Annotated in this window: 54 protein-coding genes and 3 tRNA genes (2 of these 57 running past the window's edge); 12 read left to right on the forward strand and 45 right to left on the reverse strand. The window is 48.7% G+C overall.

The features are described 5' to 3' along the window. Positions 1-1,029, reverse strand: the 5' portion of a protein-coding gene (locus ACN0R8_RS09155) for an AI-2E family transporter (RefSeq protein ID WP_417596769.1). 57 nt of this gene lie to the left of the window's left edge; 1,029 of the gene's 1,086 nt are visible here — the first part of the coding sequence; it begins with the start codon at positions 1,027-1,029; its stop codon lies beyond the left edge, outside the window. Positions 1,030-1,037: 8 nt separating this feature from the next. Continuing rightward, positions 1,038-1,274, reverse strand: a complete 237-nt coding sequence (locus tag ACN0R8_RS09160; protein ID WP_417596770.1) for a sulfurtransferase TusA family protein — start codon at positions 1,272-1,274, stop codon at positions 1,038-1,040. A gap of 304 nt (positions 1,275-1,578) precedes the next feature. Here ACN0R8_RS09160 and ACN0R8_RS09165 point away from each other — a divergent pair, with 304 nt between their 5' ends. Next, positions 1,579-3,081, forward strand: a complete 1,503-nt coding sequence (locus tag ACN0R8_RS09165; protein ID WP_417596771.1) for a M48 family metalloprotease — start codon at positions 1,579-1,581, stop codon at positions 3,079-3,081. Positions 3,082-3,157: 76 nt separating this feature from the next. Here the strand turns inward: ACN0R8_RS09165 and nadA are convergent, their stop codons facing one another. The 9 genes from nadA to ACN0R8_RS09210 form a co-directional block, all read right to left on the reverse strand. Next, a complete protein-coding gene (gene nadA, locus ACN0R8_RS09170) occupies positions 3,158-4,195 on the reverse strand; it encodes a quinolinate synthase NadA (protein WP_417596772.1) in 1,038 nt (345 codons plus the stop codon). Positions 4,196-4,468: 273 nt separating this feature from the next. After that, positions 4,469-4,544: transfer RNA gene (locus ACN0R8_RS09175), tRNA-Lys, on the reverse strand. Between the two features lie 58 nt (positions 4,545-4,602). Then, positions 4,603-4,678: transfer RNA gene (locus ACN0R8_RS09180), tRNA-Lys, on the reverse strand. Positions 4,679-4,730: 52 nt separating this feature from the next. Then, positions 4,731-4,806 (reverse strand) — tRNA-Lys (locus tag ACN0R8_RS09185). An 83-nt stretch (positions 4,807-4,889) separates the two neighbouring features. Beyond that, positions 4,890-5,690, reverse strand: coding sequence for a 23S rRNA pseudouridine(2605) synthase RluB (gene rluB, locus ACN0R8_RS09190; protein WP_077243365.1), 801 nt, complete (start codon positions 5,688-5,690; stop codon positions 4,890-4,892). A 72-nt stretch (positions 5,691-5,762) separates the two neighbouring features. Further along, positions 5,763-6,689, reverse strand: a complete 927-nt coding sequence (gene scpB / locus ACN0R8_RS09195; RefSeq protein ID WP_417596773.1) for an SMC-Scp complex subunit ScpB — start codon at positions 6,687-6,689, stop codon at positions 5,763-5,765. Beyond that, complete coding sequence (locus tag ACN0R8_RS09200) at positions 6,679-7,581, reverse strand: segregation and condensation protein A (protein WP_417596774.1); 903 nt, start codon at positions 7,579-7,581, stop codon at positions 6,679-6,681. Before ACN0R8_RS09200 ends, scpB begins: the two co-directional genes overlap by 11 nt. Positions 7,582-7,974: 393 nt before the next feature. After that, positions 7,975-8,595 carry an L-threonylcarbamoyladenylate synthase gene (locus ACN0R8_RS09205; RefSeq protein ID WP_417596775.1) on the reverse strand — a complete coding sequence of 207 codons (621 nt, stop codon included), beginning with the start codon at positions 8,593-8,595 and terminating at the stop codon, positions 7,975-7,977. A 186-nt stretch (positions 8,596-8,781) separates the two neighbouring features. Next, complete coding sequence (locus ACN0R8_RS09210) at positions 8,782-9,645, reverse strand: PHP domain-containing protein (protein ID WP_417596776.1); 864 nt, start codon at positions 9,643-9,645, stop codon at positions 8,782-8,784. 215 nt (positions 9,646-9,860) lie between these two features. Between ACN0R8_RS09210 and ACN0R8_RS09215 the strand changes: the two genes are divergently transcribed. From ACN0R8_RS09215 to ACN0R8_RS09230, 4 genes are all read left to right on the forward strand, one after another. Next, the gene (locus tag ACN0R8_RS09215; RefSeq protein WP_417596777.1) at positions 9,861-10,430 is read left to right on the forward strand and encodes a septation protein A; all 570 of its coding nucleotides are present in this window, start codon (positions 9,861-9,863) and stop codon (positions 10,428-10,430) included. Between the two features lie 52 nt (positions 10,431-10,482). Continuing rightward, positions 10,483-10,782: a YciI family protein gene (locus ACN0R8_RS09220; RefSeq protein ID WP_417596778.1), complete on the forward strand. Its 300-nt coding sequence runs from the start codon at positions 10,483-10,485 to the stop codon at positions 10,780-10,782. 330 nt (positions 10,783-11,112) lie between these two features. Then, positions 11,113-13,221, forward strand: coding sequence for a bifunctional tRNA (5-methylaminomethyl-2-thiouridine)(34)-methyltransferase MnmD/FAD-dependent 5-carboxymethylaminomethyl-2-thiouridine(34) oxidoreductase MnmC (mnmC, locus tag ACN0R8_RS09225; protein WP_417596779.1), 2,109 nt, complete (start codon positions 11,113-11,115; stop codon positions 13,219-13,221). A gap of 4 nt (positions 13,222-13,225) precedes the next feature. Further along, positions 13,226-13,831: a hypothetical protein gene (locus ACN0R8_RS09230; protein ID WP_417596780.1), complete on the forward strand. Its 606-nt coding sequence runs from the start codon at positions 13,226-13,228 to the stop codon at positions 13,829-13,831. On the opposite strand, the gene ACN0R8_RS09235 is transcribed toward ACN0R8_RS09230, so the two are convergent. The 3 genes from ACN0R8_RS09235 to ACN0R8_RS09245 are packed head-to-tail and all read right to left on the reverse strand — an operon-like array spanning position 13,828 to position 15,925. Next, positions 13,828-14,010 carry a hypothetical protein gene (locus ACN0R8_RS09235; RefSeq protein WP_417596781.1) on the reverse strand — a complete coding sequence of 61 codons (183 nt, stop codon included), beginning with the start codon at positions 14,008-14,010 and terminating at the stop codon, positions 13,828-13,830. The two genes, ACN0R8_RS09230 and ACN0R8_RS09235, sit on opposite strands and share 4 nt — an antisense overlap. Before the next feature lie 9 nt (positions 14,011-14,019). Further along, positions 14,020-14,916, reverse strand: coding sequence for a GTP cyclohydrolase FolE2 (folE2, locus tag ACN0R8_RS09240; protein WP_417596782.1), 897 nt, complete (start codon positions 14,914-14,916; stop codon positions 14,020-14,022). A 25-nt stretch (positions 14,917-14,941) separates the two neighbouring features. Continuing rightward, on the reverse strand, positions 14,942-15,925 hold the full coding sequence (locus tag ACN0R8_RS09245) for a zinc ABC transporter substrate-binding protein (RefSeq protein ID WP_417596783.1): 984 nt from the start codon (positions 15,923-15,925) through the stop codon (positions 14,942-14,944). 99 nt (positions 15,926-16,024) lie between these two features. On the opposite strand from ACN0R8_RS09245, the gene ACN0R8_RS09250 reads away from it, so the two are divergent. Genes ACN0R8_RS09250 through ACN0R8_RS09260 form a run of 3 tightly spaced genes read left to right on the forward strand, consistent with a single transcriptional unit; the run spans position 16,025 to position 18,942 of the window. After that, positions 16,025-16,750 (forward strand): ATP-binding cassette domain-containing protein, encoded by a 726-nt coding sequence (locus tag ACN0R8_RS09250; protein WP_417596784.1) that lies wholly within the window; start codon positions 16,025-16,027, stop codon positions 16,748-16,750. 15 nt (positions 16,751-16,765) lie between these two features. Beyond that, a complete protein-coding gene (locus tag ACN0R8_RS09255; protein ID WP_417596785.1) occupies positions 16,766-17,632 on the forward strand; it encodes a metal ABC transporter permease in 867 nt (288 codons plus the stop codon). 8 nt (positions 17,633-17,640) lie between these two features. Further along, positions 17,641-18,942, forward strand: coding sequence for a peptidoglycan DD-metalloendopeptidase family protein (locus ACN0R8_RS09260; protein WP_417596786.1), 1,302 nt, complete (start codon positions 17,641-17,643; stop codon positions 18,940-18,942). Here the strand turns inward: ACN0R8_RS09260 and ACN0R8_RS09265 are convergent. Next, the gene (locus ACN0R8_RS09265) at positions 18,904-19,815 is read right to left on the reverse strand and encodes a DMT family transporter (RefSeq protein ID WP_417596787.1); all 912 of its coding nucleotides are present in this window, start codon (positions 19,813-19,815) and stop codon (positions 18,904-18,906) included. The genes ACN0R8_RS09260 and ACN0R8_RS09265 overlap by 39 nt on opposite strands. Before the next feature lie 218 nt (positions 19,816-20,033). Between ACN0R8_RS09265 and ACN0R8_RS09270 the strand changes: the two genes are divergently transcribed. Further along, positions 20,034-20,936, forward strand: a complete 903-nt coding sequence (locus ACN0R8_RS09270; RefSeq protein ID WP_417596788.1) for a helix-turn-helix domain-containing protein — start codon at positions 20,034-20,036, stop codon at positions 20,934-20,936. A gap of 78 nt (positions 20,937-21,014) precedes the next feature. Then, entirely contained in the window at positions 21,015-21,836 is an 822-nt protein-coding gene (locus tag ACN0R8_RS09275) for a hypothetical protein (protein ID WP_417596789.1), read from the forward strand. 31 nt (positions 21,837-21,867) lie between these two features. Here the strand turns inward: ACN0R8_RS09275 and ACN0R8_RS09280 are convergent, their stop codons facing one another. From ACN0R8_RS09280 to ccmA, 19 genes are all read right to left on the reverse strand, one after another. After that, the gene (locus ACN0R8_RS09280; RefSeq protein ID WP_417596790.1) at positions 21,868-22,146 is read right to left on the reverse strand and encodes a helix-turn-helix domain-containing protein; all 279 of its coding nucleotides are present in this window, start codon (positions 22,144-22,146) and stop codon (positions 21,868-21,870) included. Further along, positions 22,143-22,466, reverse strand: coding sequence for a type II toxin-antitoxin system RelE/ParE family toxin (locus tag ACN0R8_RS09285; protein ID WP_417596791.1), 324 nt, complete (start codon positions 22,464-22,466; stop codon positions 22,143-22,145). The genes ACN0R8_RS09280 and ACN0R8_RS09285 overlap by 4 nt, the downstream gene beginning before the upstream one ends. Positions 22,467-22,533: 67 nt before the next feature. After that, positions 22,534-24,696, reverse strand: coding sequence for an FAD-dependent oxidoreductase (locus ACN0R8_RS09290; protein ID WP_417596792.1), 2,163 nt, complete (start codon positions 24,694-24,696; stop codon positions 22,534-22,536). A 422-nt stretch (positions 24,697-25,118) separates the two neighbouring features. Then, the gene (locus ACN0R8_RS09295) at positions 25,119-26,162 is read right to left on the reverse strand and encodes a DNA cytosine methyltransferase (RefSeq protein ID WP_417596793.1); all 1,044 of its coding nucleotides are present in this window, start codon (positions 26,160-26,162) and stop codon (positions 25,119-25,121) included. Further along, positions 26,162-27,994, reverse strand: a complete 1,833-nt coding sequence (locus ACN0R8_RS09300) for an AAA family ATPase (protein ID WP_417596794.1) — start codon at positions 27,992-27,994, stop codon at positions 26,162-26,164. The genes ACN0R8_RS09295 and ACN0R8_RS09300 overlap by 1 nt, the downstream gene beginning before the upstream one ends. A gap of 23 nt (positions 27,995-28,017) precedes the next feature. Then, positions 28,018-28,260 carry a YheU family protein gene (locus ACN0R8_RS09305; RefSeq protein WP_417596795.1) on the reverse strand — a complete coding sequence of 81 codons (243 nt, stop codon included), beginning with the start codon at positions 28,258-28,260 and terminating at the stop codon, positions 28,018-28,020. Positions 28,261-28,321: 61 nt separating this feature from the next. Next, on the reverse strand, positions 28,322-28,969 hold the full coding sequence (locus ACN0R8_RS09310; RefSeq protein WP_417596858.1) for a transglycosylase SLT domain-containing protein: 648 nt from the start codon (positions 28,967-28,969) through the stop codon (positions 28,322-28,324). Positions 28,970-29,024: 55 nt separating this feature from the next. Further along, positions 29,025-31,112 (reverse strand): NAD-dependent DNA ligase LigA, encoded by a 2,088-nt coding sequence (ligA, locus tag ACN0R8_RS09315; RefSeq protein ID WP_417596796.1) that lies wholly within the window; start codon positions 31,110-31,112, stop codon positions 29,025-29,027. Positions 31,113-31,309: 197 nt separating this feature from the next. Further along, positions 31,310-32,902 (reverse strand): cell division protein ZipA, encoded by a 1,593-nt coding sequence (gene zipA / locus ACN0R8_RS09320; protein WP_417596797.1) that lies wholly within the window; start codon positions 32,900-32,902, stop codon positions 31,310-31,312. An 82-nt stretch (positions 32,903-32,984) separates the two neighbouring features. Beyond that, positions 32,985-36,512, reverse strand: a complete 3,528-nt coding sequence (smc, locus tag ACN0R8_RS09325; protein ID WP_417596798.1) for a chromosome segregation protein SMC — start codon at positions 36,510-36,512, stop codon at positions 32,985-32,987. Between the two features lie 133 nt (positions 36,513-36,645). After that, complete coding sequence (gene ccmI, locus ACN0R8_RS09330; RefSeq protein ID WP_417596799.1) at positions 36,646-37,863, reverse strand: c-type cytochrome biogenesis protein CcmI; 1,218 nt, start codon at positions 37,861-37,863, stop codon at positions 36,646-36,648. Positions 37,864-37,928: 65 nt separating this feature from the next. After that, entirely contained in the window at positions 37,929-38,447 is a 519-nt protein-coding gene (locus ACN0R8_RS09335) for a cytochrome c-type biogenesis protein (protein ID WP_417596800.1), read from the reverse strand. Next, positions 38,438-38,968 (reverse strand): DsbE family thiol:disulfide interchange protein, encoded by a 531-nt coding sequence (locus ACN0R8_RS09340; RefSeq protein WP_417596802.1) that lies wholly within the window; start codon positions 38,966-38,968, stop codon positions 38,438-38,440. Before ACN0R8_RS09340 ends, ACN0R8_RS09335 begins: the two co-directional genes overlap by 10 nt. After that, positions 38,965-40,989: a heme lyase CcmF/NrfE family subunit gene (locus ACN0R8_RS09345; protein ID WP_417596859.1), complete on the reverse strand. Its 2,025-nt coding sequence runs from the start codon at positions 40,987-40,989 to the stop codon at positions 38,965-38,967. Before ACN0R8_RS09345 ends, ACN0R8_RS09340 begins: the two co-directional genes overlap by 4 nt. Positions 40,990-41,117: 128 nt before the next feature. Then, positions 41,118-41,579: a cytochrome c maturation protein CcmE gene (ccmE, locus tag ACN0R8_RS09350; RefSeq protein WP_417596803.1), complete on the reverse strand. Its 462-nt coding sequence runs from the start codon at positions 41,577-41,579 to the stop codon at positions 41,118-41,120. Further along, positions 41,576-41,755: a heme exporter protein CcmD gene (gene ccmD / locus ACN0R8_RS09355; RefSeq protein ID WP_417596804.1), complete on the reverse strand. Its 180-nt coding sequence runs from the start codon at positions 41,753-41,755 to the stop codon at positions 41,576-41,578. The genes ccmE and ccmD overlap by 4 nt, the downstream gene beginning before the upstream one ends. A gap of 67 nt (positions 41,756-41,822) precedes the next feature. Beyond that, positions 41,823-42,575, reverse strand: a complete 753-nt coding sequence (locus tag ACN0R8_RS09360; protein ID WP_417596805.1) for a heme ABC transporter permease — start codon at positions 42,573-42,575, stop codon at positions 41,823-41,825. Between the two features lie 28 nt (positions 42,576-42,603). Further along, entirely contained in the window at positions 42,604-43,287 is a 684-nt protein-coding gene (gene ccmB, locus ACN0R8_RS09365; protein ID WP_417596860.1) for a heme exporter protein CcmB, read from the reverse strand. A 65-nt stretch (positions 43,288-43,352) separates the two neighbouring features. Next, the gene (gene ccmA / locus ACN0R8_RS09370) at positions 43,353-44,000 is read right to left on the reverse strand and encodes a cytochrome c biogenesis heme-transporting ATPase CcmA (RefSeq protein ID WP_417596806.1); all 648 of its coding nucleotides are present in this window, start codon (positions 43,998-44,000) and stop codon (positions 43,353-43,355) included. A gap of 249 nt (positions 44,001-44,249) precedes the next feature. Here ccmA and ACN0R8_RS09375 point away from each other — a divergent pair, with 249 nt between their 5' ends. Next, entirely contained in the window at positions 44,250-46,256 is a 2,007-nt protein-coding gene (locus ACN0R8_RS09375; protein ID WP_417596807.1) for a flagellar hook-length control protein FliK, read from the forward strand. Continuing rightward, positions 46,253-46,612 carry an EscU/YscU/HrcU family type III secretion system export apparatus switch protein gene (locus ACN0R8_RS09380; protein ID WP_417596808.1) on the forward strand — a complete coding sequence of 120 codons (360 nt, stop codon included), beginning with the start codon at positions 46,253-46,255 and terminating at the stop codon, positions 46,610-46,612. Before ACN0R8_RS09375 ends, ACN0R8_RS09380 begins: the two co-directional genes overlap by 4 nt. Positions 46,613-46,682: 70 nt before the next feature. Here ACN0R8_RS09380 and ACN0R8_RS09385 read toward each other — a convergent pair whose 3' ends face one another. The 11 genes from ACN0R8_RS09385 to flhA all read right to left on the reverse strand — a co-directional run. Further along, positions 46,683-47,117, reverse strand: a complete 435-nt coding sequence (locus ACN0R8_RS09385; protein WP_417596809.1) for a DUF2802 domain-containing protein — start codon at positions 47,115-47,117, stop codon at positions 46,683-46,685. Positions 47,118-47,138: 21 nt separating this feature from the next. Then, positions 47,139-47,630 carry a chemotaxis protein CheW gene (locus ACN0R8_RS09390; protein WP_417596810.1) on the reverse strand — a complete coding sequence of 164 codons (492 nt, stop codon included), beginning with the start codon at positions 47,628-47,630 and terminating at the stop codon, positions 47,139-47,141. A gap of 75 nt (positions 47,631-47,705) precedes the next feature. Beyond that, on the reverse strand, positions 47,706-48,824 hold the full coding sequence (locus ACN0R8_RS09395; RefSeq protein ID WP_417596811.1) for a chemotaxis protein CheW: 1,119 nt from the start codon (positions 48,822-48,824) through the stop codon (positions 47,706-47,708). 1 nt (position 48,825) lies between these two features. Then, positions 48,826-49,626 carry a ParA family protein gene (locus tag ACN0R8_RS09400; protein ID WP_417596812.1) on the reverse strand — a complete coding sequence of 267 codons (801 nt, stop codon included), beginning with the start codon at positions 49,624-49,626 and terminating at the stop codon, positions 48,826-48,828. A 48-nt stretch (positions 49,627-49,674) separates the two neighbouring features. Next, positions 49,675-50,799, reverse strand: a complete 1,125-nt coding sequence (locus ACN0R8_RS09405; RefSeq protein WP_417596813.1) for a protein-glutamate methylesterase/protein-glutamine glutaminase — start codon at positions 50,797-50,799, stop codon at positions 49,675-49,677. 18 nt (positions 50,800-50,817) lie between these two features. Next, complete coding sequence (locus ACN0R8_RS09410) at positions 50,818-52,968, reverse strand: chemotaxis protein CheA (protein WP_417596814.1); 2,151 nt, start codon at positions 52,966-52,968, stop codon at positions 50,818-50,820. 12 nt (positions 52,969-52,980) lie between these two features. Then, a complete protein-coding gene (locus ACN0R8_RS09415) occupies positions 52,981-53,769 on the reverse strand; it encodes a protein phosphatase CheZ (protein WP_417596815.1) in 789 nt (262 codons plus the stop codon). A gap of 56 nt (positions 53,770-53,825) precedes the next feature. Further along, positions 53,826-54,215, reverse strand: a complete 390-nt coding sequence (gene cheY, locus ACN0R8_RS09420; protein ID WP_077243371.1) for a chemotaxis response regulator CheY — start codon at positions 54,213-54,215, stop codon at positions 53,826-53,828. Between the two features lie 74 nt (positions 54,216-54,289). After that, complete coding sequence (locus ACN0R8_RS09425; RefSeq protein ID WP_417596816.1) at positions 54,290-55,006, reverse strand: RNA polymerase sigma factor FliA; 717 nt, start codon at positions 55,004-55,006, stop codon at positions 54,290-54,292. Positions 55,007-55,037: 31 nt separating this feature from the next. Then, positions 55,038-56,306, reverse strand: a complete 1,269-nt coding sequence (gene flhF, locus ACN0R8_RS09430; protein WP_417596817.1) for a flagellar biosynthesis protein FlhF — start codon at positions 56,304-56,306, stop codon at positions 55,038-55,040. A gap of 65 nt (positions 56,307-56,371) precedes the next feature. Further along, positions 56,372-57,671: the 3' portion of a flagellar biosynthesis protein FlhA gene (gene flhA / locus ACN0R8_RS09435; protein ID WP_417596818.1), read on the reverse strand. 818 nt of this gene lie beyond the right edge of the window; only the last 1,300 of its 2,118 coding nucleotides appear in the window; the start codon falls outside the window, past its right edge; it ends in the stop codon at positions 56,372-56,374.

Raw genomic sequence — 57,671 nt, forward strand, 5'->3', positions numbered from 1 at the left:
AATTGCCTTAAGCAGTGTTGCCAATGGAATTGCAAAAAAGATCCCCCAGAACCCCCAGACACCACCAAAAGCCAGTACTGCCACAATAATCGCTACCGGGTGTAGATTCACGGCTTCAGAGAACAGCAAAGGAACCAGTACATTGCCATCCAGTGCCTGAATAACGCCGTAAACCATCAGCATATAGAAGAAGGTATCGTTCAGGCCAAACTGAAACATGCCAATCAATACGACAGGTACTGTTACTACGGCAGCGCCAATGTAAGGAACTAATACAGACAAGCCAACCAATACAGCCAAAAGAGCAGAATACTGCACACCAAAAGAGATTAACCCGATGTAGGTAGCAACCCCCACAATCGCAATCTCGATAAATTTACCCCGGATATAGTTCGCTAACTGCTGATCCATCTCCCGCCAGATACCGGTCATAAAAACCCGTTTTTCCGGCAGGTGACTGACAAACCAGTTGATCAGAAGATCTCGGTCCTTCAACAAAAAGAAGACCAAAATCGGCACCAGAACCAGGTAAATCATCAAACCAAACAGGTTCGGTACAGAAGAGAGTGAAAGCGATACCAGCTTCTGCCCCACCATACCAATCTCACCTGCAGCGACACCAATTAGCTCCTGCATCTGCCCCTGACTGATCAGGTTAGGATACTGCTCCGGCAACAGAAGTAGCAGTTGCTGGCCTTCAGCCAGCATACCGGGAAGCTCATCAATCAGGGTCATTAGCTGTCGCCAGACCAAGGGAAAAACGACCAGGACCAAAGCTGAAAGCAGGCTGACAAAGATAAGAAACACCAGAACAACAGCCAGTTGAAAAGGTACACGCACCTCTTCAAGCTTTCTTACAATCCCTGCTAACAGATAAGCTAAAACAACACTGGACAGAAAAGGTGCCAGCATGGCCCCCATAAAAATCACAATACTGAAACCGCCAATCAGCAGCAGGAAGAAAATGACCGCTTCTTCATCCGAAAAATATCTCTGAGCCCAATAGCGGGCCACATCCTTCATTGCCATGGCGCTACCTATTCCCCTTTCCGGATACAGTATATAAATTCATCATCCTGTTGTTCCCGATCAAGTAACTCGTGAGGGCTCTGGCGAATAAAAACATCGAAGTCATCCCATGATCCGGCATCGGTCGCTACAACCCTTACAACATCGCCCACTGTCATAGAATTAAGTACTAACTTCGCCTTCAGCAGTGGCATCGGGCAGTGCAGGCCTTTAGTGTCCAGTTCTTGGTCGATTGCGTATGCCATCTATTTCCTCGGATTAACTCACTGTTTTTATTGGATTGAATCAGACAAAAATCAACGACTGATTAAAGGGGATGTCAGCATAAAGTGCAAGATAAAACCCAAAACAGCCGTCCCTATGCCGGCCATATAGTTTACCTTATCTGTGCATCTGCTTTTGGATCAGAAACTGATGCTTTATCCTGTTGTCTCAGCAACAGACAGTACAGCGATAGAATGATCTCTCGGTTCACTATTTACGTGCTCTCGAAGTAACAGAGTTTCAGATACTGCTGCTGTTTTTTATGACTCACAACAGGGATTCAATGTGCCTCTCTTACCAACATCATCCCGAACCATATCTTTCGGACAATACGGGCTGAAATATCTTCGGGCAGCCATTGCAGGCCTGCTGCTGGTAATATCGTCCCTACTGGCCTCTTCTGTAACTGCTGATACAGGTAAACTGCCAAGTATCGGTAGCGATCAGCCTGACCGTCTGACAATGCATCAGGAATACAGATTGGGGCGGGCATGGCTACGTCAGTATCGCGCTGCCAGCCCTGTGATCTACGACCCTATCCTGCAGAATTACCTGGAAACCCTCGTCAATAAGTTGGCTGTAGAGGCGGACCTTTATGAGCGCCGCTTAAATCTTATTGCGATCAATGCCAAAACCATCAATGCCTTTGCTGTACCCGGGGGAGTCATAGGAGTCCATAGCGCCCTGCTACTGAAGGCCAAAGATGAAGATATGGTTGCATCGGTACTTGCCCATGAATTGGCACATCTTAGCCAACGCCATTACGCCCGACGAAAAGACAATGCGGACGGACAGCAACTATCTCTGCTAACCGCCATGCTGACCGGACTGGTATTGAGCGCCAATGGTCACACTCAAGCTGGTGTGGCTGCCATTGCCAGCTCTCAGGCAGCAGCCATTCAAAGCCAACTGCAATTCAGCCGACTCCATGAACAGGAAGCCGATGCAGTAGGCTTTCGCGTACTGAAAGAGGCCGGTTTTGACAGTAGTGGCATGGCGCGAATGTTTGAGCTTCTGCAAGCAGAAGCCCGCACAAGTGGGGGCAGCGCACCGGAATTTCTACTGACACACCCACTAACCCAAAGCCGAATCGCCTTTGCAAAAGAGCGCGAGATAAAAGATGGCACCGAAGCCTTTTACAGCAACCTTGAGTTTCAGCTGATCAGGGTTCGTGCAATGCTGCAGCAAACCCCGGTTAAAGAGCGTCCTGTAGCACTGACGGCATTGTTAAAAAGCATATCAGATAGCATAAAAGAACCCGTCAAACTTTACGCTGATATTCTGAGCGCCCTTGATCAGGGCAAAACCCAAAAAGCTCAGGAGCTGACAGAACAACTGGCTCTACAGCCGGACCATCTCTATTTTCGCCTGCTCACCGCCAGAGTTTTAGTAAGGACCGGTCATGGTGATCAGGCCTTCAGTCTGCTCGATACACAGCTTAAAGAAACACCTGATAATATGGCAGTCAAAGCCTTTACCGCCCAGACTTATCTGAATGCAGGACAAACACCTCGGGCGATGGAGGCCTTTAAGAAGCTCAGCCGGGAGCGCCCGGAAGATCCCTGGGTTTGGCAACAATTGGCAAAAGCCGCTGCGGATGGTAAAGATCTGCTGACCGTTTATAAAGCCAATGCAGAGTACCATCAGCTAACCGGTGATATTCCTCAGGGCATTAAAGAATTGAAGTTAGCCCGGGAATATGCCAGTAATGATCCTATCGAATTTGCCCGTATCGACCATCGCATTAAAGACCTGGAAAAGCTATTTAAAGAGCTGAATTTTCAATAACTTCAAAACTAAAAAATCCGATATTCAGCCGAATACCGGGTTTCATTGATCAGTAATGATCAGCTCAGAAACCGCTTTACTTGGAGGCAGTGAACTGCAGCATCCGGGTCAAAGGCTGCATCGCTTTTTCACCCAGTTCGGCATCGACAAAAACCTCCTGATCACCAGTTTCCAATACATGTACCAGTGACTCCAGCTCATTCATTGCCATCCAGGGGCAGTGCGCGCAACTACGGCATGTGGCGCCATTGCCGGCTGTAGGAGCTTCCAGAAAGGTTTTTTCCGGGCATAATTGCTGCATCTTGTAGAAGATGCCCCGGTCGGTGGCCACGATAAACGTCTCGTTCGCCATATCTTTAGCAGCGTTGATCAACTGAGATGTTGACCCGACTACATCCGCCAGCTCCACGACAGCCGCCGGGGATTCAGGATGCACAAGAATGGCCGCATCCGGGTACACTTTTTTCAGATCCAGCACACCCTTAGCTTTAAATTCTTCATGAACAATACAGGCGCTATCCCAAAGAATCATATCCGCGCCGGTCTTCTGCTGCACATAACCCCCAAGATGCTTATCAGGAGCCCAGATAATCTTCTCGCCCTTATCTTTCAGGTGTTCGACAACCTGAAGGGCGATACTGGATGTTACCACCCAATCAGCGCGGGCTTTGACTGCAGCAGAGGTATTTGCATATACAACAACGGTACGGTCAGCATGCTGATCACAGAAAGCACTGAACTCATCAACAGGGCAACCCAGATCCAGAGAGCAGGTCGCCTCCAGAGTTGGCATAAGCACACGCTTTTCAGGGCTCAGAATTTTAGACGTTTCGCCCATAAACTTAACACCAGCCACCACCAGTGTTTTAGCATCATGATTAGCACCAAAGCGTGCCATCTCCAGAGAATCTGCTACACAGCCGCCGGTCTCTTCGGCCAAAGCCTGTATATCGTGACTACAGTAGTAGTGCGCAACAAGAACTGCATTCTGCGCTATCAGAAGCTGCTTGATACGAGCCGTAAGCTCTGCTTTCTTCTCAGCGTTCAGTTCTTCCGGTGTTCCCAGATTGGACAGGTGTTCCCGAACCAGTGCCTGGTCTGCTTGCATAGTCATGGGCTGAATTCAACTCATAGTAAAGATTTCAGCAACCTCGCATACCCTCGACTTGTCACACCATACATAAAGCTGCGGACAGAGATCAGTCAGGCGAAGCTGCAATCAAACAAAAAGATGGCCGTAAATTTTAGCACAAAACTCTGACAACAGATGAAGCTTTCAGCTGCTATCGGGTGCTTATTTAAGAAAAGTATCTGTGGATAACGTAAAAAGAAGAATAAATTTCAGGCAAAAAAAATCCCGCATGCAGATGCGGGATTTTTTAGAATCTGGTGGGTCGTATAGGATTCGAACCTATGACCAATTGGTTAAAAGCCAACTGCTCTACCGACTGAGCTAACGACCCGATACTCATGGCTTTGATAAATACGTGACAACGCAGGATACCAAGCCAGCAAGTAAAATGGTGGGTCGTATAGGATTCGAACCTATGACCAATTGGTTAAAAGCCAACTGCTCTACCAACTGAGCTAACGACCCACGCCTTACTGAAAATAAACGATTAACTATCAGTAAGATAGATAAGTTGAATTGGTGGGTCGTATAGGATTCGAACCTATGACCAATTGGTTAAAAGCCAACTGCTCTACCAACTGAGCTAACGACCCATTCAACTTGGGGCGCATTATACGCAGCTTTTTAGGATGCGCAACCCCTTTTTTAAACTCTTTTTTTGTTTTTTATCAGAAACTTAATTCGGCCGGTGGTTTTTATTCACACTACGAATAGCACGAGTCTTTTTACGCTGGCGTTCGATGCGGTCATGGCTATCAATACTGCCTTTCACACGACGTTTTTCCAGACCCGCCATCTCAGACAGCTGATCGATCTCCTGTTGAGTCAGCTCGATCCACTCACCAGCACGGGCACGCTTATCCAGGAAAATACTGCCATAACGCACACGCTTAAGGCGACTTACAGTCAGCCCCTGAGACTCCCACAGACGGCGAACCTCACGGTTGCGGCCTTCCATGATCACCACATGAAACCAGGTATTAATACCCTCACCGCCAAACTCCTGCACATCGGTAAAGTTTGCCATGCCATCCTCCAGCATAACGCCCTCTACCATCGCTTTAACATGTTCAGGTTTTACATCCCCCATAACACGCACAGCATACTCACGCTCAACCTGCTGAGACGGATGCATCAGTCGGTTTGCCAACTCACCGTCCGTGGTGAATAACAATAGGCCGCTGGTGTTAATATCCAGACGACCAATGGAGATCCAGCGCTCACCTTTTAACTTCGGCAAGCGATCAAAAACAGTGCGGCGACCCTGTGGATCATGTCGGGTACAAAGCTCACCTTCTGGTTTGCTGTACATAATTACCCGGCGCGGCACCTCCTCTTCCGCCACCAGTTTTACCAGACGGCCATGTACAGTCACACGATCATTGATAGAGACGCGATCACCCAACTTAGCGGTCTGACCATTAATCGCCACTTCACCCGTCTCAATCAGGCGTTCCATCTCCCGACGGGAGCCCATACCGGTACGGGCCAGAACTTTTTGTAATTTCTCAGTTTTTACTTCGTTGATATCTTTCACAGAATTAACCTTTTATTCACTATCCGGTATCAGCGGCAATTCATCCACCGATACAACCTGTTCTGTTTTATCATGGGGCGCTGCATCAGTAACAACACCCTCTGAATTTGTTGGCTCACCTGGCATATTATTATCAGACACACCGGCCTGGCTTTCCTGCAATGCCCTCTGACTAAGGCGCTCATCAAAACGTTGACTCAGCTCTGAGAAGGTCAGCACTTCCGGCAGATCATCAAGATCCACATCCTGAACATCATCAGCCTCTTCATCGTCATACTCAGCAACCACACCCTGCGCTTCCATCTCAGCCTGGGCTTCTTCCATCATCTGACGACGTTTTTCTTCCTGAGCAGCCAGCATCTGTGCCTCTTCATCGGCGATCGCCTGTTGCTGCTCTTCCTGCATTTTGTCGCCAAGCTCCCGAATTACATTAAGAGTAGGCAACTCATCCAGTGTTTTAAGATTAAAGTAATCCAGAAAGTGCCGGGTCGTCGCGTACATCGCAGGACGGCCCGGAGCATCCCGGTAACCGACAACCCGTACCCACTCACGCTCCAGCAGTGTCTTCATAATAGAACTGCTGACGCTGACACCCCGAATATCTTCGATATCCCCACGGGTTACGGGCTGACGATAAGCGATCAATGCCAGCGTTTCCAGTAGCGCACGGGAATACTTCTGAGGGCGCTCAGTCCAAAGCCGTGCAATGCGGTTTGCATGTTCCTTCCGGGCCTGGATACGCCAACCACTGGCCACTTCAATCAGCTCAATACCTCGCCCCAAGTAGTCTGCACTTAATTGCTGCAAGACATCTATCAGCAGGCTTTTTGAAGGACGCTCATAATCGTCGAACAGCTCGGCAATCTGATCCAGCGCCAAAGGCTGATCCGACACCATTAAAATAGCCTCAATAACCGGTTTCAGCTGCTCAGTTTTCATCTGCTACCTCTTCAGACTTCTGGCTTTCAAAGCCTGTATCACCTTCTTCAAATTCACCGTCAGTCTCCAGGACGCCGTTAGGCCCAGCCTCATTCAGAATACGGGGGCGAACATGAATCGGACTGAACGGCTCATTCTGTACCAGTTCAATAGAGCGCGCTTTGATCAGTTCCATAATAGCCAGAAAGGTCACTACAACCCCCATACGCCCTTCCTCCAAAGTAAAGAGGCTTTCAAACGGATAAAAACGATCCTCCGTAAGACTATCCAGAATCTGGCTCATCCGCTCACGGGTGGACAGTGGCTCCAGCTCAATATGATGATGAGTCTGCAGCTCGGCACGCTGAACGACTAAAGCCATCGCCATCAGAATCTCCTGCAGATCCACTTCCGGCGGCGCGCGATAAACCTCAAATTCGGGAGCGGTCAGCTGAACCGGCGTCACATCTCGTTCAACCCGCGGTAGGGCATCCAGCTTCTCAGAGGCCTCTTTCAGCTGCTCGTATTCCTGCAAGCGACGCAATAGAGTTGCTGTCGGATCATCTTCATCTTCCAGCTCTTCATGTTGCCGCGGCAGTAAGCTGCGGGATTTAATCTCTGCCAGCAGTGCCGCCATAACCAGATACTCACCAGCCAGTTCGATCTGCAGGTCACGCATCAGATCCACATACTCCATGTACTGACGGGTGATCTCAGCGACGTTTACACGCAGAATATCCAAGTTCTGACGACGAATCAGATAAAGAAGCAGATCCAACGGACCTTCAAAAGCTTCCAGGAAAACCCGCAACGCTTCCGGAGGAATATAAAGATCCTGTGGCGGCTCGGTTACTGTTTCATCACCAATACGCGCCCAGAAATCAAGCTGTTCAGGTTCAACGGCTATGGACAAAGGCTAAACACTCCGTATTTACAGATGTTCCATTTTTTATCAGATAGCCTGGCTACGACACGGATAGAAACGCTCAGAACTGACCGGAAAGATCTAAAACTACAAGCGCCATAACACCTCAGCAAATTCAGCTGATAAGTCATCAGAGCCAGCGAGGATACATATCTGCTGCAGTCAACCATCCCGGCCGTCTGTCTCCCAGTGATGTACTGCCCTCCCGATCATGAATAATCCAGGCCGGAAAGCAGTTTAAAGAGGTGAGTGTGATAATAAATTATAGCGCATTCTAACATACAAAAAGACTCCAGCCAGATCACCAGAGCCCATCATAGATAAAATAGCCCTGAGACCTGAAATCAAGTGGCAAAGGGCTTTTACGCCAGAGAACAGAGATTACTCAAAGACGCTAACATCCCCTTTACCCACACGGATAATCTCCGGCGGCATCTCACGAACATCAACGACAGAGGTCACTTCCATAGAACAGGCCCCCCCATCGATGATCAGATCCAGAGCGTGCTCCAGTACATCACGAATTTCATATGCGTCGGTCTGCGGGTGCTCGTCATCCGGCAAAATCAGAGTGGTACTCATAATAGGCTCCCCCAGATGTTCCAGCAGAGCCAACGTAATGGCATGCTCCGGAATACGTACCCCGATGGAACGACGTTTTGGATGCAACAGAAGGCGCGGCACCTCCGTCGTGGCATCCAGAATAAAAGTATAAGGCCCCGGTGTATGGGCCTTCAGCAAACGGTACAAGCTGTTATCAACCTTAGCGTAAGTGGAGATATCTGACAGATCGCCGCACACCAGTGTAAAATTATGCTTCTGATCCAGCTGTCGGATACGCTTGATGCGCTCGACCGCCTTCTTATCACCAAGGTGACAACCCAGGGCATAACCGGAGTCCGTCGGGTAAGCAATTACCCCTCCCTTGCGGATAATCTCAACCGCCTGACGGATCAGGCGTTCCTGAGGATTATCCGGATGAATCTGAAAAAATTGGCTCATGGTCACATCCTCATCTATCGTTGTACTCATAACATGTCGTCATGCTTAATCCACTCAAGCCTATGACACGCTTTATTCACTAAAACAATTGCATTGTTTTTTGCTGGCTAAGGGCACCCCAAAGCAAGCAACTTTATTTTCTCAAGAAACAGCTATATTTTCTCAAGCAAACCTATGCTCAGGCTCTTACTCAGCCTGATGCTGTGCATTTTGCCAGAGTAGCCAGACCGGCTTAACTGTTTCAGGCAGATGATTCATTTTCCCCGGTTTCTGCCACTGGGTCTGAAAATGAAAGTCACTGCCTGCACTGGCCACTAAATCATACTCTTTCGCCAGCTGCGCCATATAGTTGGTTTGATCCCTGGACTGCTGAGCACCGGATACCACCTCCATGGCTTCCCCTCCTGCGTCTTTAAAAGCTTTCAGCAAGGCTCGGCGTTTCATATTTGTCATTTTATAGTGTAATGGGTGAGCAACCACAGCAACACCACCCGCAGCTTTAATCCACTCAACAGCCTTATCCACCGTCGGCCAAAGGCTTTTCACATCACCTTTTTTACCCGCCCCCAGATACTTTTTAAAGGCTTCCGGCATATTGGAAACCACACCTTCATCCACCAGTACCTGAGCAAAATGAGGTCGTCCGAGCTCAGCGCCATTTGCCTTTGCTTCAGCCTTACCCAGAAAATCCTCAACCCCCAAAGTACTGAGTTTTTCAGCGATAATCTCTGCCCTTTTGCGCCGCGCAGCCTGCTGTTCTTTTAAACCGGCAATCAGCACAGGATGGTCAATATCCAGGTTCAACCCCACAATATGAACATTACAACCACTCCAGGTGGTCGATATCTCAACACCAGCGATCAGATCAATACCTACTTTTAAAGCAGCCTGACGGGCCTCGGGAATCCCCTGCACCGTATCGTGGTCAGTCAGGGACAAAGTATGTACACCTTCACTGGAGGCCAACTGCACCAACTCCGTTGGCGAGAGCCGACCGTCAGAACAGGTAGAATGGCTGTGCAGATCAAATCCGGACCAATATGCGTTCATGGAAAACCTTTTTCAGAAAAAATACTCAAAATGCTCCTGCACCTGATAATAAGTCATTCAAAGACACAAGCGGAACAGCCTTTATTTGAGGGCATTACTGTAAAATAACAGCTCAACGTGCGAAGATTGCTCAAACTAAAACCCTTAGAGATCTGATAAGCGAATCCTTCAGATCTCTTCCTAACTGAGTATGAAAGACTCTCGTCTATAACACCATGAAATTACTCTTAGATTTTTTCCCAATTGCCATCTTCTTTGGTGTTTACCACTACACCAAGGATATGATTCTGGCCACCGCCGTTCTGATTCCCGCGACCATTATTCAGATCGCCATCTCTTGGTTTAAAACCCGTAAGATCGAAAAGATGCACGTAGTGACTTTAGTTCTTATTATTGTGATGGGTGGAGCAACCGTGCTACTACAGGATAAAAGTTTTATCCAGTGGAAACCTACCGTAGTTAACTGGCTGTTTGCCGGTGCTTTTCTCGGTAGTTATGTGATCGGAAAAAAACCACTGATCCAGCGTATGATGGAGAGCCAAATCAGCCTGCCTGTTGTTCAGTGGAATATACTGAATGCCTACTGGATCATCTTCTTTCTGGCTATGGGCGCAATTAATATTGCGGTATTTACCTTTTACAGTGAAGAAACCTGGGTCAATTTTAAACTATTCGGTATGTTAGGACTGACACTGGCGTTCATTATTATTCAGGGCATTTGGCTGACCCGGCATATTAAAACCGATGATCAACCCGTCAGTGAAGAGAATAAAGAACTCCCCTAAAGCCGAAGCCAAAAGATTCGGCGGCACTGCAAACGACAGAGGAATACAAGCTATGCTTTACGCGTTTATTTGCCAGGATAAAGAAGGCACTCAGGCACAACGACTGGAAGCTCGTCCAGCTCATCTTGAGCGCCTGCAACAACTACAGAATGAAGGCCGCCTGATTCTGGCTGGCCCACACCCGGCCATCGACAGTAACGACCCCGGTGATGCAGGTTTTACCGGTAGTCTGGTTGTTGCAGAATTTGCAACGCTGACAGATGCTCAGGAGTGGGCTAATGCAGACCCTTACTTTGCTGCCGGTGTTTATGAACAAGTCACCGTTAAGCCATTCCGCAAAGTTCTCCCTTAACAAAACATGCCTCAGCCTGCGACTAACCGGCTGAAAAGGTAAAGAAGTTTCAAAAACGGGTTTGCTTTTTGCGCCCGTTTTTGCCTTCCAGAGCCACGAGTTAACCACATGAATTTCTGAACTTTTTTAACTTTTCCAACAGTTTCTGTGGATAACTTTGTGGATCTAAGCAGGATAGGAAGCGCAAACGGTTGTGCGGTATAGCAGAGACTCAGATTGTCTATTTTTTAACCAGCACCAACCGTTTTAATCCTCGCGACGATTCCTGAATTAAGACCTGCTTTTCACTTATCGAACAAAACGACAGACTCCAACCCGGACCACACATCTATGGCGAATAATCACTACCAAACTCTGAACCAGGCCAAGCTTCACTGGGACGAAAGTCAACGGCCGATCTCTCAGGCTTTCGATGATGTTTATTTTTCCAAAGCCAGTGGTCTGGATGAAACCCGCTATGTTTTTCTGCAACACAATGGCTTGCCGGAACGCTGGCAGGATGCTGAGTTTGCCCTGCGTCCCTTTGTGATTGCTGAAACCGGATTTGGTACCGGTCTGAATTTCCTCTGTACCTGGCAGGCTTTTATACAATTTGCTCCAGAGGACGCCCGCCTGCACTTTGTTTCTGTCGAGAAATTTCCCCTAAACATTAGCGACCTTGAGCAGTCCCTTGCCCTTTGGCCTGGGCTAAAACCTCTTGCGGACCAGTTAATCGCGGCTTATCCGCTCCCGATCCCAGGGTTCCACCGTCGCCACTTTGAGAGTGGCCGGGTACAGCTGACGTTACTGCAGGGTGATGCAAGCGAATGCTTCTCCGCTCTTGAAGCCAACGTAAATGCCTGGTTTCTGGATGGTTTTGCCCCCGCCAAAAACCCAGAGATGTGGACACCAGAGCTGTTTCAGGCGATCCGCCGCTTGAGCGGTCACGGCACAACGGTCGCCACTTTTACCGCTGCTGGTATCGTGCGTAACGGGCTAAAAGGTGCTGGTTTTGAGGTGCATAAGGTGAAGGGCTTTGGCCGCAAACGCCATATGGTGTGTGGTGAGCTGATTCTGGATGCCGAAGGCAACCCAGTACAAAGCGTTAATCCGGCACCGGATGTGATTCCGGTAGAACCTTTACCTTTGGCAACCCCCTGGCAGGAGACACCTTGGTTCCGTTTTCCCCTGCATCACGCCGCTGGTAAAAAAAGCGCCAAGAGCAAAGAGCATATCGCCGTGATCGGTGCCGGTATCGCAGGTACAACAACCGCTTATGCTCTGGCGCAGCAGGGGTTTCAGGTCAGTCTGATCGAGCAACACAACAGCGCAGGACAGGAAGGCTCGGGTAACCGCCAGGGCGTGCTCTACATTAAGCTTGGCACAGAACCCTCTGCCCATAGCCGTTTCTATCTCAGTGGTTTTGAGTTTTCCCGTCATTATTTTGCTGTACTTCAGAACCGGCTCACTGAGACCGATTTTACCCAGCTTATCTGGCAACCCTGTGGCGTGCTCCAGATGGCTCATACCGATAAAGAGGTGAAGCGCCAGCAGAGCTTTATGGCCCGTAATCAGTTCCCACTGGAGCTGCTGCAGGCGGTTTCAGCAGCAGAAGCATCTGAGCTAAGCGGCACCCCCTTGCATCACAGTGGCCTCTGGTTTCCGAAAGCGGGCTGGGCGCGACCGAATCTGATCTGCCAACAGCTTAGCCGGCATCGGAATATCAGCCTGATCACGGGGCAGTTTGTGGATAAGCTGCAGGATACAGAAACCGGTTGGCAGCTAATGGACAAAGCGGGTGAAAGCCTACTCAGCACCGATCAGGTAGTAATCGCTTGTGCTGCCAGCGCCAAACATTTTGCCCAAACCTCATGGCTGCCCACTAAAGCGATTCGTGGTCAGACCACCTATCTGGCAACCCAAGCACAAACACCGGAACTGAAAACCGTCATCTGCCATGAAGGCTATATCGCCCCGGCGATCGACAACGCCCTGTGTTTGGGAGCAAGTTTCAACCTGAAAGATGAAGAAACCGAACTGCGCGACAGCGACCAGCAGCACAACCTTGAGTTAATGCGACAGGCGATGCCGAAGTTTTCCAGCCAGCTTAAGGAAGCCGGAGTCGATACCGAGGCGCTGAACGGCAAGGTAGGTTTCCGCTGTGCCAGCCCGGACTATGTACCGCTCACCGGCCCGGTGCCGGTTTATGAAACCATGCTGGAACGCTTTGCTCTACTACGCCATGACGCAACAAAAGTACCGGATGCAGCACCGGCATACTACCCGAACCTATGGCTGAATACCGGGCATGGTTCCCGGGGCTTAGCCAGCACCCCCTTATGTGCCGAGGTACTGGCCGCTTACATCGCAGAGCAACCTATGCCACTGGAACGGGAACTGGTCAACGCTCTGCAACCCAGTCGCTTTATTATTCGCGGTCTGATTCGGGGTCGGTTGTAAGCCGATGTCAGGAACTGCACTAGAGTTTATTCTGATCCTACTGACACTGTTAGTGGCAATAAGCATACTGATCGGGAGTTTACGGGCGGGTATCAGCCCTATGCCCAGCTCCCGGAAAGCTCACAGAGCCGTATTTGAAATGCTGGAGCGGACAGCACCGGATAACCAACAGACACTCACGCTGATCGACTGCGGCTCAGGCTGGGGACATCTGCTATTTAAACTTGCCCATCATTACCCGAACGCCCGGGTAATCGGTTACGAAATGTCATTTATACCTTGGATAACGAGCTATCTGCTTGCCCGTTTTTTCCTTTTGAGAAACGTGACAATCTACCGGAAAAACTTTTTGTCCCAAGCCCTTCCCATATCGCTGTACAAAGGCGATATTTTATTCACCTACCTTTACCCTAAAGGGATGGAAAAACTGGCTAAGCAGCTGGCAGCAGAGAATCAAAACACAGCCCTGAGCAGCACGAATCAAAGTAGCCCATGGCCGCTGCAGTTGATCAGCATCTGCTTTGCCTTGCCAGGGTTTGAAGCACAAGAGCGGCAGGTTCTGGCAGACTTCTACCAGTCTCACATCTACCGCTACACACTGAATCGCTAACCCTCCACAGCAGAGCTCAGCCTCAGACGTCCGGCACTCACATGATCCAGATCACCGGAAGCAGTCTTTGTACACCAGTCATACCGTTGGGAGTGATAGCAGTACCGCCCAGAATCAGCCTGATACGGCAAGCTTGCATCGCCCCCGCTGTCGCCACTTGTTCGCTTATCAGAACCCATACATACTCCTTAAAAGCCTTTGGTGTAGGCCACAGCATCATGGGGATGCAGGCTCTCTAAGTGTCTGACACTCACCTCAATCCCTTGATAGCCTTCGGAAAGTGCTTCCTGTATACGACGGGCAGCATCTTCAACGTACATCAGGTTCTGACCATTCAATAGTGCAAAAGCCTGCTCATCAGCCCGTTTAACCGCCGTTTGCACTGGGGTTGCTAAAGCCTGCTCCGTACGGTCGATCAGAGGCATCAGGCCAAAACCTTCCTCAGCAGCGTCTAACGACACCTGAACAGAAGCAACGCTGCGCTGACTATGGGGGGTTGCGTAAGTTGCATGGGTCTCCAGCCAATCAGAAACCACTTCCGTTGTCAGTTGCTCGCCAGAGAAACGCTCCCTGAAGTGACTGGCAATCAGCTGTCGGGCCAGGGCGGCAGAACAGGGGCAGGTGGAGGAGTATTCAATCTGAACCGCAGCACTGAGCTGCAACACGCCCTGCTGCAGAACCGCTTCGATTTTAACCGGATAGGCTTTCCAACCTGCAAGCCCGGGCGTACTGAGTGCCGACCGCCGGGCAAGCATTTTAAACCCGATCACCAGCCGTGCACTATCTGTACCGCAGTCGCTATGACTGATGACCATCTGTTCCAGTACCGTTTTCAAATCTGCAGAGGTCACGCTATCTTGCTGTGATAACCCATCCAGCATCCTGTAGATACGTGACATATGGATACCTTTCACCGTCACATCCGGCAGATTCACCTGAGCTGCAACAGAAGCATGAAGCGGTGCAGAGCCCTCCGGCTCGGAAAGACTCAAAGGGATATCAATGCCGCTCATACCGACCCACTCAAGGGGCGTACGTATATTTGAAAGCTGATGACGCGCTACATCGGGCAATTCCTGATTCATGTTATGCCTTATAGGTTAAAAAGGATTACTTTGATTGACACTGTTCAAGTGCCGTCATCAGTCGTGTTAATAATTTGAAGTAATGTTCAGTCGGGTCATTAATATCAGCTCCCAGAGGATCCATCACCCCTATTGTTTCTACGGTGGAGCCTTCAAAAACAGTGCTCACCATCCGGGGGTTATATTGGGGTTCCGTAAAAGCACAGCGTACACCCCACTCTGCAACCCTGTTTTGGATCTCCCGGATCCGGGCCGGGCTGGGATCTGAAGCATCGGACAGAGAGATAGCTCCGGCGGCCATTAAGCCAAAACGGCGTTCAAGGTACTGGTAAGCATCATGAAAAACGATAAAGCGAATCCCCTTAAGCTGCTCTGCCCGTTTATTCATGGACACAATCAGCTGATCTAAAGAGGTCACTAGTTCTGCGGCATTACGCTGATAAAGAGCGGCATGCTCGGGGTCAACCTCAGACAGGTTTTGGGCAATATCCTTAGCCCATACCTTGGCGTTCACCGGATCTAACCAGGTATGGGGATCATATTGACCGTGATGATGTTCATGGTGTGCTTCTTCGTCGTGATGTTCATCATGCACCCCATCCGAATGATGGTCTTCATCTCCGTCGTCGTCATGGTGGCTATGAGCCTCGAAAGTCGCCCCCTGTCTGAATCCATGCCGGACGGTCTCTGTCAGCTCCAGCATCTCAACTTTGTGGGCTGAAGGTGCCAGATTCTGCAGCGAGCTTTCCAGCCAGGGTGTAAGATCTTCGCTGATCCAAAAAACAACGTCGGCCTCTGACAGTGCCTTCGCTTCCGAAGGCCTCAGGCTGTATCGATGGGGTGATGCTTCAGGCTGAATCAACAGCTTAGGTTGCTCAACCCCTTTCATCACCTGGCTGACCAATGAATGAAGAGGCGCAATATCAACAACAACTTTCGGAGTTGAGGCCCAGCTGCTAAAAGATATAAGGCTTAAAAAAAAGCCCGCAATAAAAGATGAACGAGGCATCAGAAAGGTTCTCCGGTGAACGCTATTTAGGGTTAAAACGTGAAACTATTAATGTTATGTTATAACATAACTTAAGAATTAAAAACCTAAGGATCATAGATGCTGATTGAAGCCTGTAATATTGATGTCCGAATTAGCAACAAATTGATTCTGAAATCGATCAGCCTTCAGGTTGAAAAAGGCCGCATCATCACGGTGATTGGCCCCAATGGCTCAGGGAAATCCACCTTACTTAAAACACTGATTGGGGCAATAACACCTGTAACAGGTACTCTGATAAAAGCCCCGGAGTTATCCATTGGGTATGTCCCGCAACGCTTGCATATTGACGAAACGCTGCCCATGACCGTCAAACGATTTCTGCAGTTACCCCATAAAATATCCGCAAAACGTCTGCAAAATGCGATATCAGAAGCGGGGGCTTCCGGCCTGATAAATCAGCAATTGAATAGCCTGTCCGGCGGCCAGCTACAGCGGGTATTGCTGGCTAGGGCACTGCTGACGGACCCGAACCTATTATTACTGGACGAGCCTACCCAAGGGCTGGACCGCAAGGGTACCGCAGACTTTTACCGCCAGCTGAATCAACTGCGTCAGAAACTTAACTGCGCCATTTTACTGGTTAGCCATGATCTTCAGGTGGTTATGCGCCAGTCAGACCAGGTGATCTGTCTGAACGGTCAGATCTGCTGCCAGGGCAAGCCGGAGGATGTCGGCAGCTCAGACACCTTCAAGTCCCTGTTTGGTTTAGATGATGATGCTGACACCCTTGCTCTCTATCGTCATCACCCTCATTCCCCGGCGACAGATTCCCAGCTTTCATGAATCAGGAGATTAAACATGCTGGATGACTTTATTATCAGAGCAGCACTGGCCGGTATCGGAGTCTCTCTGGCAGCCGCTCCCCTGGGTTGTTTTGTTGTTTGGCGACGTATGGCGTACTTTGGCGATGCCACCGCCCATGCCGCCATGTTAGGTGTTGCCTTGTCTCTGGCCCTGTCCACGCCGGTTTTTGCTGGAGTACTGCTGATCACATTACTGATGGCCGTTACCGTGTCACTGCTCAGTGGACGCAGTTATGCAATGGATACCTTACTGGGGGTGATGGCGCACTCAGCATTGGCCATCGGTTTGGTCGCTGTTTCTTTTCTGGACGGAATACGTATTGACCTGATGGCCTATCTGTTTGGTGATATTCTGGCGGTTGGCAAGCTTGATCTGGCGATTATCTGGGGAGGTGCACTCTTGGTGCTTATCATGGTGGGCTACCGCTGGTCGGCCCTGCTACTGGCCACTATAAACCCTGACCTGGCCAGAGCCAGCGGCATTTCACCTCAACGGGAGCAGCTTGTGCTGACGCTCGCTCTTGCCATCGTTGTTGCCGTTGCCATCAAAGTCGTTGGTGTTCTTCTGATCGCAGCTCTGTTAATTATCCCAGCAGCCACCGCGCGCCCTTTCAGCCAAACACCTGAAGCGATGGCTCTGATCGCTGCACTTATCGGTGTTTTCGCAAATATAGCCGGACTGACAGGTTCTTATCACCTGGATACCCCCACAGGCCCAACCATCGTCTGTGTGATCGCCGCTCTTTTTGTTCTGCTAAATCTGTTTAAAAGCCTGATCCAAAAGACAGACGCTCTGTTAGCCCGTATGATGCCATCTCGTACATCAGAACAACTCGGCCTCACTGACACAAGCAAGGATTAGAGCCCGCTATGATCTTCAACAGAGTTCCGTTTTTTACATCACTGCATAAAGTTCTACTTGTTATCGCATGCCTTATGCTGGCACTGGCCGTCATAGCACCATCAGACCAAACAGCTATAACCCTGGCTCCCGTTTTTTCCGTAAGCTCCGACAAATCAGTCAACGAGCCATCTAGCCCACCAGAGAATAAAGCGGTTCTTCAGGACGAAACAAAAGGCCAATGGCTGGTAAAGCCCGGAGACAATCTAAGCTATATTTTTCAGGAAAATGGCATACCTGCTTCAGTACTGCACAAAGTTATGCAGGCAGACACCCAGTACCTGGATCTGGAAACGCTGCAACCGGGAGTTCGCCTTGGCCTCGATCTGACCGATAACGGCACCCTAGCCCAGCTAACACTCTATCGCGACCCGGCCCGAAAAATCACTTATACCCGACAAATTGACGGCACTTACCAGCATCAGGAGCAGCAAGCGAAAACCTATTGGGTTTCAGAGGTTTACCGGGGAGATATCCAAGGCAGCTTTTATCTTTCTGCAAAAGGTGTCGGGCTGGGGCAATCTCAGATCGCTCTGATCAGCCAGCTATTAAGCTACCAGCTTAACTTCAGACGTGACCTTAGAGCAGGAGATCACTTTACAGCCGTTATCGGGCGGGAGATGACCGGTCAGGTTGAAACAGGCCAAACCCGAATAGAGTCCGTATCCTTGCAACGCCGTCAACGCACCCATTACGTTTTCCAGTTTAAAGGCCACTACTATGATGAGAAAGGAGAAAGTGTTACTCCGGCATTTCTACGTTGGCCAACCTCAAAAAGATACCGCATCAGCTCATCCTTTAATAAAAATCGTCTGCACCCGATAACCAAACGCCGATCACCGCACCATGGCGTAGATCTGGCAACGCCAACAGGAACAGCGATTCTCAGTACAGGTGACGGGGTTGTTAAGCGTATCGGCAACCACCCTTTCGCGGGTAAATATATCGATATTGACCATGGTGGCAGTTATAAAACCCGCTACCTGCACCTGAGCCGTATACAGGTAAAAAGAGGCTCACAGGTAAAAAGAGGTCAGCGGATTGCACTATCCGGCAATACAGGCCGCAGTACAGGAGCTCATCTTCATTTTGAACTGCATATTGATGGTCGCCCTGTTAATCCCGTGACCGCCAAAATACCAACGGCCGCCGCCATCAAGCCTCAGGATATAGCTGAATTCTCAGCACTGCGCGAACAGAAAATGGCGGTTATGGAACAGGCGGCCAGCATGTCAGAGCTGCAAACGGCGCAAAACAGCCGGGAATTTTGATCCCGGCCAGCGGGCAAAAATCATCACATTACCCAGCACCACCAGCCCAAAGCCCACCAGAGAGAGTTCTGTCCACTGATAGTCCTCATAGAAGGTTGAAATGGTCAGAGCCACCGCCGGAAACATCACGGTACTATAGGCCGCTTTATCCGCACCAATACGCCCAACTAGGATCAGATAGGCCGTGAAACCGATCACGGTACCGGGAATCGCCAGATACAATAATGAACTGATATAACCGGTTTCCCAACTGAAGGTCAAAGGCACACCCTGCAGCAGAATAATCACACTCATCATCAACACGCCGTAGAACATACTCCAGGCATTGGTGGTTGTCGTTTTAAGCCCTTTTTTCTGATGACGAACCGATACCATATTGCCACTGGAAAAAAACCAGGTACCTAATGCAGCAAGTCCCATACCCAGCAGCACATCCGTATTAAAGCCCCCGTCTGTAATCTGCGGCCAAAACAGTGCGGCTACTCCCGCAAGACCGAGGCAAGACCCCAACACCGTACGCAACGCCGGACGCAAACCAAACCAAAGACGGTTGTTGATCACATTCATCACCGTAGCCATGGAGAAAATCACAGAAGCAAGGCCACTACTGATATAACCCGTGGCGGTATAGATACAGAAGAAGTTAAAGCAAAACAGACAGCACCCCTGAATAAAGCAGAACAGATGGTCGCTGCGCTCAATCTTTTGCAAACGGCGGCTTAACAGCAGCACCGCAAACAGCACCAGCGCCGCCAATGAAAAGCGGTAAAGAATCGAAGCCTGAATTGCCACCTCACCTAACTGGAGTTTGATCGCAATCCAGGTAGTCCCCCAGATCAGAACCGTCAGCAGATATAAGCCCGTATTTACCATAAGTGTTTACCTGTCAGGTGCGTGCACCGGTTATTAAAGCGCGAGTATCTGCGGTAACCATTCAAAAAGATTACAGATTACTGCGCCTTTATCGAATTCTTGCGTTTTTTATCGACATCAAGGGGTTAGCGCCATAACAAGCGCTGCTAAAAGCTTGCCTGCCCATAAGGCCGCGAGTAGCATGTCCTGCCTGCAATCAGTTTTCTCATAGGCTTTTTGTGTCCGAAAAAATTTACCCAGACACACCTTCTGTCTCGCAACCGGTATTCCAATGCCTGTCCAACACTCAGGCGCAGCTGGAAAACCATACCGAGCTATGCAACGGTTCCAGCGCTGCCATCTGGCGACGGGAAGAGAGTGATCTTACCCGCTATCAGCATCCGGGCCACCACACACTAAGTTGTTATTTGGGTGGCGGCCATGCCATTCGCCGCTTATTTACCCATCGCACGCAAGGCGGAGGCGGCCCCGGTCGTATCTGCCTGATGCCGGGGGACGGTGATTCCCACTGGGATGTGAACGGCTCGATTCAATTTATGCATCTCTATTTTTCTGAGCAGCATCTAAAGGATCTGGCGGGGAGAATTCAAGACAAAAGCAGCGACCACCTGCAGCTGCAGGATATGACCTTTATAGAAGATAGCTGGATCAGCAATCTGTGCCAGCAGGTGATACGTCCGCTGAACTGGCAGGACAACGCCGACCGCATCGCCCTAAGTAGCGCCAGCGATATGCTGATGGTTCATCTATTGAAGAATTATTGCGGGAATTACACCAGTCTACCGGAAAGTAAGGGCGGGCTATCGCCTTACCTGCAGCGACAACTTTTGGACTATATCGAACAGCACCTCGATCATCCGCTAACACTGCAGGAGTTGGCGGCTTTTGCTCAACTGAGCGAGTATCACTTTGCCCGTATGTTTAAAGTCAGCTTCGGGCAGGCTCCTCATCAGTACGTCACCGAACGACGGCTCAACCGCGCCGCCGACCTGATACGTAATAAACGGCTTTCACTGGCAGAGATCGCCCTACAGTGCGGCTTCTCCAGCCAAAGCCATTTTAGCCAGCGGTTTAAACAGTTTTATCATGTCACCCCAGCGCAGTACCGGAAGGGGCATTGAACCTTTAAAAGATGCTCATCGTTAAAAGTCGGACACTCAACTACTGCATCTAGACTAATAAATTAGGGATTGATAAATATGGATATTAACTATCGCCAGATAGCTCGGACTCACCTTGAATTCGCTAAAACAGAAATGAATTCAAAAAATGATTATAGGCTCAAATACGCTGCCCTTGAGTTGAGAATGGCGTTGGAGGGAATTATTTATGATCGAGCAAATGCTTACGCCGATGAATTTCCTCCTGAGGAGTATGCCACATGGCAGCCCCAGAAAGTTCTTGCCATTCTTTTGGAAATTGCCCCATATGCAGATAAGGATAGTTCATTAAGTATAGGTGTTGAGCCTGAATTCGGAGTAGCCCCTCCCTCCGAAGAAATGAAGCAACTCGGTACGGAAGCAGTTTACAGTCTCAAAAGTCTAAAAAAACATTACAATCAGCTAGGCCACTACCTACACATTCCTTCTTTAAAGCAAAGTCTGTCAGGCAACGATATTGACTTTCAGAAGCTTAGAAATCGCTGCGAAATTATTCTGTCCTTCGTAGATGAAATATTAAAATCACCAATTTTCAACTGCACTTTTGGGCGCTTCACGAGCATACCTTGTATTAGCTGCGGGAAGATTATTCGAAAGAGAATTCCAGACAACCAAGAAGAAATCGAAGCAAAGTGTTTTGGTGACGGCTGCACGGCTATCTATCGAATAACCAATAAAAACAAAGAGGACTCAGATCTTACCTGGAGTCCATATGGAGAAAAAATTCCTTGTGCTAACCAAAGCTGCCAACACGAATTTTTCTTATGGCATACGGAGGTTAAAGCAGGCACAAATTGGCTATGCCCGAAGTGTGATGGGAGGAATACTCTATCTCTTGGTGTTCTCTTTGAGGAAAAGTAATTAGAACATCAATAATAAAAATGCACTGAAATCAGTGCATTTTTTGTGCTTGTAATGAAAGCTCAAACCCGCAGGCGTGGGCATATTTCAGAAGCGTTGACCAACTCGGATTAGCATTACCCCGCTCAAGACGGCTGATATTACTCTTGTTGGTTTGCATCCGCTCTGCGACCTGCTCCTGCGTTAATCCAGCCTTGCCACGCATAGTCAGTAACTGATCGATCAGGTTGAACTCATCTTCCAGTTTGTCATATTCCGCTTTTACTTCCGGATTTTTCAGCACTCGCTGTTTCAGTCGTTGCAGACTCATAAGGACTGAACCTCTCTCTGACGATCCCGAGCCAATTTCAGCTCACTTTTCGGTGTTTTCTGTGACTTCTTCACATAGGTATGCAGAACATAAATATGTTGGCCATGAAGGTAACAAAACAGCCCTCTGCCTATACCTTCCTGAGCTTTTGCCCTTAGTTCAAAAAGGCCATTTCCCATCGCCTTCGTGTGGGGTGGGCCAAGGTTTGCGCCATGCTTCGCCATCATCTCAAGCAGCTTAACCATTCGCGCCTGAAGCTTAGGTGGCATTTGCTCAATCTGATCTTCAACCCCTTCGTAAAAATCGATCTTCCATGTCATAAGAAATCCTTTCCCTGGTTATCATATATGATAACTCTAGTTCACAGAACAAAAAGCAGCCAACTTTTTACCCCCGCTTCCAGCGGTGATATTTCTCCACCCATACCAGCAGTTTTTCCGGGGCGTGGGCTTTCTTCCACTCTCCGGCGGCAAACTTGTTGGCTTCCGCCAGAGTCGGGTAGGTATGAATGGTGCCGAGAATTTTGCTCAGACCAAGGCCGTGTTTCATGGCTAAGACATACTCTGCCAGCAGGTCTCCGGCGTGGGTGCCGACGATGGTCACGCCCAGAATTTTATCCTTACCGGGTACCGTGAGCACTTTAACAAAACCTTCAGTACTGCCGTCCGCGATGGCCCGATCCAGATCATCAAGACCGTAACGAGTGACTTCAAAAGGGATATTCTGTTCCCGTGCCTCGGTTTCCGACAGGCCAACCCGCGCCACTTCAGGGTCGATAAAGGTGGCCCAGGGAATCACAGAGTAATCTGCTTTAAAGGACTTCCACTCCCCGAACAGCGCATTAACAGCGGCATACCATGCCTGATGGGCGGCGGTATGGGTAAATTGGAATGGCCCAGCCACATCTCCTGCAGCATAGATATTCGGATACAAGGTTTCCAGATACTCATTGGTCACTACGGTGCGCTCGGTCTGAATACCCAGGTTCTCCAGCCCGTAACCGGTTAGGCGCGCTGTCCGGCCGACGGCACAAATCAGGCGGTCAAAGGCGATAACCTCTTCTTCACCATCAGGGTTCTTCACGATCAGCTGTTTTTCACTCTGATTCTCACCACCAAGCTGGCAGCGGATCGCTTCGTAACCGGTCAGCAGGTTGACGCCACTTTTACGCAAGGCATTAGCGGCCAAATCAGAAACTTCCGGATCTTCCCGCACCATAACGCGCTCATTACGCTCTACCTGAATCACGTTACTGCCTAAGCGAGCAAAACTTTGTGCCAGCTCACAACCGATGGGGCCACCACCCAGTAATACCATACGCGGCGGAATATCGTCTTCTTTCGCCAGCTCTTCCCACAGGGTATCACTGGTGAGATAGCCCACTTTATTCAATCCCGGAATCTCCGGTACAAAGGGCTTAGCTCCGGCGGCGACCACAATACTACGAGCCGTTAACCTTTGGCTGCTGCCATCATTCAACTGAATTTCTACCGTCCACGGATCGATAATTTTGCCGTAACCCTGTAAAACCTCTACCCCCAAGCTGGTATAACGCTCAACACTATCATGAGGCTCAATGGCAGCGATCACATCATGGATACGCTGCATCACCTTTTTAAAACTGAATTGAGGCTCTCCACCTTCCAGGCCATATCGATCCCCATGGCGCATCTGTTCGGCCACTTTAGCACTTTTAATCAACGCCTTACTGGGCACACAGCCGTAGTTGAGGCAATCACCACCCATTTTATTGGCTTCAATCAAAGTGACTTTGGCTTTAACTGCGGCGGCAATGTAGGCACTAACCAAACCCGCTGCACCACCACCGATCACAATTAAGTTACGATCAAATTTAGCCGGTTTTTGAAAGCCTTTATAAACTCGGCGCTTTTTCACTAGTGCAACAATCTTTTTAGCGATCAAAGGGAAGACTCCAAGTAAAGCAAAAGAGAGTAGAATTTCGGGGGAGACAATACCGGACAGAGAATCCAACTGACCCAGCTGTGTACCTGCATTCACATAAATCAAGGTTCCCGGCAACATACCCAACTGGCTGACCCAGTAATAAGTACGGGTTTTGATAGGCGTTAACCCCATCAAAAGATTGATCAGAAAAAACGGAAACACCGGTACCAAACGCAAGGTAAACAGATAAAACGCGCCTTCCCGCTCCACACCCTGATTAAAGGCTTTTAGCCGGTCACCAAAGCGCTCCTGCACGCTATCCCGCAGCACAAAGCGCGCCACCAGAAAGGCCAGAGTAGCTCCGATGGTTGACGCGAAGCTCACCAGAATCAAGCCTTCAGCCAGCCCATAAACAGCGCCAATCGCCAGAGTCATAATCGTTGCACCGGGCAGCGAGAGCGCCGTTGCCGCCACATAGATCACAAAGAATACAGCCACCGTGATAACAGGGCTTTGGCTCTGCCAAAGCGCCAGATGCTCCTGACTGTCTTTCAGGCTATCCAGTGTCAGATACTGGTTCAGATCAAAGGCGAAAAAAGCGGCAATCACCGCAGCGATAGTACCCAGTAAGACTAATTTTTTCATAGGTCTATTTTATATCCTTGTCGTTGTCTGAATCCGATACGTCACCCGCAAGCAGACGGTGATGCAAAATTGCTTTCATGTATCGATATACGCACCAGTCCATGAATAGGATTCAACCTTAATTAGGTTTCTTAGTTTGATATCCGCACTGGGGAAATCACGACAATGGGCAACCCGAGACGCAGCCTTATCACTACTGATCAAAGTGGAGAAATCGACTTTTAGGTAAGAAAAAGGAGTGCTCACCATTAGTAGCACGATAGAGATCCTGCCAATACTGGCCATGGTCTATAGAGGTACCACGCTCACAGCTTCAGTATCTAGCTGAGAAGCCGTTGTGAATAAGAGTCTGAAGCCCCATCCCAATATTGGGCATCCAACTACCGGGGAAGGGCATTTCATGAGCTGAAGGCATTGTTTACTTACCTTGCCTCAAGAACTTTGAAAAAACTCTGGGCTATTGTCTTAGCCATCAAAGGAGGAACAGCGTTACCTACTTGCTTGGCTCGGTCTACCAAGCTTCCGCAAAACCTATATGAGCGAGGGAAAGTCTGCAAACACGCAGCTTCACGAAGCGACAGCGCTCTATCTTGCTCTGGATGACCAAAACGTCCATTCGAAAGGCTAATACAGCGAGTCGTCAAGCCACTTGCAGGGCGCTTCCAATGGAGTCGACCATACACATCCGTATGACCTTTATGCCTCTTGTGACAATCGAGAAGCAAATGTTCAGGCCAAGAGTCCCGACTACCACCCTCAGGCGTCGACCTAATTCGCTCAAGATTTAAAGCTGACAGTTTAGCCGCTTGATGATCAGGATCAGACTTGCAAACCTCCCCCGCAGCTATTTCAGGTAAATCTTTGATCCACTCTTCGACCGTCGAATATGGTTGCTCAGCTTCTGGGCCATGGGTGAATTCAGGGAAAGAAATTGAACCCAGTCGTGATGCAAGTAAAATCAAACGCTCTCTTTTTTGAGGAACACCAAAACCTCTTGCCGGGACAACATTGAAATCAAAAGAGTATCCGAACTTGTGAAGCATTTGAGTAAAGCTCTTAAATGCACCACCCATGCTTACTTTTTGAATTCCGGGAACATTCTCGATCATCACAAACTCTGGCAGCCAGTGCTCGATAAAACGAGAAAACTCACTAAGAAGGTTTCGTCTAGGGTCTTCTGCAGACTTATTACCATTCTGTTTTGAGAATGGCTGGCAGGGGGCACACCCACAGAACAACAGAGGGCTATGAGTTCTATCCACAGCTTCAATTAATGGAGACAAAATTGAAGGTTCAGTCGCACAAATATCGCGAGCAACACTCTCCACTTCTGGAAAGTTAGTTTTATAGGTCTCGATTGCCACAGGGTCATTATCTAAGGCAAATACAATATCCATTCCGGCATTCCGCAGCCCGAGACTTGTCCCGCCACAACCTGAGAAAAAATCAAAAACTCGTATGCTCACTACTGTTTACCTAAAAAGTTATCTATCGCTTCAGCTATCGGTTCAAAATGAACATTATCTAACTGGGCTAAGTACATTTTCTGGGTGATAAAAATCTCATTCGAGCTTACATTCTCAAAGTCTTCTTTCCCCAATAACTGTTGAGTCAACTGCCTAAATTTCATTTTTGCAGTTGCAGTTGGGTCTGGAACAATTCCCACCTCTTCAAATGGATCTTGGTTCAGATTTTCAAGGATAAATTGCTCTGGCGAACCATTGCCGGGCAAAAAAGACACGTATTCTATGAAAAACTCACAAAATTGCCTCATATTTTTCTTCAAAATTTCTTGATTTCTAGAAGAGTTGCCACTGTCTTTTAGGAACTTTATTCTCTGGCCATTGGCTAAGTCTTTAATCGTATCATCCAGCTGATTGTCAGGAATGACATCAAGTTGCTCTAGGGAAAGAGCTACTCTAGACCTTTCATCCCCATCTAGAATAAACAGCGTTTTTTTCCCTGCCGACAAGGCTTCAGGGAGCATGAAAGACTGCCTTAAATCCTCAGCTCCTCCTGGCATAAAAACCACCTCAAACAACTTGTAAGTGGCCTCCCCTTTCATGCGAAGAGCTTTGCGAATAACCTCGGCGGCCAAAGCATCCTCAACAAAGATTCTAAATTGATTATCCTCAGAACCGCCAAGGTGAAAAAAAGCTTCCTCAGGATGTGTTTCTCTCAATGACCTGACTTTCCCTGTTTTATCATCGTTAAACAGAGTTTTGATTGCTTTTTTTGGTAAACCTTTGACGATAAATGGGGAGTGTGTGCCCACCACAATCTGGTGCTTATTTTTTCTGATTTCATTTACTAAAAAAGCAACCAAGCGCGTCTGTGCCCCCGGGTGTAGAGATACTTCTGGTTCATCTAAAATAACAAGTGACATTTTTGGTGCTGAAAGTATTTTGTGAACAAGCATTACAACGGCAAATTCTCCACTGCCTGCGAAAGCCTCACTATATTTAAGAGCATCCGATTGTAGAATTACCGAATAACCATCCATCCCAAAAAAACAATGTTCTATAAGCCTAATAGAAACATAATTTCTTCCAAGGATTTCAGAAATCATTTCGCACTCTGAAGAAGACAGCTTTTCATTCTTCTTAACCTGCTCTTGCCTTCCGCGATAAAGTGGTTTTGACTGTAAATTTTTATCAACTACTTTTTTGAGAAAAACGGACTTTTTCCTGATGAAGTCCTGTTTTGATTTAAAACTGACTCGTTTACCTAGCTCACCATGGTAGAAAAACTTATCATACGAGCTAATTTCACTTCTAAAATCTAAAAAAACTACATTCTTGACCATCAACTCCCAGCGAGTCTTTTTCCTACCAACGAGCTTTTTTTCATCCTCATCTTCAACTGGGGGCATAGCCTCCATACCATCGGAAATCCTTGGGCGATCAGGCTCCCAGTAATCTGGATTTATTTCCTCCGAATTTTGATAAACCCTTTTAGCTCTTTTTTTAATAACCTCTACATCTCTCTTTGCATCGCCCTGAAAATACCCATAAATATATCGAGGCTGACTTTCCCCCTCTCCAGAAATGGGGTCTAAATCCGTCGAAAACCAATAATTGCCTAAGCTGTAATCTTTTGGACAACCCTGAATCGCTCGCAGAACTGAACTTTTATTAGTTCCATTCTGACCAACAATAACTGTTAATGGGAAATCAAAATCTATTCTTGTACCAGCCTCTAGACTTTTAAAACATGGGAACCGAATGTAGTTGATATATGGCTCTAACTTTTTATTTTCCTTCAACTGCTCTAAAGCAACAATATCCTTTGCCTGCATGCAAAATCCTTATCAATATTAATTTACAGATCAGCTTCCTGAACCCGCTTTCGGTATTCCTGCTTGGTGAGAATGGTCACCGACTCGGTCAGAGGATCAAAGACGATAGTCAGCTCACCTTTAACCAACTGCTGACGAACTTGCTGCACCCAGTCTTCAAGACCAATATCAACCTCTGTGGTGTCATAACCCTGACGGGTAACAAAATCTTCCAGCAATCCCTGCAGTGCGTCCGGTGAAATATCCCGGTAGGGGACTTCGATCATAAGGCGTATCTTTCTCCCAAAGTGTCAGTTTCTGCAAATATCATAAGTTGGCGGCAAAAGATCAGAACACCCACCAACTGGTTCCACGATCAAGGGTTGACCGGCAACTCTCCAGTTGTTTGTGATACTCGATTGCACGGTTAGCAACTTTGGCAGAGACATCTTTCAACCAGGATTTACTCTGCCATTTTTTATCGGCGTAACCACCATGCCCCTCATGGTAAGCAATGTACATATAGTAGGTATTATTACGTTCAATTCTGTTTCTTAAATACCCCTGATAGTTGTACCAACCAATAAAGTCCACTGCATCATGAAAGCGACCACGGCTGGCACGCCGATTACCGGTTTTGTCCTGATACTCTTTCCAGGTGGAGTCCAAAGCCTGAGTGTAACCATAAGAGGATGACTTGCGGGGCCCGGGGATAATTCCCAAAAAGGTAGTCCGTTCAGGCTGAGCATCCGGTTTAAATGAAGATTCCTGGTGGATAAAAGCGAGCAAAATGGGTACAGCTGTTCCCCACTTTTCTTCTGATTGTTTAGCAGAGATATACCAATCGGGGTACTGACGAAAAATCTCGCAGGCATTGTCCGGCTTTTGCGGCGGAGCAACAGCACACCCTGCCAGTATGAAGGCGACCAAACCCAGCAATGACAGACGCAGTATGCCGTCTTTCCCCTTAACCTGATGTTTACATCCTTTAATCATCTCACTCACAATATCTTATCCATTTCAGTCTTTCTCTGCCTAATACCGGTTTGCATTACAATTTGCCATGCTCATGCAGCAATGCCAGCAAACCCTCTTCATCCGTGATATCAATACCCAGCTCCTGTGCCTTAGTGAGCTTAGAGCCAGCAGATTCACCGGCAATGACCAGATGGGTTTTTTTAGAAACACTGCCGGAAACCTTGGCACCAAGTGCTTCCAGAGCAGCTTTAGCATCATTACGTTTCAGCTGATTCAGAGTACCTGTCAGTACCAGTGTCTGCCCCGCTAAAGGTAGCTCTTCCGCTGATGGCTGCGCTTCAATCTCAGGCCATTCAATGCCTTCGGCTAACAAAGCATCCAGCATTTCCAGATTGTGTGTTTGACGGAAGAAAGTAATAATATGATGCGCAACAATGGGGCCTACATCCGGCACTTCCAGCAATTGCTCTTCGGTGGCGTTGCGGATCACGGCCAGGTCACAAAAGTATTGCGCCAGCTGCTTCGCGGTCACCTCACCCACCTCACGAATACCTAATGCATAAATAAAACGAGGGAGGGTCGTATGCTTTGCCTGCTGGAGTGCATCCAGCAAATTTTGTGCAGACTTAGGCCCCATTCGCTCCAAGGCCGCAACATCATCCACATTCAGGTGAAAAAGATCCGTCAGGCTGCTGACCAGTTTCTTATCAACCAGCGCTTCTACCAGTTTGTCACCTAAGCCATCAACATCCAGTGCCTTTCGGGAGGCAAAGTGCTTAATGCCCTCTTTCCGCTGAGCAGCACAGACCAGACCGCCGGAACAGCGAACCACCGCTTCGCCCTCAGCCCGCTCTGTTTCCGAGCCGCAAACAGGACATGTCGCAGGAAAAATAATATCCTTCAGATCATGATTCCCCTCACGGCGCTCCAAAACAACAGAAACAATCTGAGGAATGACATCACCGGCACGGCGGACAATAACTGTATCGCCGATCTTAACCCCAAGACGAGCCACTTCATCTGCATTATGCAGTGTTGCATTGGAAACGGTTACACCGCCAACATAAACCGGCTCAAGACGAGCTACCGGCGTTATAGCACCAGTACGTCCCACCTGAAATTCAACATCACGCAGCTTTGTGATCTCTTCCTGTGCCGGGAATTTATAAGCAATCGCCCAGCGTGGTGCTCGGGAGACAAAACCCAATGCCGACTGTATCTCCATACGATTGGTTTTGAAAACAATACCGTCGATTTCAAAGGCCAACTGATCGCGTCGTGATCCAAGGTCACGATAATAGTCCAGACAGCCCTGCACACCTGTCACCACTTTTAACTCTGGATTCAGCCGGAAACCGAGGCCACTCAGTTTTTGCAGCACATCACTGTGGCGCTCAGGCATGAAACCATCACTGACTTCACCCACGCTGTATGCACAAAATTCCAGAGGACGTTTAGCCGTGATGCGGCTATCCAATTGACGCAGGCTTCCTGCGGCGGCATTACGTGGATTCACAAAGATTTTCTCATCCGCTTCAGCCGCTGCTTTGTTCAGCTTTTCAAAGCCCGCTTTAGGCATATAAACCTCGCCACGAACCTCCAATACTTCCGGTAGCACACCGTCAATATCTGTCCCGTTAAGACGCAGAGGCACCGAGCCAATCGTTTTTACATTCTGGGTAATATCTTCACCTGTGCTGCCGTCACCACGAGTGGCCGCCTGAACCAGCAACCCTTTCTCGTAACGGATACTTAGCGCGATACCATCCAGTTTAGGCTCACAAGCGTATTCAATCTCACCCTCAGTTTTCAGGCGCTCTTTTACCCGTTGATTAAAACGACTGAACTCTTCATCGTCAAAAGCGTTATCCAGTGAAAGCATCGGCACCCGGTGCGTGACCTGAGTAAAGGCGGGCAATGGCGCGGCCCCTACTCTCTGACTTGGAGAATCCGGCGAATGAAGTTCAGGATAGCGAGCTTCCAGCGCCTGAAGCTGGCGCATCAGGCGGTCATACTCCGCATCGGGAATACTCGGAGCATCCTTCACATAATAACGATAGTTATGGTCGTTCAGTTGCTGGCGCAGACTCTCAATCTGCTGTTCACAAGTCTGCTGTTCAGAGGATAGTGGTTCAGAAGAGGAGCCGGACAATAGAGGCATAACAATCTCGATACAGGGTTTAAAAAGTGACCATCGGTATTAGTCGTATCAGAGGTACAAACCAAAAGCAGCAAAACCACCCTCATCGGTGGTTTTGAAACCGGTTGCAGTCACAAGCTGCAACCCAGATTAGTTGAACCTTAAGGCCATTAAGAAAGAACTTTCACTGCTCATTCTCTTAGGCTGCTATCACAACGTCAGCGCATACGCGCCAACTGCTTACGGCGCTCAAACTCCTGAATTCGCTGCTTGTAGTGTTCGATGGTCTGGGGTGTCATCACACTACGGTTTTCATCTCTCAGCTCACCACTCATGTGCCGCACAATGACTTTTGCGGTTTCCAGCATCATATTAAAGCACTCCTGGCTGTTACCCGGAGCTGGTAAACCCATTACAAAAGAAACGCTCGGAATATAGAGGTCATCAAGCTGTTCAATATCAAAAACACCTGGCGCCACAGAGCTAAGCATCGAGAACTGAATCTGAGGGCCATCCTCTGTTTTAACAAAGCGGTGGAACACGCCCATAGCTCCTATCTGCATACCGCACTGCATGACAATATGTAAAAGAGCTGCACCATGGAAACCGCGCTCATCTTTACATTTAACATGCATCATCAGTAGCTCATCAGCATCAGCAATCTGACCACGCTCTTCGTCGGCACTCAACAGGAACTTACGAGGAGCCGAAGTACTTTTCTTGCCACTGCTCGGTTCTGTGGGCTGCTCATCAGTAACAGAGGCCTGCTGTGCATTGGCCTGCTCCTGCTTTCGTTTAAGGACGTCTGCTTTATGGGCCATTTCCTGCTGCTGACGATATTGTCGCTCAGCCAAACTAATATCATCTGCAACCGGTGCCTGTTGCTTCATTCGTTCTAATGGCCGGGGCCCTGTATGCTTGCCCTGAATACGACGTACTGCGGCCTTAACTGGATCAGACTCTTCCAGAGCTGCAGCTTCTACCTCAGCTTCTTCCCGTTTCTGCTGTTCCAGCTTTTGCTCTTCTTCCAAGCGGCGAGCTTTAGCAGCAGCAAAGCGCTTCTCTAAAGGCTCAAGAGGCTCCAGATCGCTCAGATCATCATCAACCGGATCGAATGCCGTTACATGCAGACTGTTGTCATCAGATACAGAATCTACTGTTGGTTCGGATTCAGGCGGGATAGCAGGCTCAGCTTCGGCAAGAGAGGTCTCCACATCAGAAATATTATCTGCTGATGAATAATCTAACTCAGGGCTAGCTGCTAGCTCAGGATCATAAAGAGACGTGTCATCCACATCACTCATATCTGTTAAATCAGGCTCCGGAGAAAAGTCCGGCGCTTGGTCAATATCTGCTTCTTCATCTTCTGACGCTTGAGAATAAATCTCAGCATCATCGGAATCAGAGGTATAGTCATTGGTTTCAGCGAAGTGCTCTGCATCAGAAGTTTGTTCATCAAAGAACAGAGAAGACTCATGATCATAGCTCTCGTCATGTAATGAGATATCTGAATCGGTTTCAGGCTCTGCTTCAAACTCGGTTTCAGGCCCTGCTTCAGACTCGGTTTCAATCTCAACTTCGTGACGCAGGACGGGAATCGGGTCATCATCAAAAACTTCAACATCATGACTCTTTATCACGCGGGCACCACCAGAAGGCAGCTCCCTGCGCAACTGCTCTTGCCGGACGCGCTCTTCTTCATCGACATGCTCACCTTGAGCGTCAGCTTTGCGCATGCGCCGGATACCATCGGCTATAATCAGCAACAAAATCAGACCGCCCAAAACCATCAGCCACTCACGTAAGCCCATGCAGTTAAAACCCTGTATAAAATAGTTAGTTATTGACCCAGATTCATTGACTTTAACTATTTTACGCTACAAAAGAGAACATTTATACGTCTACTAGCGCTGTTGCTTCATCAATATCAACGGCCACAATTCGGGATACCCCAGGCTCCTGCATTGTTACGCCCATTAAATGATCTGCCATCTCCATCGCGATTTTATTGTGACTGATATAGATAAACTGAAGATGCTCTGACATCTCCTTCACAATATTGGCATATCGCCCAACATTAGCGTCATCCAAAGGTGCATCCACTTCATCCAACATACAGAAGGGAGCCGGGTTGAGCTGAAAAATAGAAAAAACCAAGGCAATGGCCGTCAGGGCTTTTTCACCGCCAGAAAGCAGATGGATCGTACTGTTTTTCTTCCCCGGCGGGCGCGCCATAATAGAAACCCCGGTTTCCAGCAAGTCATCACCGGTTAGTGCCAGCCAGGCACTACCACCACCAAACACTTTAGGGAAAAGACGTTGCAACCAGCTATTAACCTCATCAAAGGTTTGCTTGAAACGTTGGCGGGTTTCTTTATCGATCTTGCGGATCGCACTTTCTAACATGCCCAGCGCCTGTGTCAGCTCATCATGCTGCGCATCCAGATACTGCTTACGCTCCAGCTGTGTTTCATACTCTTCGATTGCCGCCAGGTTAATTGCCCCCAACCGTTTAATTTTCTCACTCACCTGATTCTGTTGTTCCTGCCAGTGATTGGCAGTCGCATCGTCCGGTAAACCACTGAGCAGGTCTTCCAGGTCTCCACCGATCTCATCCAGTTGTTCATTGATACCTTCACGCTGAACCGACAGAGCCTGCTGCTGCATGCGCATTTTTTCCAGCTCGGTTCTCACTCGCTCAAGATCGCGTTCATGTTCGGCCCGGCTTTTTTCCAACTGGCGCATGGCATCATTCAACTGATGTGCTTTTTCACGCACACTCATCAGCTTTTGCTCTTCTTCTGCTTTGCGGTCGATCAACTCATCAAGTAGTAATTCACTGCCTTCCTTGGGTTCCTGCGCTTCTTCCAGAGTCATCAGCAAGTCTTCACGCTTTTCTCTCAAACGCTCCAACTGCTGCTCTATCCGCTCAGCCCCTTTTTCAGCCAGCTGCTTTTGACCCGATAATTCCTGTCGACGAAGTGCCAGTTGATGCAGCTTGTCACGCTCAAGGCGCACAGCCTGACGCTTCTGTTCGTAAACTTCTTTTGTCCGGTTACGATCCGCCTGCAGATGCTCACGCTCTTCGGAGAACTGCTCTACCTGCTCCAGCGCCAGCTGCCAGTTTTCACGGGCCTCTTCCAGCAGGTTTTGCTCTTCTTCTTCCCGAGCCTGAATCTGCGCCAGCTCTTCGTTCAGGTGACGCTGACGTTCGTTAAACTGTTCCTGCTTCAGCTGGCGGGTACGGATCTGGCCATCCCATTCACTTTTCTGCCGCTGAACTGACATGCGCTGATCCGCCAACTGACCTGCACGGTTTTCCAGATCCTGCTGTCGGCTCTTCAGCTGATTCAGTGTTTCGTCCAGCTCTACCAGACGTTCACGCCCGAGTTTCAGATCCTGTTCCAACTGTTCAATATCACGGGCACGATTGAGCACACCGGCAGCGTCAGTATTGCCTTTGTGGTAACGCAGCCAGCCATGGCCAAGCCAGACACCTTCCTCAGTAATCACTGAATACCCCAGTGGTAACCGGGCCAAGCGTCCCACGCCTACTTCCACGGATTCAACAATAATCACCTGTAGCAGACGCTCCGGCAGCCGCCCCTGACTTATCGACACCTGAGCGGCAAGGGTTTCACTTTCACTGACACTACCGGCCAGCTGGGGCTGTGGATAATCCGATGCGATAAAGGTGAAATCCGCTTTGTCACGCTCAGGCAGCCCCTTGGCAAGTTCCGGCAGTTGTAGCTGTTTGCAGGTTAAGCCCTGCAGCTGGGCTTCCAATACCGTTTCCACTGCCTGCGCCCAACGGGGGGCGACCTCAAGATGTTCGGCAAGCTTCGGGGCTTCAGATAAGCCATGACGGGCCAACCAACGCTGCTGGGCCGGATCATCCTCGGCTAAGGCAGCATCCTGCAGTGCCTGTAGGGATGATAGGCGACCTGAGTTAACCTGCAGCTGTTCCTGTAGGTTTTCACGCTCTTTCTGACGCTCGGCCAGCTGTTCACGGCAGGTCTGCAAGGATTCTTTCTGGGACTCTGCGTCCTCTTCCAGAGCTCCCAGCTGAAGCTCGAACTCCAGCGCAGTTTCCTGCATCAGCTCCAGTTCTTCGTCATTCTCTTCCGGTGCTTCCAGACCATTAAGCTGATCATGCACACGGGCATGACGCTGTTTCAGGTCGTTCAGGGAACGCTCATGCTGCTGAATATTAGACTGTGCCAACTCCGCATCACGACGGTACTGCTGGTCTTTCTGGTTGAAGCTGTCCCAGCGGTGCTGCCACTGCTGAACATTCTCTTCAGCTTCCTCTAGGGCCATCTCCAGAGCTTCACTGGCTTCCTGCTGCATCTCAAACTCAGGCTCCAGCTCTTCCAGCAACAGCACGACATCCTGCAAGCGCTCTTTATCCTGCTGCTGCTCCTGGTGGTTTTCCTGAATCTGTCGGTCAACATCCAGAAGATCCGCATGCAGCTGCTGCCCACGCTGTTTCTGGTGCGTCATCTGCTGTTCAAGACGGGAGATCTGGTTGCCTAATTCGTAGAAGCTGGCCTGAAACTGCTCCAGTTGCTCGTTGGCTTCCTGATGCTGCTGGCGGCTCTCTTCGATCTCGCTTTCCGCACGACGCAAGGCAAAGAGGTGTTTCTCGGAACGAATCTCAAGATCGCTGATCACAGCCGCATACTGACGGACCTGCACATCCAGATCTCGCCAACGAATCGCCCGTAGCTGACCTTTTAAGCGACGTTCCTGAGCCTTCAGTTCACGGTAACGGTGCGCCGCTTCCGCCTGACGCTGCAGACGTTGTAGCTGGCGTTCCAGCTCATCACGGATATCCTGCAGACGCTCCAAATTATCGTGGGTACGGCGCATCCGGTTTTCTGTTTCCCGGCGACGCTCTTTATACTTTGAGATACCGGCAGCTTCTTCGATGGTGTTACGCAGCTCCTCCGGTTTCGCCTCAATAAGACGGGAGATCATGCCTTGTTCGATAATGGCATAACTACGGGAACCGAGACCGGTACCAAGGAAAATTTCGGTAATGTCTTTACGGCGGCATTTGGTGCCGTTCAGGTAATAGCTGGACTGCCCTTCACGAGTCACCTGGCGCTTAAGGGCGATCTCGGCATATTGGCCGTACTGACCTTTCAGGGTGCCATCGCTGTTATCAAACACCAATTCGATAGAGGCCTGCCCTACAGGCTTACGGGCGGTGGAACCGTTGAAGATCACATCGGTCATCGACTCGCCACGCAGGTGTTTGGCGGAACTCTCCCCCATAACCCAGCGCACGGCATCAATAATATTGGATTTACCGCAGCCGTTAGGACCAACGACGCAGGTCATATTTTTGGTGAAAGGTACTGTGGTGGGGTCGACAAAGGATTTAAATCCTGCCAGTCGAATACATTTTAGCCGCATAACCTTCCGTTGCCCGAACCCTTATAACGTCTTCTTCTGAATACAAAACAGGGCTAAAAAGCCCTGCTTTGTATCATGCTGTTTTCTACTACCAGATAGCTCTCTCTTTAGCAGAGCTAATCAGCCACTTAGATTACTGAATCTGATCTGTGATGACCAGCTTCACAACCTCTTTATGATTGACAGGGTAAGGACCACTCACTCCTTGCCAATCACCAGGCTGAGGCTCAGGCGTACCAGCTTTAGCAATTCTGGCCGCAAGATTCACCTCTGTTGCACTGGAAAGACGTACCATAGGCGCCACGGCCATAGAGTCATCCAGAGTAATCGTCACCGGCAGATCTGCAACACTCAGTTTTGCCGCAGCCAAAGGCATTGGCGGCCCACCCTCAGGAGCACGGGCAAAGACAAACACAGTATCTGCAGGGTTAGCTGCGGCTTTTGCGGCATCACTCAGGTCGACCTGTATCTTAATTGATGGTCCTGCGCTTGCTGTATCAACGCTTTCCCCCTGAGCTTCCAGACGCCTTGCTGCTTCACTAACACCAGCACGAATCGCATTCGCGCTGTTCGGATCACCAATAAACTGTAATGCCTGCTGCCAGTAGCCGATCGCTTCACGGTAAGCACCCGATTCAAAAGCAGAAATACCACGAAGCCCTAATGCAGCAGCTTCATTCGGGTCAGCCTGCAGCGCTTCATCCAGCAGCGAATCAATCTCAGGCGTCATCACATTCTGATTGGCAAAATAAAGCGCCTGAGCATACTGGGCCAATGCAACAGCAGTACGACCATCGATGCGGATCACTTCTTTGATCGCATCTGCTGCGTCGGCAAAACGCCCCATATTCATATAGGTACGCGCAAGCAGAAACCAGCCATCCGCACTATCAGGGTTTTGCTTAAGGCTCTGTTCAAGGCGGCCAACCAGCTCTTCCACTGAAGGCATATCACCATTTTGCCGCTCTAAAGCTAGGGCAACACCACCACTATTACCTTTAACAAAGTACCAGCCTACAGAGCTCACCAAAATCAGGCCTATCAATACCAGACTCAGCAGAATACCGGGGCGGGTAGACCTTAGCACTGGGATCTCTTTATCACCCACATCATCCAGCAGGGTCTGTTCCAGCTCGGACTTCATCTGTTCAAACTGCTCCGGCAACAAATTGCCCTGAGCCAGTTCCTGATTCAACTCTTCCAAGCGCTGGCGGAACATCGCCACATTGTATTCACTTAATTCCGCTTCGGTCAGACTTTGTGCCTGATTGCGGTTTCTTACCAGCGGCAGCAGTACAAAGATGGCTGCCAAAGCAGACATTGCTGCTATACCGATCCAGAGAGGTGTCATATCTCTAAAACTCAACTATCGGTGAACGAAAGCCGGCATGCCGGCTGCTTGTTTAATACAGAGCACTAGTCTGACTTCTTATTTAGAAGTTTATTCAGACGCTCCCGGTCATCTTCATTGATTTGCTGTGCTGCTTGGGCCGCCGAGCGATTACCACGTAACAGGAAGAAAACTACTATCCCGGCCAGAAACAACAGAACAAACGGGCCATACCAGAGAAGGTAGGTCAGTGAGTTTACCGGCGGCTCGTACAGCACAAAGTTGCCGTAGCGGGCAACCATAAAATCAAGAATTTCATCATCGGTATAGCCTTCGTTCAACAAGCGGTAAACCTGCTGACGTAGATCCGCAGCGATACCGGCATCGGAGTCGATGATGTTCTGGTTCTGACATTTAGGGCAGCGCAAAACTGCCGCAAGATCCTGATACCGGGTGCGCAGCTCATCATTTTTAAATTCGAAGGCATCGATGGTTGCCTGAGCCGTCGGCGCGTAGGTAAACGCAGCGCCGATGGATACCGCAATCAACAGTACCAGCCAGAGAGTATTTATCTTGTGCTGGGCGTTCTGTTTACCTATCTCCATTTGTTAACCTCTGGCAGCAACTCATTCAACCAAACCTGCCGATCAATCACACCAACAAAACGGTAACGGACAATACCGTCTTTATCCACAATATAGGTTTCCGGTGCGCCATAGACGCCCAGATCCAGACCAACACGACCGTCTTCATCAAACAGGCTGAACTGATAAGGATCCATATACTCATCCAGCCAGCGAATCGCTTCAGGGCGGGTGTCTTTATAATTCAGACCAAAAATTTTCAGGCCACTTTCCTGAGCAATACGCACCAACTCAGGATGCTCCTGTCGGCAGGCGACACACCAGGTTGCCCAAACATTGACCAAAGATACCTGCCCTTTCAGGGCATTCTCTGTTATCGCTGCACTTTCATCTTTAACCGTACTCAGTGTAAAAGCCGGAAATGGCTTCCCGACCAAAGCTGATGGCAGCTCTCTTGGATCAAGCTTCAGCCCTTGCCAAAGGAACAGCCCCATAACAAAAAAAATAACTAATGGAATAAACAGCATCAGACGACGCTTCATACGGTAACTCCTTCTGCGGATGAATCACTGTTACCTGATACAGACTTATCAACAGACTCAGCATCTTGCTTGGCTTTTATTTCACGGGCTGCCATACGGCGGTAACGCTTATCCACTGCGGCCAGCAAGCCACCAAGCGTCATCACCACACCACCGATCCACAGCCAGCGCACATAGGGTTTATGCTGAACGCGCATGGCCCAAGCGCCACCTTCAAGCGGTTCGCCCATCGCAACATAGATATCCCGGAAGATTCCCCAATCAATGGCAGCCTCGGTCATTACCTGGTTGCGGGCAATATAGCGGCGCTTTTGCGGAAACATAACGGCTTCAAGTGTACTGTTTTTGTAGACACGGATTTCAGCCTGCTCGGCGGTCCAGTTAGGGCCATCAACATGCTTCACCTCCACCATTTCAAAGCGATAATCCCCTGCTTCAGCGCTACCACCGGGTACTAAACGAACGTCACGCTCCAGGGTGTAGTTAGATACCATGGCCATACCAACAACCGTAATTGCCGCCCCCATGTGCCCCAGCACCATCCCCCAATAGCTACGCCCTAAGCCTTTAAGACCGGTGTAGTTCCAGCCCTTATTTTTCAGCTTCTCATTCATATCACGCAACTGAGAGAAGGTAATCCAGAACGCCAGTGTCATGCCGATGAAAACATAGGTATTCCATTCACCGCCGGCGATAAAGGGTAAGGATGCACCCAAGACTAAGCTCAGTACACCTGACAACCAAATACGCTGCCGCAGGACTCGCCAGCTAATATCTTTCCAGCGGGATACTGGCCCAAGTCCCATAAAGATACCCAGCATACTCATCAGAGGCACAAACACGGCATTAAAGTACGGAGGGCCAACCGATATTTTACCTAACCCTAGAGCATCCAGTAGCAGCGGGTACAGCGTACCTAACAGTACGGTCACCATGACAATTACCAGCAGGATATTATTCATCAGCAGGAAAAATTCCCGAGACATCCAGCTGAAGCCAATCTTTGCTTTAACATCCGGTGCCCGCAAGGCGTAAAGCACAAAAGAACCGCCGATACAGATCGCCAACAGGGCAAGAATGTAATACCCCCGTTCCGGATCAGTGGCAAAAGCGTGTACCGATGTCAGTACACCGGAGCGTACCAGGAAGGTTCCCAGCAGGCTTAAAGAAAATGCGATAATCGCAAGCAGCACCGTCCAGTTCTTAAACACACCACGTTTTTCCGTCACCGCCAAGGAGTGCATCAGAGCAGTACCCACCAACCAAGGCATAAAGGATGCGTTTTCTACCGGATCCCAAAACCACCAGCCACCCCAGCCAAGCTCGTAATAAGCCCACCAGCTACCCAGGGCAATACCTAGCGTCAGAAACGCCCAGGCCACAGAGGTCCATGGACGGGACCAGCGAGCCCAAGCCGTATCCAGACGACCACCAATCAGGGCAGCAATAGCGAAAGCAAAAGCCACCGAAAAACCCACATACCCCATATAGAGCATTGGCGGATGAACAATCAGACCAAAATCCTGCAGCAGTGGATTCAGATCTCCACCATCGGAAGGAAACTGGGGCAGAAAACGATCAAAAGGATTCGAAGTCAGCAAGACGAAAGAGATAAAACCAACACTAATCATCCCTAGCACCGAGATAACCCGGGCCAGCATATCGTCCGGTAAGCTACGGCTAAACAGAGTTACGGCAAAACTCCATGCCGCTAATATCCAGACCCAGAGTAGCAAAGAGCCTTCGTGCCCACCCCAAACGGCACTGATTTTATAAGCGGTTGGCAGCGCACTGTTCGAGTTATTTGCTACATAGGCAACAGAAAAATCATCTGACACAAAAGCATAGGCAAGGAGAACCAGAGCCAGTGAGACAAAGAAAAACTGTCCCCAAACCATAGGAGAACCGTAACTCATCCAGCCTGTCATTCTCAGCTGAGCGCCGAGTAAAGGAACAACGGACTGAACCAGCGCCATAACAAGCGCAAGAATCAACGCATAGTGCCCTAGCTCAGGGAACATTAGTGCGGTCATAGTAACCTCGGTGATTAAATAGGGTATTCTTTGCAGCTGACCGAACCAATAATAAGTTCTGATCAGATCACAGGCAGAACAAGACCCAACCTCGTCAGGTCTTGCTCTTTATTATGTTATTGAGCCGAAGCAGCAGACTCGCCAGAGACGGTTTTACCGCTGGCTTTAAGCGCTGCCTCCACCTCCGGCGGCATGTAATTTTCGTCATGCTTTGCCAACACTTCAGAAGCTTCAAACTGGCCATCAGCATTCATGGAACCCATAGTGACAATGCCTTGTCCTTCACGAAATAGGTCTGGCAGGATGCCACTGTATTTGACAACAACCTCATGCTCAAAGTCAGTAACCATAAACTCAACATCCAAGCTATCAGGAGCCCGCTTAATACTGCCCTCAACAACCATACCACCAGCACGAATACGCTGACCAACAGGCGCTTCTCCATCAGCAATCTGTGTTGGCGTATAGAACAGGTTAATATTTTCAGACAGAGCGAAAAGCACCAGACCAACCGCCACGGCCACTGCGGCTACCATAGAACTTAACAGGACAAGCTTCTTCTTACGCTTTGGATTCATGATGTTTTTTGCTCCCGGCGCAGTTTGCGCATCTGCTCTTTGATCAGCTGACGTTTGTGCATGATGGGCAGCACAACATTAATAACCAGCAGTACGGCACTTAATCCGTAGGCCATCCAGACATAAAGTCCATGACCACCCATATTTAAAAACTCAGAAAAAGAATCGAAGTACATGACGTTCACTCACCAGTCTTTTGACGCACTAAACTATTTATCCGACAAATTATCCGACAAACTTTACTCAACTTTCTTTACTGAGCAGCCCTTGCACCCAGTGGGTACGCTTCTCACGTTCAAGAATCTCATTGCGGGTCCGCATCATCAGAATCACAGCAAAGAGACAATAAAAGCCAACCACCATGACCAACAAAGGCATCCACATCTCAGCAGGCATCGCAGGTTTCTCTGTCAGCTTAAACGTTGCAGGCTGATGTAACGTATTCCACCACTCCACGGAGTATTTGATAATCGGAATATTTACAATGCCAACCAGTGACAAAATCGCACTGGCTCTGGCTGCAGATTGTTTGCTATCAAAGGCTGACTGCAACGCAATTACACCAAAATAGAGAAAAAGCAGGATCAGCATTGAGGTCAGACGGGCATCCCATACCCACCAGGCCCCCCAGGTCGGCTTACCCCAGATGGCACCGGTAAACAGCGCAATAAAAGTCATAGTTGCACCAAAAGGTGCGCAGGATTTAGCAACCATATCAGCTACTTTCATCTTCCAGATCAACCCAACCCCCCCGGCAATAGCCATCAGAAAGAAGATAGACTGAGCCAAAATTGCCGCCGGAACATGGATATAGATAATCCGGAAACTATTGCCCTGCTGATAGTCAGCCGGGGCAAATGCCAGCCCCCAAACGGTTCCCACAGCAATCAAAAGAAGGGCTGCAGCGGCAAACCAGGGAATCCAGCGACCAGAAATCTCATAAAACCATTTTGGCGAGCCCATTCGGTGAAACCAGGCGACAAATGTTTTCCACATGATGCTAACTCAAACTCTCTTATTTTGATTAACCGTTCAGACTGATCCGCAATGCAGCCCCGGCTGCCAGAGGAGCCATCACCAGCGCTGTCATCAACATAGCGCCCATAATGGCCAAATGACCAGCCACCGCCATACCATTCACCGCAGAGACCACCGCCCCCGTCCCAAAAATCAGAACAGGAATATACAGCGGCAAAATCAGCAACGTCATGAGAACCCCTGTGCGCCGCAATCCCACTGTTAGGGCTGCGCCAATAGCCCCTACCAAACTCAGGGTAGGGGTTCCCAATAGTAAACTCAGGAAAAGGGTACTATAGCCCTCTTCCGGCAAAAACATCATCACCGCCAACATGGGCGCTAATAAGGTCAGCGGCAAACCTGTTACAAGCCAGTGCACCAATACTTTTGACAGTACCATCACCGATAATGGGTGCGGGCTGATAACCAGCTGTTCTAATGAGCCATCAGCCATATCCTGCTGAAACAAGCTATCGAGTGACAAAAGCGTTGCCAGAAGAGCAGACACCCAAAGCACACCTGCAGCAATCTGAGCCAAAAAACCCGGTTCCGGGCTAATGCCCAGCGGGAATAGAGTCACGGCTATGGAAAAAAACAGTAAAGGATTCACCACATCAGAACGGCGGCGAAATACTAATAAAAGATCTCGCTTCAGAGTTCCGGTAAATGCATGCCAGCTGCTGATCTGCATGCCTTCTTCACGCCGAATAATACGCTGTTTTTTCTGAGCAGGCCGAGGAGTCGCATCATTCACCATCAAGCTTGCTCCGTTTCAGATTGGTGACTCTGACCCAGTTGAATCACGTTAAGTTCCATTGGAAGAGAAAGATTGTGGTGGGTGGTAAGAATCACGCTGCCCCCCTGCTGCGCATGGTCAGCAATTAACTGCTCTATCTCTTTAACGCCGCCCTGATCGATCGCTGTAAAGGGTTCATCCAGAATCCATAGGGGAGCAGCATGCAGAAAGAGCCGTGCCAGAGCCACTCGGCGGTGCTGCCCGGCAGAGAGTGTATAACAAGGTACATCTTCAAAACCGGCCAGCTTGACCTGAGCAAGAGCATGATAGATCTGGTCTGTATCTGCCGGATGATAAAGCGACTGATACCAGCGCAGATTTTCTTCCGGAGTCAGGTTTAATTTAATACCGGGCTGGTGACCGATAAAGAGTAAATTCTCACGAAAATGGTCTGGGTCATCCTGAACAGGCTTCCCCTGAAAAAACAGCGCTCCATCAAAATCCGGCAATAAGCCCGCAAGAATACGCAGCAATGACGTTTTCCCCGAACCATTAGGCCCTGCAATCTGCAGCACTTCACCGCAATGCAGTTTAAAATCAAGCTTACTGAACAGTAAACGATCATCTCGTTCACATGCCAAATTTTGCCCGGATAGCAATTCCTGCACGAATCTAACCTTTTCTCTGGATCTGCCGATAATGAAACAGATGAAACGAAGAGTACCCAAAAGAAGGTACTCAGCCTAAACTTAGGCAATGAAAACATGGATGGATTTTGCTGTATCTGACCGCACCCTATACTCAGGCAAAATCGCAAAAGAGCGCACTTTACTACGATTCATTCTATTGCGCTACAGACCTACATCAAGGTCTGGTAAGCCACAGTGCCTTATTAACATGCTGAAAAACAGGTTGCTATGCTAGATCAAGTTTTACAGACACGGGTTGACCAGCAGATGGCGGCGCTTATGGGAGCAATCCGAGCGGCTGTCAGTGGCAATACCGGACTCAGTCAGGGCCAGACTGCTTTAGCCGTAGTGCAGGCTGCCGTCAATGCAGGGGTTCAGAATCAGTACTCCGGTAGCCCTTCATCACAGCTTCCTGCTGACGGGACAGGCAAGCAAGGCAACCCACCTTCAGCAGGTGCAGGAGCGCCTCCAACAGCGGCAACGGCAAACACAGCGGCAAATGGAGCAACCAGTGCAGGGGCAAACATCGCTCAAGCTGCGACCAACCTTACAGCTCAGGCTACGGCGGCTCAACTTGCATCAGCTGCCCAGTCTGTGGCTCTTGCAGCCCAGCAAACCGGTACTAATAGTACCAGCCAGTCAGCGCTGCAGGCACAAGCAATACTTCAGGCTCAAGCTGCTCTACAAGCGACTCCACAGGGTACCAATCAGGCGCAAGCTCAGGCTTTAGTAAACCAGATACAGACTCAAACATCCTCCGCTATGATTGCGGCTCTTGCCAATACTACACCAGGCACTGGGGCAACTCAGCCTGGAGCCGGGATACAAAACACCCCATCGGGCGGACAAAATGTAACATCAGCGCCCCCACAAAATCCGACAATGCCTCAAAATACGGCAGCGACTCAGAGCACCACCACACAAAGCAGGGTTCAGGGGTCTCATAACCAACCTATTGCCGCAACAGGAACAACACTTACAACGCAGTCGGGAACAACCGCCAATCAGCTTTCCGGCACTCAAACCGCTGTAAGTTCAGCCGCGTCTACTCAATCCTTAAATCAGCCATCCACCACAGCCTCAGCGGTTCGGGTTCTCATCCCACTAACAGGTCAGAGTATTGAGCTACCACAACTCAAACCTTTGCCTGCAGGTACTCAGATTACATTGCGCCAGGCCAACTCTACACATGTTGATATCTTAAAGGTGCAGTTACCGCAAAACCAGCAAACCAATCAGAGTCAAAGCACGCAAACTCATCAGGTAACACAAACAAATAGCGCTGTTGCGAACCAAGTGGCGCAAAAAGTTGCCTTACAACAAACGGTAATGTCTGCTCTTAGGGAGGCGTTACCCGCTCAGCAGCCTGTAAGCGATACAATCAGTCGTGTTCAATCTCTTGTATCACAGCTCAGCCCAACTGTGCGAGACAACCCGGCGTTACAGCAAGCCCTGCAGATAATTGACAAAGCAACACTCAAACTATCTTCAGAAAACGCCCCTACTGCCCAAGCGGTAAAACAGAGCATTCAGCGCAGCGGTGTCTTTCATGAAGCGGTAATGATGCAAGCATTGCAACAGTCGACAATGCCTGCAGGAACCCCGATTACGCCAGTAGGCGATGATCTGAAAGGAGCTTTTTTTCAGATTTTCCGGCAATTAACCCGCGGAGGCAGATCAGATGGAACCCAGGAAAAAAAATCGCCAAACAGTGCAAAAGCCGGTACAGAGGCAACGGCAGACAGCAGGCAGAACAGCCAGGCTCAGTTGTCACGCACACTTAATGAAGGTCTAGCCCGTATTAGAAGCAACCAACTACAAAGCAACCCCGCCATGCGTGGTACAGAAGCAACCGCCAGCAGCCCGATACAAACAGATATTCCTGTCACGTTCAACGGACAGCTATCCGAGGTTAAGGTTAAAATCGATCAGGAAATCTGGCCAGAAAACCAGTCACATGAAAATGGCGAAGAATATCAGCGGCGCTGGGTTATTAATCTCAGCTTTTCTCCGCCGGAGCTGGGAAACTTACATGCAAGGTTGCTATATCAGAATGAAAAACTGAAAACCCATCTTTGGGTTGAGCAGGATGAAAACCTGCCCGGTATCAGCAAACAGCTCCACGAGTTGAAAGATCGCTTAGCAGCCCTTGGAATAGAGATTGAGGAAGTTCGATGTCAGGCAGGCAGGCCAGAGAAAATTCCAGACCCTACAGTTTTGAGTCTTAAAGCATGAAACCTTCAGCGACCCAGGAAACGAGTCAGCCAAAACCCTCAAACAAAAAAGCAGTAGCTCTGCAATACGAGGGGTTCAGTACTCCCAGGGTGACAGCAAAAGGTGAGCACCTGTTAGCCGAACAAATAGTTCATCTTGCCCGTGAAAATAATATCCCTGTTTATGAGGACAGCGGACTGGTCCAAGCTCTTGCTCAGGTTGAGCTGGGGGAGGAGATCCCTGAGCTGCTCTATATGGCCATCGCCGAAATCATCGCGTTTATCTACCAGCTGGAAAGAAGCCAAAATGGTACTGAAAAAATTCGCAAAGATGTACTCTCTCGGCGGGACATGCTGAAAAACAAGTACAAAAACTAAAAGCACCCAAGAGGGTGCTTTTGACTCATCAAGGCATACAATAGCTGATGCTTAAGACTCTTCCGTCAGCTCAGAAATTGTCGTAACTGACGTCACTCTGGTGCCGCTTCTTTAGCTCAGCATGTACTAAAGCTATCAGGTCAGCCTCAACACGTGCTAAGCCACAATTTTCCACCAAATCATCTGAAGAAGCCCCCATCTCAACCAATCTAATAGCATAGTTGTAAGGTAAGCTTCCTGCGTCTTTCTGCTCCAGATCGACCTGTCGCTCCATCGTCTGATTGAGTTTTTTCTCAACCTCCAATAGGCGTTGCCCCACACCAATAGAGCCACTGCCCATAGCGTGAGTCTCATTGCGAAGCGACTGAACCAACATCTGTGTTTCGTGTTTACTGCGGTCGAGAAGGCGACGAAGTGTCATCACCTGCATAACACCATAAACAGCAACAAGAACAGCAATGATCACAGTTGCCCAAAGTATGAGGTTTGCTAATGAATCCTGCATAAAACTCCCAAAAGTCACAAGTTAAAGCGCTGCGACTTCCGCCCACTCTTCATCACTCATCAGTTTGTTCAGCTCAACCAAAATAAGTAACTGATTGTTCTTATTGCATACGCCCTGAATAAACTTAGCACTCTCTTCATTACCAACATTTGGCGTGGTTTCGATTTCTGACTGACGCAGATAAACAACCTCAGATACAGAGTCAACCATGATACCAACGACCTGCTGATCAACTTCGATGATCACGATACGCGTAGAGTCCGTTGTTTCGGCTGTCATCAAGCCAAAGCGCTGGCGGGTATCAATAACGGTCACAACATTACCGCGCAAATTGATAATACCCAATACATAGGAAGGAGCTCCCGGAACCGGTGCGATTTCAGTATAGCGCAGTACTTCCTGAACCTGCATCACATTGATGCCATAGGTTTCATCAGCCAACCGGAAAGTTACATACTGCAGAATCGGATCATCAGAACCTGCTGCGTTTTTAGCTTGAACAACATTTGCCATGCGAATGCTCCATCTAAATCGGTTAGTTTTGCTTTATCAAAACTAAACTCTGTTCATAACCGGAAAACCGGCCAGTTATTCTTCATCAGCCATCAGGGCCTGCAGATCGACAGGAACTTTATCACTATCAAGTAACCGGGCAAATGCCGCCACATCAATAAGAGCACACATGTGATCTACTACTGTGCCTGCAAGCCACGGCCTTCTGCCTAAAGATGTGCGCCACCTTACTTCATCAGGGTCCAGCGAGATCGCTTCAGCGACTGTGTGACAGGCTAGGCCCCACTCACTATCATGGATACGAATAGCGAATCCAAAATCAGGTTTGTGTTTGTCATTAATATGTTCAGGCATTACCCATTGAGCCGTGTCAACAAGACCTACATTCATATTATTAGTCCGAACAATACCCAAAAACCAGCCTGGTTGACCAAAAAGCGGGGTAGGTTCTTTCTCAAGCTTATGGATACCACCTAACTCTGCTAACGGCACCGCAAGCTTTAATCCTTTTACAACAAAAAGCAGGCACTCAAAACGTCCTTGAGCCCAATCAGGTCGGCCATTACTCCAGCCCTCATTTTCTTGGCTCTCCAAAGATACGGCAGACTGATCAAGCTCTTGAGCCTCTTCTGAGGCCTCTGTTACAACACTAGCAACAGGTTCGCTGACCTCAACCTCAACCTCAACCACAGCCTCTTTGGTTTCAACTTCAGCTACCTGAACATCAACCTGAGGTGCTGCCGTGGAGAGATCACTATTTTCTTCAGTTAATGCAATCTCAACCTTGGGTTCTGCCACTTTAAGTTCTGGCATAACAACCGGAGGTGTATCCTGAAAAACCGTCTCAACAGGCTTTGGCTCTTGAGACTCAGTAACCTTGTGTCGCTGACGAATCTCTGCAGCAACTTCCCTGGCATACTCCCTTGCTGAAGGCGGAGCAAAAATGCGCGCCGGAGCTTCCTCAGGAGCATTTGTCTGCGAAGAGCTGGCGTCAACGTCTTCAGTAATACTTTCAGCTCTGTAATCTGTCGCAATCTTAGGAGAGGCTGCAGAAACTACATCCTCAGCCTGAGATTTAACCGCAGGTTCAGCTATAACTTCAGGCTCATCATACTCAGATACATCCTGAAGCAATGCCTCAAGATAGCCTTCAATAGCTTCCTGCGGAGATAAATCCTGAGAGTCGTGAGCCATTCTACTGTGCCCCCGGTTTTTGTCTGTGGTCAGTTTGCTTCTCTAAGAGGTGTTTTAGCAACACATTGTAAGCATGCACACCTCTACTCTGGGCATCCAGCATTGAAGGCGGCATTCCAGCCATACTTGCATCACGGAACTTAGTATCAACCGGAATCATAGAGTTCCAGATATTATCCGGGTATGTATTGCGCAGCATACGAAGACTCTGGACAGAAGCCTGTGTCCGTCGGTCATATAGTGTCGGTACCACCGTGTAAGGCAACTCATTTTTACGCGCACGCGTGACCATACTCAGAGTGCGCATCATACGCTCAAGGCCTTTAATAGCCAGAAACTCGGTTTGTACAGGAATAATAAGGTGCTGAGCTGAAGCAAGGGCGTTAATCATTAATAAGCCAAGCACAGGGGGGCTGTCGATCAATACATAGTCAAAACGGTTCCAGAGTAATGCAAGTGCTCTGGATATTACCAGTCCCATGCCTCCTTGTGAGCTGACCTGGCGCTCTAAGGTAGCCAGTGCAGTAGAAGCAGGGATAAGCTTCAGACGATCATGGCCGGTATCCATTAACAGGCTTTCCGGCAAATCAGACGGAATATCTTTACCCTGCTGAAACAGGTCATATGCACTTCTCTGAAGACCATCGGGATCATACTTGAAATAACTGGTCAGAGAACCATGCGGATCCAAATCAAGCAGCAGCACCTGATGCCCCTGGTCTGCCAAAAGACCACCAAGGGTTACAGTTGATGTCGTTTTACCGACGCCACCTTTCTGATTGGCAACTGCCCAAACATGCATGAAAGTATCCCTTATATGCCAGTTATTATTGCTTTAGTTGTCTTAGTCTTATCGCGATACATCAGTCGATAAGCGATACCCTAGATCATTCAGATTAAGCACTTCATCAGATAAACCAGCCTTTGCTACAGCCATAGGCATCCCATATATCACAGAACTATCTTCATCCTGAGACCATATGGTTGCTCCATGCTCTTTCAGCATACGACAGCCATCACGCCCATCAGCACCCATCCCTGTCATGATGACACCAAGGATATTCCCTTTCACAGCATTTGCAGCAGAGCCAAAGGTGACGTCAACACAAGGTTTATAGTTTAAGCGCTCATCACCCGCTAAAATACGAACACTGCTACCGCGTTTATCAACTACCATCTGTTTACCACCTGGTGCCAATAACGCTAATCCAGGTTTTAGCACATCACCATCCTGGGCTTCTTTTACCCGAATTTTACACAGGCTATTCAGACGCTCTGCAAATGCCCCTGTAAACGCAGCCGGCATATGCTGAACCAGAAGCAGAGGTGCTGGAAAATTTTCAGGCAACTGCGTTAAAACTGTTTGCAAAGCCATTGGTCCACCGGTTGAAGTTCCAATGGCAACCAAATCAAAATGCCTTGGTTGCGGCTTACTGTTTTTTACAGATGAAACTCGTTTTGGTGCTTCACTCTGTGCCGATGTAAGAGAAGCCCTGGACGCAGGTTTAACAGAACCAAGCGAACTCCGTCGCTCAGGTCTCGCAATATGCTTTGCAGAAGAAGCCAAAGCGCCGCGCTTACTACGTGACACCTCAATTACTTTTTCACAAAGTGCTTTAGCTAACTCATCAGGTCTACGGGAGATGTCTTCAAAGTTTTTCGGCAAATAATCTACGGCACCGGCTTCAAGTGCACCCAATGTTATCCTGGCACCTTCATGCGTCAAAGAGGAAAACATAAGCACAGGTACAGGAGCTTTTTGCATGATTTCACGTACAGCTGAGATGCCATCCAGTACCGGCATCTCATAATCCATCGTGATAACATCAGGCTTAAGCTCAATTGCCTTTTCAACAGCCTCACGGCCATTGCTTGCGGTTCCAATCGGTTTAATGCGCGCATCGGTACTTAACAGTTCACAAACTCGACGTCGAAAAAAACCAGAATCATCAACCACTAAAACCGTTATTGGCATATCAGGTCCTTAAACCCCTTATCGTGCACTTTTGGCATAATGCTTTAGCACTCCTGGGATATCCAGAATCAAAGCAATACGACCATCACCAGTAATTGTAGCACCTGCCATACCCGGAGTTCCGTGCAGCATCTCGCCCAGCGGTTTAATAACAACCTCTTCCTGGCCAATTAACTGATCAACAACAAACCCTACTTTCTGAGTACCAACAGACACAACAACAACATGCGCATTTTTAAGTTCACGACTTACATCAGAACCCTGGACTAACCATTCCTTCAGATAGAACAGAGGTAACGTTTTTTCACGAATAACCAAAACTTCCTGGCCATCAACAATGTTGGCACGCGAGATATCAAGCTGAAAAATCTCGTTCACATTAACAAGGGGCAGTGCAAAGGTCTGCTGCCCGAGCATAACCATAAGGGTCGGCATAATTGCCAACGTCAAAGGCACCTTAATAATAATCTTGGAGCCCTTGCCCTCCTCAGACCAGACGTTGATAGTACCGTTCAATTGTGAAATTTTGGTTTTCACAACATCCATACCAACCCCGCGGCCGGATACATCTGATATCTCTTCTTTAGTGGATAGGCCTGCTGCAAAAATCAGGTTAAATGCTTCCTGATCCGTTAAGCGGTCTGCAGCGTCCTGTTCCAACTGGCCTTTTTCTACAGCTTTGTTACGAAGAACCTGAGGGTTCATACCGGCGCCATCATCACTGATAGTGAGCAGAATATGGTCCCCTTCCTGTTCTGCAGATAGGACAACCTCACCAACTCGTGGCTTGCCTTTCTGTTCACGATCATCAGGGTTCTCAATACCATGATCAACCGCATTACGCACCAAGTGAATCAGGGGATCTGCAAGTGCTTCAACAAGGTTTTTATCAAGGTCTGTATCTTCACCTATCAGCCGAAGATTAATCTCTTTCTTCAATTTACGTGACAGATCACGTACAACCCTCGGAAAGCGGCCAAACACCTTCTTGATCGGTTGCATACGTGTCTTCATTACCGAGGTCTGAAGGTCAGCTGTCACAACATCAAGATTGGAAACCGCTTTGGCAACTTCTGAGTCAGAGCTTTGACCACCAAGACGAACCAGGCGGTTTCGTACCAATACGAGCTCCCCGACCATGTTCATAATATCGTCAAGTCGGCTCGTATCGACACGAACTGTCGTCTCTGCAACAGGCGCAGTTTCTTTCTTAGGTGCGACTTTTTTCTCTACAGCAGGTGCAGGCGGTTTTGCAGGCGCTGCAGGTTTTTGCGTTGCCGCTACTTGCTTAGGGACCTGGTCGGCACTTTTCTCAGGCTCTTTAGCGCTATTATTGCTTAAATCCGGCTGAGTAGGAGAGCTACTCTTGCCATGTAGCTGATCAAGCAAGGCTTCAAATTCATCATCGGTAATAAGGTCATCACCACCTGCAGCGACAGGCGCTTCAGGCTTAGATTCTTCAACTACCGGAGTAGGCGGCTTCCCTGACCCGTGTAACTGGTCTAAAAGCGCCTCAAACTCATCTTCTGTGATATCGTCACCGCCAGATGCAGCATCAGCCAAAGGCGCTTTAGGCTCTGGAGGTGTGCTATCGGCTACTGATGAAGAGGCAGTCGGAGCTCCGCCATCATGCAGAGCATCAAGAAGAGATTCAAATTCAGCATCAGTGATGTCGCCTTCAGCATCCTGAACCGCTGATATTGGCGGTTCCACAGGCTGAACTGGCTCAGGCTCAGAAACAGCCGCTTCAACTTCAGAAACGGCGTCTTCAGTTTCCGCCTCAGGCTTAGCAAAGAACTCCAACTGTAAAATCAGTTCAGGATCAGCGTTCTCTGGCATCTGACCTGCACGGACTTCATCGAACATTTCATTAACGGTATCCAGTGCACTAAGCACAGTATCCATCAATTCAGGTGTCACCGTCCGCTGATGCTTTCTTAAAGTATCAAAAACGTTTTCCGCGACATGGCAACAATCAACCAAGGGTGTGAGCTGGAGGAAACCCGCACCACCTTTGACGGTATGAAACCCCCGAAAAATGGCATTCAGGAGATCAGGGTCGTCAGGAGACTGCTCCAGATCGACTAACTGCTCAGATAGCAACTCTAGGATTTCGCCAGCTTCAATTAAGAAATCCTGCAAAATATCCTGATCGACTTCAAAGCTCATCCATACTTCTCCTTAAAAGCCGAGACTCGACAGCAGGTCATCAACTTCATCCTGCCCGGAAACAACATCTTTCCGTTGTTCTGCATTAATAATCGGCCCTTCAGGAGCATGTGCTTCCTCAGTAATCCGATCACTCGTGTCACGCTGAATACCGGTAATCTGATCAACCTGGCCTGCCATGCAAACCAAATTCACAAGATTTTCTTCTATTTCCTGCACAAGGGTGATGACTTTAATCAGTACCTGACCTGTCAGATCTTGATACCCCTGAGCTAAAAGAATCTCGTTAAAGTTAGAAGATAAAGTACCTGCCTGGTCTTCCGCTTCCTTCAGAAAATCATCAATCTTACGGTACAGACCTCGAAATTCATCAGGTTTCATCTCTCGCCGGACAAGACGCGCCCAGTCCTTACGTAGCGAAGAAGCCTGTTCGCTTAATCGCTCCGCAACCGGGGCGCTTTCATCAACCTTGTCCATTGTTTGATTCGCGGCGTCCTGAGTCATTCTAATGACGTAATTCAGGCGATCCGTCGCATTTGCCATCTGCGACATTTTTTCAGAAGCAGGATTTCCAGCACCAACATCAATGTGGAAATTAGTAATAGCGTCATGTAAAGCACGAGTCAGACGACCCACTTCCAGGTACAAATTTCTGTTTCGTTCGTCATTAATCCGCTGAATCAGGTTCACGGCGTCACTAAGCTGACCGCTTTCCACTTTCTCCAGAAGCTCAGAAGTACTTTCTTTCAGTATCTGTTCGAACTCACTAACTTGTTCTTCACCTGGGCTTTTCAGAGCCATAACCTGAAACCTTCTTCGTAATAAATGTCTTTTTCTGGCCGCGTAAAAACAATAATTTACTGCTGCTCGATGCGCTCAAAAATTTTCTCAATCTTTTCCTTGAGAACAGCTGCTGTAAACGGTTTAACAATATAACCATTAACACCAGCCTGAGCGGCAGCAACAATCTGCTCGCGTTTTGCTTCCGCTGTAACCATGAGAATAGGCAGATCTTTCAGTTTAGGATCAGCACGACAGGTCTTGAGCAGGTCAAAACCTGTCATACCTGGCATATTCCAATCCGTCACCAAAAAATCAAAGTTGCCCGTTTCCAACAAAGGAATAGCGGTCAGACCATCATCTGCTTCATGCGTATTAGTAAAACCTAAGTCACGAAGCAGGTTTTTGACAATCCGTCTCATAGTGGAAAAATCATCCACAATGAGAATTTTCATATTCTTATCCAAGGCAACCTCCACTCACCCAATTTGCCACTACTAGAATACTACAATTATTCATTTATCAAATATATATAATGTGATTACTTCCACTCAGATAATCTTGATCTGAGCCGTAATGCAGCCTGACTGTGTATCTGGCTGACTCTTGACTCACTTACATTCAGGACCACCCCAATTTCTTTAAGGTTGAGCCCCTCTGTGTAATACAGCGCCAAAACCATTTGTTCCCGCTCCGGCAACCCTGCGATCGCTTCTGCAAGGGCCTCCTGAAACGCACCACCTTCTACGGCAGCTTCAGGTATCGGGGAACTCTCATCCGGTAACTCAAAACTATTGTCTTCGTTACCGGTAATTTCATCAAAGCTGAACAGCTTAGTCCCTGCAGTGTCCTGTATATAGTGATTATACTCTTCAACAGTAACCCCCATCTCTGCAGCGATCTCATGATCTCTGGCATCTCTGCCCGTTCTTATCTCAACTTGTTTAACTGCATCTGTAACACGGCGACTATTCCGGTGCACTGAACGCGGAGCCCAGTCATACCGGCGAACCTCATCCAGCATCGCACCACGAATCCGTATCGACGCATAGGTTTCAAAGCTGGCACCCTTCGAATCATCAAATTTCTGCGATGCCTCGATCAAACCAATCATCCCAGCCTGAATAAGATCATCAAGCATTACAGTCTGTGGCAGTCGCCCCAGAAGATGCTGAGCAACTTTTTTGACCAAGGGTGCATACTTATCCACTAAGTCGCTTGCTACCACTTTACCTGCGTAGTACGTACCCGAACTCATCACCAAAGCCATAGATAGTGACCTCCTGCCTCTATCGATCTGGGGCTTCGTTAGTCTCAGCCCTCTCCAGCAGCTCAAGAGCCTTACTCAGCAAGGCACCTGAATCACCAACACGAAGGTCATCAGGTATTTTCTGTCCACTCGACAGGTAAGCGAGAGGCAAACGGTTATCGGCAATAAGGCTAATCACTTCCCCGCCACTGCTTGCTTCATCCAGTTTTGTAACCACACAGCCATTCAGCCCATGATTTCTATAGGTATCATATGTAGCCTGCAATACCTGCTGCTGACTGGTTGCACTAAAAACCAAGTATTTACGAATACGCACAGATGCAGTTTCCAATAGTGAAAACTGCTCCTGCATATTAGGGTCTTTAACACTCAGGCCTGCAGTATCAATCAGCACCAGCGCCTTACTTTTAAGGGACTTAAGCGTAGCATCAAGCGTGTTTTTCTCATCAACAACTCTTACAGGAACACCTAAAATACGACCAAATGTACGTAACTGTTCATACGCTGCAACCCGGTAACAGTCTGTAGTAACAAGCGCTAAACTATCAGGTCCATACTTTAAAACATATCGTGCGGCAAGTTTACCAATTGTTGTTGTCTTACCAACACCAGTAGGGCCCATCAAAGCAACAATTCCACCCTGGTCGACAACATCAGACCCTGTCGTAAGAATTCCAGCCCGAATCTGCTCAACAGCTTCATCCCAAGCAGAAGAAAACTCAGCGTCGTCGGAAAGATCTGCAGCCTCGACAATTCGAGCAGAGAAATGCTCCGAAAGCCCCATGCGTCTGAGGCGTTTATACATCATTGCCTCAACCGGCTTGCGCTCTGCTATTGAGTCTTTCATCTGTTCACGGAGAAGTTCACGCAGCCCCTGAATCTCTGACTGCATCGCTCTCATTGCTGCATCTTCCGGGCTTTGACGCCGGGTTTTGGGTTCAAGCGTATCAACCAGAGCCTCAGCCTGATCAAACTGGCGCTCTTTTGCTTTAGCCTGGAAAGCATTCTCAAGACGATCCGGACTTTGCCCACCACTGGCATTCTCAATAACATCTTTTGCCTTAGCTAACGCACCAGCCAAGGAATCCGTCAGCGCATCACTGTTTTCAGGATCAATACGCTCACTTGGTTCACGCAGAATACTGGCGTCATAGTCGACAGCCGTTACAATTTCAACACCACCAGCTACTTTGTTATTCGACAGAATAGCGGCGTCAGCACCAAACTCATCACGCACCAACTTCATGGCTTGACGCATATCAGGAGCAAAGAAACGTTTAACCTTCATAAATCCCCGTATCCTTCGTTATTCTCGTAGCCATGGAGCATACCCCAACCACATAAAAGACAAGTTTATTGCTGCCCTACAGTAGCGACAATCGTGATCTGTTTATTATCAGGGATTTCCTGATATGAAAGAACATGAACAGATTGAGCACTGTATCGAACAAACCTGGCAAGAACTTGCCGTATCGGCGCAGCCACCACTAATACCGCTGGATTACCCATCATCTCTTGTTGCTGTGATACCTCAGCCAGCGATTGCTGCAACCGTTCAGCCATTGCAGGCTCTAAAATCAGATTATCATCAACATTTGACTGCGCTGCTTGCTGCACTGACTGAAGCAAGATTTGTTCCAACTGTGGCTCAAGAGTAATAACAGGAAGATCAGTACTAGGCCCGCAAATAGATTGAACAATAGATCGGGACAAGGCCACGCGCACAGCAGAAGTCATCTGCCCAATATCCCGGGTTGACTGAGCCGTCTCAATCAATGATTGCGCAATTGTTCTAAAGTCCCGGATAGAAACACTTTCCTGTAACAAGCTCTGAATAATTTTCAGCAACTGATTCAAACTAACACAGTCCGGTACAAGCTGTTCCGCAAGCTTCGGAGAGTGGCTGGAAAGCGCATCCATCAGATGCTGAATATCATCATGGCCAATTAATTCATGGGCATAATTCTGCATAATCTGATTCAACTGGGTTGCAATAACAGTACTGGAATCAACAACCGTATAACCTAAAGCCTGAGCCTCATCTCGCTCCTGAGCCTCAACCCAAACCGCATCCAAACCAAATGCAGGATCTTTACCTTCAATCCCTGAGATCTCCCCAAAAACCTGACCGGGGTTAATAGCCATCTCACGATCCGGGTAAACTTCAGCCTCGGCTACGACAACACCTTTCAGCAGAATACGGTAAATTGTCGGAGAAAGCTCCAAATTATCCCGAATATGAACAGATGGCACCAAAAACCCCAGCTCCTGAGATAACTTTTTACGAATACCCTTGATGCGCCCTAAAAGCTGCCCCCCTTGATTCTTATCAACCAAAGGAATTAGACGATAACCCACTTCAAGACCTAAAAGGTCGATCATAGGAACATCACTCCAACCCAGCTCTTTCTGATTAACAGCCGCTTCATCCGGCAAAGGCATATCTGGAGCCTTTTTCTTAGAAGCAAGCTCTTGGGCAACCTTTTTCTCAGTGTAGTACTTGATCGCATACGCCCCCAAGCCAGCTGCAGCTGCCAGCCCCAGGAATGCAACGTGTGGCATACCAGGAATAACACCCATCAAAGTCAGAATAACAGCAGTAACCGTCAGGGCCTGAGGTGTGGCAAACATCTGACCACCAACCTGCTGCCCG

The sequence above is a fragment of the Oceanospirillum sp. genome, assembly GCF_048265165.1.
Taxonomy (GTDB): domain Bacteria; phylum Pseudomonadota; class Gammaproteobacteria; order Pseudomonadales; family Halomonadaceae; genus Oceanospirillum.

What these genes read in the sequence shown, in the direction of transcription:
- ACN0R8_RS09305 (WP_417596795.1), bottom strand. Translation starts at nt 28,260, where the DNA reads ATGATCGAAGTCCCCTACCGGGATATTTCACCGGACGCACTGCAGGGA.
- ACN0R8_RS09425 (WP_417596816.1), bottom strand. Translation starts at nt 55,006, where the DNA reads ATGAGTTCGGGTACGTACTACGCAGGTAAAGTGGTAGCAAGCGACTTA.
- ACN0R8_RS09410 (WP_417596814.1), bottom strand. Translation starts at nt 52,968, where the DNA reads ATGAGCTTTGAAGTCGATCAGGATATTTTGCAGGATTTCTTAATTGAA.
- ACN0R8_RS09300 (WP_417596794.1), bottom strand. Translation starts at nt 27,994, where the DNA reads ATGCAGGCAAAGGATATTGTTGCTTTAGAGCAGTTGAAGGAAAATAAA.
- ccmI (WP_417596799.1), bottom strand. Translation starts at nt 37,863, where the DNA reads ATGACACCTCTCTGGATCGGTATAGCAGCAATGTCTGCTTTGGCAGCC.
- rluB (WP_077243365.1), bottom strand. Translation starts at nt 5,690, where the DNA reads ATGGGCTCCCGTCGGGAGATGGAACGCCTGATTGAGACGGGTGAAGTG.
- ACN0R8_RS09310 (WP_417596858.1), bottom strand. Translation starts at nt 28,969, where the DNA reads ATGATTAAAGGATGTAAACATCAGGTTAAGGGGAAAGACGGCATACTG.
- ACN0R8_RS09385 (WP_417596809.1), bottom strand. Translation starts at nt 47,117, where the DNA reads ATGCAGGATTCATTAGCAAACCTCATACTTTGGGCAACTGTGATCATT.
- ACN0R8_RS09265 (WP_417596787.1), bottom strand. Translation starts at nt 19,815, where the DNA reads ATGGTAAATACGGGCTTATATCTGCTGACGGTTCTGATCTGGGGGACT.
- ACN0R8_RS09250 (WP_417596784.1), top strand. Translation starts at nt 16,025, where the DNA reads ATGCTGATTGAAGCCTGTAATATTGATGTCCGAATTAGCAACAAATTG.
- ACN0R8_RS09260 (WP_417596786.1), top strand. Translation starts at nt 17,641, where the DNA reads ATGATCTTCAACAGAGTTCCGTTTTTTACATCACTGCATAAAGTTCTA.
- ACN0R8_RS09255 (WP_417596785.1), top strand. Translation starts at nt 16,766, where the DNA reads ATGCTGGATGACTTTATTATCAGAGCAGCACTGGCCGGTATCGGAGTC.
- ACN0R8_RS09215 (WP_417596777.1), top strand. Translation starts at nt 9,861, where the DNA reads ATGAAATTACTCTTAGATTTTTTCCCAATTGCCATCTTCTTTGGTGTT.
- ACN0R8_RS09340 (WP_417596802.1), bottom strand. Translation starts at nt 38,968, where the DNA reads ATGAAGCGTCGTCTGATGCTGTTTATTCCATTAGTTATTTTTTTTGTT.
- ACN0R8_RS09400 (WP_417596812.1), bottom strand. Translation starts at nt 49,626, where the DNA reads ATGCATGTTTGGGCAGTTGCCAATCAGAAAGGTGGCGTCGGTAAAACG.
- ACN0R8_RS09345 (WP_417596859.1), bottom strand. Translation starts at nt 40,989, where the DNA reads ATGTTCCCTGAGCTAGGGCACTATGCGTTGATTCTTGCGCTTGTTATG.
- ACN0R8_RS09415 (WP_417596815.1), bottom strand. Translation starts at nt 53,769, where the DNA reads ATGGCTCTGAAAAGCCCAGGTGAAGAACAAGTTAGTGAGTTCGAACAG.
- ACN0R8_RS09395 (WP_417596811.1), bottom strand. Translation starts at nt 48,824, where the DNA reads ATGGCTCACGACTCTCAGGATTTATCTCCGCAGGAAGCTATTGAAGGC.
- mnmC (WP_417596779.1), top strand. Translation starts at nt 11,113, where the DNA reads ATGGCGAATAATCACTACCAAACTCTGAACCAGGCCAAGCTTCACTGG.
- ACN0R8_RS09235 (WP_417596781.1), bottom strand. Translation starts at nt 14,010, where the DNA reads ATGGGTTCTGATAAGCGAACAAGTGGCGACAGCGGGGGCGATGCAAGC.
- ACN0R8_RS09405 (WP_417596813.1), bottom strand. Translation starts at nt 50,799, where the DNA reads ATGCCAATAACGGTTTTAGTGGTTGATGATTCTGGTTTTTTTCGACGT.
- ACN0R8_RS09220 (WP_417596778.1), top strand. Translation starts at nt 10,483, where the DNA reads ATGCTTTACGCGTTTATTTGCCAGGATAAAGAAGGCACTCAGGCACAA.
- ccmD (WP_417596804.1), bottom strand. Translation starts at nt 41,755, where the DNA reads ATGTACTTCGATTCTTTTTCTGAGTTTTTAAATATGGGTGGTCATGGA.
- nadA (WP_417596772.1), bottom strand. Translation starts at nt 4,195, where the DNA reads ATGACTATGCAAGCAGACCAGGCACTGGTTCGGGAACACCTGTCCAAT.
- ccmB (WP_417596860.1), bottom strand. Translation starts at nt 43,287, where the DNA reads ATGCAGATCAGCAGCTGGCATGCATTTACCGGAACTCTGAAGCGAGAT.
- folE2 (WP_417596782.1), bottom strand. Translation starts at nt 14,916, where the DNA reads ATGAATCAGGAATTGCCCGATGTAGCGCGTCATCAGCTTTCAAATATA.
- ACN0R8_RS09290 (WP_417596792.1), bottom strand. Translation starts at nt 24,696, where the DNA reads ATGAAAAAATTAGTCTTACTGGGTACTATCGCTGCGGTGATTGCCGCT.
- ACN0R8_RS09375 (WP_417596807.1), top strand. Translation starts at nt 44,250, where the DNA reads ATGCTAGATCAAGTTTTACAGACACGGGTTGACCAGCAGATGGCGGCG.
- ACN0R8_RS09230 (WP_417596780.1), top strand. Translation starts at nt 13,226, where the DNA reads ATGTCAGGAACTGCACTAGAGTTTATTCTGATCCTACTGACACTGTTA.
- ACN0R8_RS09280 (WP_417596790.1), bottom strand. Translation starts at nt 22,146, where the DNA reads ATGAGTCTGCAACGACTGAAACAGCGAGTGCTGAAAAATCCGGAAGTA.
- smc (WP_417596798.1), bottom strand. Translation starts at nt 36,512, where the DNA reads ATGCGGCTAAAATGTATTCGACTGGCAGGATTTAAATCCTTTGTCGAC.
- ACN0R8_RS09210 (WP_417596776.1), bottom strand. Translation starts at nt 9,645, where the DNA reads ATGAACGCATATTGGTCCGGATTTGATCTGCACAGCCATTCTACCTGT.
- ACN0R8_RS09335 (WP_417596800.1), bottom strand. Translation starts at nt 38,447, where the DNA reads ATGGAGATAGGTAAACAGAACGCCCAGCACAAGATAAATACTCTCTGG.
- zipA (WP_417596797.1), bottom strand. Translation starts at nt 32,902, where the DNA reads ATGGGCTTACGTGAGTGGCTGATGGTTTTGGGCGGTCTGATTTTGTTG.
- ACN0R8_RS09380 (WP_417596808.1), top strand. Translation starts at nt 46,253, where the DNA reads ATGAAACCTTCAGCGACCCAGGAAACGAGTCAGCCAAAACCCTCAAAC.
- ACN0R8_RS09390 (WP_417596810.1), bottom strand. Translation starts at nt 47,630, where the DNA reads ATGGCAAATGTTGTTCAAGCTAAAAACGCAGCAGGTTCTGATGATCCG.
- ACN0R8_RS09285 (WP_417596791.1), bottom strand. Translation starts at nt 22,466, where the DNA reads ATGACATGGAAGATCGATTTTTACGAAGGGGTTGAAGATCAGATTGAG.
- scpB (WP_417596773.1), bottom strand. Translation starts at nt 6,689, where the DNA reads ATGAAAACTGAGCAGCTGAAACCGGTTATTGAGGCTATTTTAATGGTG.
- ACN0R8_RS09160 (WP_417596770.1), bottom strand. Translation starts at nt 1,274, where the DNA reads ATGGCATACGCAATCGACCAAGAACTGGACACTAAAGGCCTGCACTGC.
- ACN0R8_RS09275 (WP_417596789.1), top strand. Translation starts at nt 21,015, where the DNA reads ATGGATATTAACTATCGCCAGATAGCTCGGACTCACCTTGAATTCGCT.
- ACN0R8_RS09360 (WP_417596805.1), bottom strand. Translation starts at nt 42,575, where the DNA reads ATGTGGAAAACATTTGTCGCCTGGTTTCACCGAATGGGCTCGCCAAAA.
- ccmE (WP_417596803.1), bottom strand. Translation starts at nt 41,579, where the DNA reads ATGAATCCAAAGCGTAAGAAGAAGCTTGTCCTGTTAAGTTCTATGGTA.
- ACN0R8_RS09205 (WP_417596775.1), bottom strand. Translation starts at nt 8,595, where the DNA reads ATGAGCCAATTTTTTCAGATTCATCCGGATAATCCTCAGGAACGCCTG.
- flhF (WP_417596817.1), bottom strand. Translation starts at nt 56,306, where the DNA reads ATGAAGGTTAAACGTTTCTTTGCTCCTGATATGCGTCAAGCCATGAAG.
- ACN0R8_RS09245 (WP_417596783.1), bottom strand. Translation starts at nt 15,925, where the DNA reads ATGCCTCGTTCATCTTTTATTGCGGGCTTTTTTTTAAGCCTTATATCT.
- ligA (WP_417596796.1), bottom strand. Translation starts at nt 31,112, where the DNA reads ATGCCTCTATTGTCCGGCTCCTCTTCTGAACCACTATCCTCTGAACAG.